The sequence below is a fragment of the Streptomyces sp. NPDC005962 genome (assembly GCF_040629205.1).
GTDB lineage: Bacteria > Actinomycetota > Actinomycetes > Streptomycetales > Streptomycetaceae > Streptomyces.
In genome coordinates this window covers 1-55,360 of the sequence record NZ_JBEXVE010000017.1, presented here as the reverse complement: position 1 = coordinate 55,360, position 55,360 = coordinate 1, and the positions used below count along the sequence as shown (strand labels likewise).

Genomic DNA, 55,360 nt, shown 5'->3' with positions numbered 1-55,360 from the left:
TCGTCGGCGAGTTTATGGCCGCCGCGGGCGAAGAACTTGATGCCGTTGTCGGGCATCGGGTTGTGGCTGGCGGAGAGCATCACGCCCAGGTCGGCGCCCAGCGAGCCGGTCAGATGGGCGACCGCCGGCGTCGGCAGCACACCCACTCGCAGCACGTCCACGCCCGCGCTGGCGAGCCCCGCCACCACGGCGGCCTCCAGGAACTCTCCGGACGCGCGCGGGTCCCGCCCGACCACCGCCACCGGCCGATGGCCCTCGAAGGTTCCCACCTCGGCGAGCACATGCGCCGCCGCGACCGACAGGCCGAGCGCCATCTCAGCCGTCAGGCCGGCGTTCGCGACGCCGCGCACACCGTCCGTACCGAAGAGTCGTCCCACTGGTGTCCTCCGAGATTACGAGCTGAGGGGGCAGAAGCTTGCGTGGAGATTGCTTGACGCTTGCCTGTAGGTATACGCCCCCTGGTGGCGATAGCCGAACGCCCCGGAGGCACGGGTGGTGCCGCCGGGGCGTGTCGACGAGCGGCGGAAGCCGCCGAACCGCGTAGTGAAGCGGATTAACGCTTGCTGTACTGCGGCGCCTTACGGGCCTTCTTCAGACCGGCCTTCTTACGCTCGGTGGCGCGGTCGTCACGGGTCAGGAAGCCGGCCTTCTTGAGCGGGGCGCGGTTGTTGTCCACGTCCGCCTCGTTCAGCGCACGGGCGACGCCCAGGCGCAGCGCACCGGCCTGACCGGAGACGCCGCCGCCCGAGATGCGGGCGATGACGTCGTAGCGGTCGTCCAGCTCGAGCACCTTGAAGGGCTCGTTGACTTCCTGCTGGTGCACCTTGTTGGGGAAGTACCCCTCAAGGGTGCGACCGTTGATCTTCCACTGGCCGCTGCCCGGCACGATGCGGACGCGGGCGATCGCGTTCTTGCGGCGCCCGGTGCCGGCGGCCGGCTGCGGGTCTCCGAAGCGGGAGGCGAGGGACTCGGAGGTGTACTCCGACTCGATCGTCTCGACGCTCTCGGTGGTGTACTCCTCGACCTCGATGGGGGTCTCGGCGGTGGTCTCGGCCACGATGCTCCTCAGATTCTTTTCGTCTTAGGGGGTGTGGCCGGACTTACTGCGCGACCTGGGTGATCTCGAACGGCACCGGCTGCTGAGCAGCGTGGGGGTGCTGGTCGCCCGAGTACACCTTCAGCTTGGAGAGCATCTGACGCCCCAGGGTGTTCTTGGGGATCATGCCCTTGATGGCCTTCTCGACGGCCTTCTCCGGGTTCTTCGCCAGCAGCTCGTCGTAACGGACGGAGCGCAGACCACCGGGGTAGCCCGAGTGGCGGTAGGCCAGCTTCTGGGTCCGCTTGTTGCCGGAGAGGTGCACCTTGTCGGCGTTGATGATGATGACGAAGTCACCCGCGTCGACATGCGGCGCGTACACCGGCTTGTGCTTCCCCCGGAGGAGGGTGGCGGCCTGGGTAGCCAGGCGGCCGAGGACAACGTCGGTGGCGTCGATGACGTGCCACTGACGCTGCACGTCGCCGGGCTTGGGGCTGTACGTACGCACGGTCGTAGCCTTCGCTTCTTCAGTGAGTGTGGTCCTGACAAGGCCACCCGGACGATCACGACAGCCCTGGCCGCACCTCGGTGACGCATTCCGAGTGCATGCCGCTGGTCATCGGCCCGGTGAACCGGCGTAAGGGCCCCTCACGTGAGAACGAGCAAGCCAATACGCATAACGAACTGGCAGAATACCGGCCCGCACCCACAGGGGTCAAAACGCCTCCCCAGACGTCACCCGGTCCCCGCCGGGTCCCCCGGTGTCACCTGCCGGGATTAGGATGCGCGCCATGAGCTTTGGGCAAGGGGGGCCGTACGGGCCCGGGGGATCTCAGCAGCCTCCGTCGCGCCAGTCGCAGACGCCGGACTGGGCCGCGATGGCAGATCACAGCGCCACGCGCGGCCGTCGCCGCCGATGGCTCTTCGTCGGCGGCGCGGTGCTCGCGACGGCGGCCGTGGGCACGATGGTCGCCACCGCGGTGGTCAGCAGTAACGACAAGGGCGGCTCCTCCGACGACACAAAGAGCCACCTGCCCTCGCAGCCGACGCTGCCGCGCGAGTCGGAGGAGCCCGGGCCGTCGTTCTCCCATGTCGCGCCGCCCGCACCGCCCAAGCCGCTGGACATCCTCTCCGACGCCAAGCGGGACAAGGCGCCGCTGAGCGCCAAGACACTCTTCCCCGACGAGGAGGCCGCCCGGGAGGGCCGCTCCTACGCGCAGGGGGCGACCGCCTCCACGGCGAGCTGCTCGGCGGGCACACAGGGCGCCCTGGGATCGGTGCTCAGCGGCAACGGGTGCCGCAAGCTGCTGCGCGCCACCTTCGCCAGGGACGGCGTGGCGGTCACCATCGGCGTCGCCGTCTTCGACGCCCGGGCGGCCGCGGAGAAGGCGAAGGACGGATACAAGCCGAATGTGGCGTCGCTGCCGGGCGCCGGGGTTCCGTCGTTCTGCCGCCAGACCGCGTGCCGCACCTCGGCGAACGCGATCGGGCGATACGCGTACTTCACGATCTCCGGCTACACCTCGGGGAAGACGGTGACGGCGTCGGACACCAAGGCGCTGGAGGCCGGGCGCGACCTGGCCGACTACACCTTCCGCCGCATCCTGGCCCGCGGCAACGCCCAGGCGTCGGCGGCCGCGGGCACCACCGGCTGACACACCGCCCGCCCGCTTCCCCCGGACCGTCTTCCCGGCGCCGCCCTTGAGGGCGGCGCCGGTCAGTGCTGCCCTCAGAGCGGATGTCGTGAACCAAGGGGGCGGGAACCTTCTCTGCGGGCGCGGACTCGCCAGGCCGCCGAAGGTTGTACAGCTCACACCGAATGTGGTGCATCCCATATCACCACATGCATAAGCAACTTTTCCTCCTCCAGGCTGTCTTACCGACCGATCGTTCCTCAGGCGCGCATAACGGATCACACCGGCACGCATGACACATCGGGAGAGGGGGGCGCGTCGCGGCAGAACGAGGGTGCCGCGCGTACATCACCATGAAGATCGCTTTTCTGCTGCACAACGCCTATGGGATCGGTGGCACCATCCGGTCGACGTTCAACCTGGCCGGGGCGCTGGCCGCCCGCCACCGCGTGGAGATCGTCTCCCTGATACGCACCATCGACACCCCGGGCCTGCCCCTCCCCGGAGCCGTGCGGATCAGACCCCTGATCGACCAGCGCCCGAACGCCCCGCGCGAGTCGAGCGACCTGGGCCACCCGCTGCTGGAGCGGACCAGCGCCCACGTCCCGGACGCCGAGTCCAAAGGCACCGTCAACTTCAACGCGCTCACCGACCAGCGCCTCGCCGCCTATCTGGCCGACACCGACGCCGACGTCGTCATCGCCACCCGCCCCGGGCTGGTGATCTGCCTCGCCGCCCTCGGGCAGGAGGGCCGCTATCTGCGGATCGGCCAGGAGCACCGGCTGTACGAGACCCACCGCGCCGAGATCCGTACCGCCTGCGACGCCGCCCTCGCCCGGCTCGACGCCAACACCTCCGTCTCCGAGGCCGACGCACGGACCCACCGCGACCGGCTGCCCGGCATCCCCACCCTGCTGACCGGGCTGCCCAACTGCGTGCCCGCCACCGGCATCGAGCCCTCCGACGGCAACGCCAAGCTGGTCGTCGCCGCCGGGCGGCTCATCCCGGTCAAGCGCTACGACCTGCTGGTCAGAGCCTGGGCCACGGTCGCCACCAAGCACCCCGACTGGCACTTGCGGATCTACGGCCGCGGCCCCCAGGCGCCCGCGCTGCGCCGCCAGATCGACGAACTCGGGCTCGCCGGACACATCACGATGATGGGCGCCCACTCCCCCATCGAGACCGAATGGGCCAAGGGCGCGATCGCCGCCGTCACCTCCCGCGAGGAGTCGTTCGGCATGACGATCGTCGAGGCGATGCACTGCGGCGTGCCCGTGGTCGCCACCGACTGCCCGCACGGGCCCGGCGAGATCATCACCAGCGGCCGGGACGGGCTGCTGGTCCCCGTCGGCGATGTCGACGGCATCGCCAAGGGGCTGCTCACCCTGATCGAGGACGGCGCGCTGCGCCGTTCCATGGGCGAGGCGGCGCGGGTCGCGGCGCAGCGGTACGCACCGGCGCGGATGGCGGCCGCGTACGAGGAGCTGTTCGCCGAACTCCTCGCCCGCCGCGGCCAGTCGCCCGCGCCCGGAACCCGGTCCGCCGCCGGGGCGCCCCACGGGGTGTCGACGGTCGACCGGGCCCGGTCGTTCGTACCGCGCTCCCTGCGCGCGCTCTCCCTGACGGCACCGGCCCGCCCGCTGCGCCCGCCGGCCGGCGCGGAGCCCCGCAAGGCCTTCAAGAGCACCGTCAAGCAGCTGATCCGCAAGCCGCTGCGCCCGGTCGCCTCCTGCCGCGTCGGCGCCGACGGCACCCTGACCGTGCTGGTCGAGCCCGCGGACGTCCAGGGCACCGGCCTCACCCTGACCCTCACCCACCGCGGCGGCCGGGGCGCCCCGGTGCGGGTGCCGCTGCGGCCGCCGGTCGCCCCGGGCGCGTCCTGGACCGCGACGCTGGACCGCGGCGCGATCGACCTCGCCGAGGGCCGCTGGGACCTGCATGTGGTGCGCCCCTCGGACGGGGTGCGCCGCCGGGTGCTCAGCCGGTTCGCCGAGGGGCGCGGGCTGGTCGGGCTTGAGCCGCTGCCCGGCTCCCCGTTCTCCTGGTGGATTCCGTACCCGACCGTCGACGGCTATCTCGCGCTGCGCGCCTGGCGCCGCCCGGCCCACGCCGAGGCCCGGGTGATCCGCGCCGAGGCCGACGGGCTCACCGTCGAGGGGACGCTGCACGGCGCGCGCTTCGCCGCCGACGCCGCCCCGAGCGTGGTGGCCACCCCGCGCGGCGCGGCCCTCCCGTTCACCGCGGGCGTCACCGCGCTGGACGCGACCCGGTTCCGCTTCACCATTCCGTACGAGCGGGTGCACACGGCGCGCGGTGAGCGGCAGGGCACCGCCCGCTGGGACCTGACCCTCCGTAAGACGCCGGAGTCCACCACCGCCATCCGCATCGGCCGGGTCGTCGGGGACATCCTCGACCGCCATCAGACCGACCTCCACCCGGTCACCCACGGTGTCCGCCCCTACCTCAGCAAGTCCGAGGATCTGGCCATTACCTGTATACCGCACGAAAATTGAGTGTGAGAGCCAGCCAGTTCGCCGCGTTTGGCCCTGGCCAAGGCGGTAACACTCGGTGAAGTCAAGCCTTGAGCGAGGAATTCTCTGCGGAAGGCAGTGCGATGTCAGTCACGCTCATCATCCTGATAGCGGCGCTGGTGGCCATGGTGGCGCTGGTGTTCGCGCGGCCGGTGCGGCAGAGCAGCCGCGACGGCCTCATGAGCCGGTTCGGCCCCGAGTACGACCGGGCGGTCGCACGGCACGACGGCGACGCGAAGGCGGCGCAGTGGGAGCTCAGTGAGCGGCTGCGACGCTACGGCGAACTGTCGCTGCGGGCGCTGACGCCGGAGTCCCGGGAGCAGTACGCGGCCCGCTGGTCGGGCGTACAGGAGCGGTTCGTCGAGTCGCCCGCGCTCGCCGCGCAGGAGGCCGACCAGCTGCTCGGCACGCTGGCGGCCGAGCGCGGCTACCCGGCCGAGTCCCCGGAACAGCTGCTGGAGGCGCTGTCCGTCCGGCACGCCCAGGCGGTCGACGGCTACCGGCAGCTGCACACCGAGGCGGAGCGGGCCCGCGCGGGCCACGCCCATACGGACCGGCTGCGGGAGGCGCTGCTCGGCGCCTTCCCCCTGTTCGAGGAGCTGGTCCGGGCGCAGCCGCACGACCGGGCGCTGCGGCGACGGCGGCAGTGGCAGCGCCGCCACCGGCCCACGGTGCTGCGGTCCCCTTGAGGTCCGTTCAGGACCGGACGCGGACGGCCAGCGCGAGGGTGTCGTCCGCGTGAAGGATCACGGTGTGCATATCGTCCGCGATGGCGCCGGGGATCTCCTCGATCGGGGCGTGCAGATGCTCGTACGCGGCCTCGATCAACCGCTTCTCGCCCTCCACGGGGTCCCGGCGGCTCTCGGTGAGCCCGTCGGTGTAGAGCAGCAGGAGATCGCCCGGAGCCATCTTCTCGGTCAGCAGCCGGTCGCTTCCCGGCATCGGGAAGCCGATCCCGCGCCCGCGCGCCTCCAGATAGCGCGCCGTTCCGTCGCCGCGCGTCAGCAGCGCGGGCGGATGGCTGCCGTTGGCCACCCGCAGCTCCCCGGTGACCGGGTCGAGCCGGGCCAGCAGGACGGTGGCCATCACACTGCGGTCGAACGGCAGCAGGATCTCGTCGGTGCGGGCGACGATCGACTGGAGGTGGTGGCCCTCCAGCGCGAGGGTGCGCACCGCGTGGGTGACGTTGAGCGCGCTGCGCGTACTGGTCACCCCGTGCCCGAGCGCGTCCACGACCGTGATGTGGACGGTGCCGTCGGGCAGCACGAACCAGTCGTAGAGGTCGCCGCCGGTGGGCGCGTCGGTGCCCGCGGGCGCGTAGTGGACGGCGAGTTCGAGACCGTCGACCTCCAGCGGGGCCGGACGCAGCGCGTCCTCCAGCTCGCGCAGGGTCTGGCCGTGCGCCTTGCGCAGCCGCTCGTCGCGCTCGTCGAGCTGGACGTAGAGGGCGAGCACACCGCTGTTGGTCTCGGCGAGCTCGTCCTTCAGGCGGCGGTGTTCGGCGGCGAGCGCGTCGGTACGGGCCACCACGGCGCGCAACTCCTCCTGCACCAGCGCCGCGTCGGCGGCCGGGTCCTGTTCGGCCTCCGCGCGCGCCGCGTCCGGCGCCGGGGCGGCCGGAAGCCGCCAGACCACCTCCCGCCCGGTCACCGCGTCGGCGGGCAGCGGGAGTCCGGCCGCGGTCTCGGCGGACGGCAGGGCCTCAGGGGCGTCCAGCCCGAGCGCCAGCGTGAGCAGCCCGGACCGGCCGTCGTCATCGCACTGGAACGTCCAGCTCAGCGAGGTGTGTACGGCCGCGCGCACGGCCGGTTCCGCGACGGCCGCGACGGACAGCACGAGCCGTCCGCGCACGCCGGGGTCCAGGGCGTGGTCGCGGGCGATGCGGCGCACGGCCCGGCTGAGCCCGGCCGCCGTGTCGCAGCCGATGGTCCGGGTGGTCATGGGTGCCTCTGTGGGGGCCGGGCCGTGAGAACCGTGGCGTCGTCGCGGATGCGGCGATGGCCGTGGGCGAGTGCGGCGGACAGCAGGGGTGGCGGGAGCCGGAGCAGGGAGGGTGACGGGGCGCGCGCCCATCCGGCGTCGATGCCGTCGCTCTGGAGCACCCCGGTGGCGCCCGGCGGCAGCGGGAAGCGGTGGACGTGCGGGGCGGGCATGGACCAGCCGACGACACCGGGCTGTCCGGTCAGCCGGGACTGGACGCCCTGGTGGGTCAGGGTCAGCACGCGGACGTTGCCGATGCCGCAGTACTCGGCGTGGTCCGCGTGGAGGCGCATCAGCCCGGCCGCGGCCCCCCGGGTGTGCCGCAGGGCGCGGTGCATGCCGGTCAGCAGCTCGCCCAGCGGCCGCCCGGGGTCGGTGTGGAAGACGCGCAGCGCGAGCCCGGCCGCCTCGGCGGCCTGGGTCCCGTGGCCGAGGCCGTCCAGGACGGCGGCGGTGCGGGTGTCGCCGGTGTCGGCGACGGCGCACGCGTCGCCGCAGTCCTCCTCCCCCTCGATCGCCAGGCACACCGAGCCCACGCCCTGGAGCGCGGCACTCCGCTCGCCGGGCGGGGTGAGCCGGGCACAGGCCCAGGTCCCGACCTCGGCACCGCGCCCCGTACCGGTGCGGATGAGGAAGTGGGTGGCCAGCCGGCTCACCGCGCCGAGCCCCACCCCGAGCGTTCCTGAGGTGGTGTAGCCGTCCGAGAGGCAGCGTTCCAGCTCGGCCATGCCGGGGCCGCGGTCGGCGGCCAGGATCTCCACGCCCTCGCCGAGCGGCACGGGCTGGATGTAGAGGGTGCCGTCGCTGGCGTGCTTGTCGAGGTTGGTGGCCAGCTCCGAGGCGATGACGGCCGCCTGGTCGGGCAGCGCGCCGGGCAGCCCGCAGGTGCGCGCCATGCGCCGGGCCGTCTCGGCCGCCAGGTGGACCGCGCTGTGATGGTCGACCCGTACCTGGGCGGTGGGGACCGCCGTCGTACGGGTCACCGGACCGTCCACCGGGAGGCGACCACGACCGTGCCCTGCCCGGCGCCGGTGTGCACCGTGAACTCGTCCATCAGCCGGCGGGCGCCGCCCAGCCCGTGGCCGAGCCCCGCGCCGGTGGTGAAGCCGTCGGTGAGCGCCGTGTCGAGGTCCGCGATGCCCGGCCCGTCGTCCTTGACGGTCAGCCGCAGCCCCCGCCCGGCCGGGCCCCGCACCTGCTCGATGGTCAGAGTGCCGCCCCCGCCGTGGACATACGCGTTACGGGCCAGCTCGCTCGCCGCCGTGACCACCCGGGTCTGGTCGACGATCCCGAATCCGGCGTCGACGGTGGCCGCGCGCACCGCGTGCCGCACCGTCAGCAGGTCCTCCTCCGTACGGACCTGATGGGTCACGGGCGCGCCTGTCCCGCCGTCCCCCTCACAGTGCGCCGGGGGCGGCCACGAAGCGACGGTGGACTCACCGTGCGGCGCCACGTCGGGACCCTCCCAGGGGCTCCTGGGCCTGGCGCCACCCCAGTGCGGCCAGGCCCTGTTCCGGGTTGAGCGCGGTCTCCACACCGACCAGTTCGATCCCCAGCTCGACCAGGGTGATCGCCACCGGGGGCCGCATGCCCGCCACGATCACCCGGGCGCCCAGCAGCCGGGACACCGTGGTCAGCTCCATCAGGGTGCGCGCCACGAAGGAGTCGATGATCTCCAGCCGGGAGATGTCGATGAGCACCCCCCGCGCCCCTTCGGCGGAGATACGGGCCGTCAGCTCCTCGGTGAAGGCGATGGCGGCCCGGTCGTCCAGCTCGTTGAGCAGTCCGGTGACCAGGACGTCGCCCAGCCGCAGGATCGGAACGCCCACCGGGCGGTGTGGGGTCACCGGCGCTCCCCCGCTTCCCCGTCCGGGCCGGGCCCGTCGATCAGCTTGATCGCGGCGGCCAGCGCGTCGGCCAGCGTCGCCCGCGTGAGGATGGTGGACAGGTCGATGCCGAGCTGGGCGATGGTCTGCGCGATGGACGGCTGGATGCCGCTGATCACACAGTCCGCGCCCATCAGCCGCACCGCGTTGACGGTCTGCATGAGGTGCTGGGCGACGGCGGTGTCCACCGTCGGGACGCCCGTGATGTCGATGATCGCGACCAGCGCCTCATGGTCCTGTATCGCCTGGAGCAGGTTCTCCATCACGATCTGGGTCCGCGCGGTGTCCAGCGTGCCGATCAGCGGCACCGCCAGCACCTGCTTCCACAGCCGCACCACCGGTGTGGACAGCTCCATCAGCTGCTGGCTCTGCCGCCGGATGATCTCCTCGCGGCCCTCCACATACGTCTCGAAGGACAGCGCTCCGGCCACGTCCAGCAGCCGGTTGATGTAGACCGCCGTGGCGAACAGCTCCTCGGCCTCCAGGGTCTCCCGCTGGACGGCCTTCAGCAGCGCCTCCTTGAGCGCCAGCACCGCGAGCGAGGTCGCGGTCGGGGTGGCCCCGGACCGGGCCCGGCGCAGCGACAGCCCGATGACCGCCTGGTGCAGCCCCGGATGGGAGGTGACGACCCGGTCCACCGGGGCGTCGCTCTCCAGCCCCGGGACCAGCGCGTCGATCAACGAGTCGGCCTCCTCACGGAGTTCGGCCTCGCTGATGTCGGTGCCGAGCAGCGCCTGCTCCAGCTGGAGCGCGACCCAGCGGTCGGCGATCTCCTCGTCACGCTCTTGCAGAGCCCTTGTCAGCCGTTCACGTACGGCGGCCTCACTGGTACTCACGCGGCTTACGTCCCTTCCCGGTCGGCCACCCGGACTCTGCGGCTCAAATGTTATCGATCTCCTGTGCTCCGGCTCCAGACACAGTTGCGCGCAAACGAGTACCCGCTGATCGCGAACGCACACGCGTCGCAGGTCAGCAGCACCCCGCGCTCGGCAGCGAGCGCTTGTTGCGGGCCTCCTTGCTCCGGGCCGCGAGCCGTTCGTCGGCCGGATAGCCGACCTCTTCGAGAGTAAGGCCATGGGGGCGTACGACATGGACCGCCGAATCCCGCACCCCCGCCGCCAGCACCTTCCCCGGCCAGTCCGCCGGGCGGTGCCCGTCGCCGGTGAACAGCAGCGCGCCGACCAGCGAACGGACCATGTTGTGGCAGAAGGCGTCGGCCCGCACCGTGGCCGTGATCACACCGTCCGTGCCGCGCTCCCAGCTCAGCTTCTGGAGGGTGCGGATGGTGGTGGCGCCCTCCCGGCGCTTGCAGTACGCGGCGAAGTCGTGCTCGCCGAGCAGCGCCGCCGAGGCCGCGTTCATGGCGTCCACGTCCAACGGCCAGTCGTGCCACAGCACATGGCCGCGCAGCAGCGGATCGACCCCGCCCGGATGGTCCACCACCCGGTAGGCGTACCGCCGCCAGACCGCCGAGAACCGCGCGTTGAAACCGGGCGGCGCCTCGGTGACCCGCCATACCCGTACGTCATGCGACAGCCGCCCGGCCAGCCGGCGCAGCAGCTTGTCCCGGTGCTCGGCCCACACCGGCTCCGGCAGATCGACGTGCGCGACCTGCCCACGGGCGTGCACCCCGGCGTCGGTGCGGCCCGCCACGGTCAGCTCGTGGTTTTCCGACGACCGGGTCACCGTGCGCAGGGCGCTCTCCAGCTCGCCCTGGACGGTGCGCCGCTCGCGCTGCTTGGCCCAGCCCGAGAAGTCCTTGCCGTCGTAACTCAGATCCAGCCGGACCCGTACAAAACCGGGCGCCGCCTCGTCACTCACGCAACCGTTCCTCTCCACGCACAACGCGGAACGGGCCCGCACCCAGAATCTGGGAGCGGGCCCGCCCGTTACGACAAGCCGTCAGACGCCTCAGGCGTCCTTGGCAGCCTCATCAGCCGCATCCGCGGCGGGCTCGGCAGGGGCCTCAGTGGCCTCGGCCTCAGTGCCCTCGTCCTTCTTGAGGTCCGCGACGGCCTGGTCGCCCGCGGCGTCCTTCGCGGTGCGCTTGGTGGCGGCCTCGGCCTCGCCGACCGCCTCCTGCTGCACCGTCAGGGCCTCGACCAGCTCGATGACCGCCATCGGGGCGTTGTCGCCACGACGGTTGCCGATCTTGGTGATGCGGGTGTAGCCACCCGGCCGGTTCTCGTAGCGCGGCGCGATCTCGGTGAAGAGAGTGTGCACGACGCTCTTGTCCCGGACGGTCTGGAGCACCAGGCGACGGTTGTGAATGTCGCCCTTCTTCGCCTTGGTGACCAGCTTCTCCGCGACCGGGCGCAGGCGGCGGGCCTTCGCCTCGGTGGTGGTGATCCGGCCGTGCTCGAACAGCGCGGTGGCGAGGTTCGCCAGCAGGAGCCGCTCGTGCGCAGCGCTGCCGCCCAGACGGGCGCCCTTGGCGGGCTTCGGCATGGTTTATCTCCTAGATGTCTGCACCGGCCGTATCAGGTACCGGTGTCAGTTACCGACGAGCGTGTGCCCGCCGGAAGATCAGTACTGCTCGGTCTCCACGAAACCGGCGTCCGCGTCGTCGTCCGCGCCGAAGGCGTCGGCCGCGGCGGTCGGGTCGAATCCGGGCGGGCTGTCCTTGAGCGCGAGGCCCATACCGGCCAGCTTCGCCTTGACCTCGTCGATCGACTTGGCGCCGAAGTTGCGGATGTCGAGCAGGTCCGCCTCGGACCGCGCCACGAGCTCACCCACGGAGTGGATGCCCTCGCGCTTGAGGCAGTTGTACGAACGGACCGTGAGCTCCAGCTCCTCGATCGGCAGCGCCAGATCGGCGGCCAGAGCGGCGTCCGTCGGGGACGGGCCCATGTCGATGCCCTCGGCGTCGACGTTCAGCTCGCGGGCCAGACCGAACAGCTCGACCAGGGTCTTACCGGCCGACGCCATGGCGTCGCGCGGGCGCATGGCCTGCTTGGTCTCGACGTCGACGATCAGCTTGTCGAAGTCGGTGCGCTGCTCGACACGGGTCGCCTCGACCTTGTAGGTGACCTTGAGGACCGGCGAGTAGATCGAGTCGACCGGAATCCGGCCGATCTCCTGGCCGACCTGCTTGTTCTGGACGGCGGAGACATAGCCGCGACCGCGCTCGACGGTCAGCTCCATCTCCAGCTTGCCCTTGCCGTTCAGCGTGGCCAGGACCAGGTCCGGGTTGTGCACCTCGACACCGGCCGGCGGGGCGATGTCGGCGGCGGTGACCAGACCCGGGCCCTGCTTGCGCAGGTACATCACGACCGGCTCGTCGTGCTCCGAGGAGACGACCAGCTGCTTGATGTTGAGGATCAGGTCGGTGACGTCCTCCTTGACGCCCGGCACGGTGGTGAACTCGTGCAGGACCCCGTCGATCCGGATGGACGTGACCGCCGCACCGGGAATCGAGGAGAGGAGCGTACGACGCAGGGAGTTTCCGAGGGTGTAGCCGAAGCCCGGCTCCAGCGGCTCGATCACGAACCGGGAGCGGAACTCGTCGACGACCTCTTCGGTCAACGAGGGACGCTGAGCGATCAGCATGAGGTTTTCCTCCAGTCTCCGGCGCCCACTATTTGACGCCGAACCCTTCAATGGTACGGGCGGTACGTGCCAAACGGCTCCGTACCGCCCGTATCGCCTGCGTTACTCGACGTACTACTTCGAGTAGAGCTCGACGATCAGCTGCTCCTGCACCTGGGTGTCGATCACCTGGCGCTCGGGCATCGAGTGCACGAGGATGCGCAGCTGCGACGGAATGGACTCCAGCCACGCCGGCACGGTGCGCTCGCCCGCCTCGGCCACGGCCACCTGGAAGGGGGTCATGGTCCGGGACTTCGGACGAACCTCGACGATGTCGTTCACGACGACACGGGCCGACGGAATGTCGGTCTTGACGCCGTTCACGATGAAGTGGCCGTGACGCACCAGCTGGCGGGCGTGGTCCCGGGACTTGGCGAAGCCCGCCCGGTACACCACGTTGTCCAGCCGCGTCTCGAGGATGCGAAGAAGGTTCTCACCGGTCTTGCCGGACTTCTTGTTCGCCTCCGCGTAGTAGCCACGGAACTGCTTCTCAAGGATGCCGTAAATGCGGGTCGCCTTCTGCTTCTCTCGGAGCTGCAGAAGGTACTCGCTGTCCTTGGTGCGCCCGCGACCGTGCTCACCCGGGGGGTAAGGACGGATCTCGATCGGGCACTTTGCGCTCTCGCACTTGCTCCCCTTGAGGAAGAGCTTCTGCTTTTCCCGACGGCAACGCTTGCAGTCGGCCCCGGTATAACGCGCCATTTCCAGTTATCTCCTACTTCAGCGGGTCAGACGCGCCGACGCTTGGGCGGGCGGCATCCGTTGTGCGGAGTCGGAGTGACGTCCTGGATCGAGCCCACCTCCAGGCCGGTGGCCTGGAGCGAGCGGATCGCGGTCTCACGGCCGGAGCCCGGACCCTTGACGAACACATCGACCTTGCGCATGCCGTGCTCCTGCGCGCGGCGGGCGGCCGACTCGGCGGCCATCTGCGCGGCGAACGGAGTGGACTTGCGCGAGCCCTTGAAGCCGACGTGGCCGGCCGAGGCCCAAGAAATCACATTCCCGGTGGGGTCCGTGATCGAAACGATGGTGTTGTTGAACGTGCTCTTGATGTGAGCGTGCCCGTGGGCGACGTTCTTCTTTTCCTTGCGGCGCACCTTCTTGGCGCCGGCCGTCCTGCTCTTCGGAGGCATTCCTGAATTCTCCCGTGGAGGTGGTCGGTCCTACAGCTCGGACCGCTTGGCAGCGTCCGGTGTGGACTACTTCTTGCCCGGCTTCTTCTTACCGGCGATCGCGCGACGCGGGCCCTTGCGGGTGCGGGCGTTGGTGCTGGTGCGCTGGCCGTGGACCGGCAGGCCGCGGCGGTGACGCAGGCCCTGGTAGCAGCCGATCTCCACCTTGCGGCGGATGTCGGCCTGAATCTCACGACGGAGGTCGCCCTCGGTCTTGATGTTGTTGTCCACGTACTCGCGGATCTTGACCAGGTCCTCTTCGGCCAGGTCGCGAACGCGGGTATCCGGGTTCACACCGGTGTCGGCGAGCGTCTGCTGGGCAAGGGTGCGACCAATGCCGAAGACGTAGGTGAGGGCGACCTCGACGCGCTTTTCGCGCGGGAGATCAACGCCTGCGAGGCGTGCCATGAATCTGGCTCCAGATGGTTGTCGGAGGTCTTCTGCAGCACCTTTCCCGGCCGGGCGGGCCGGGTCCCCGGCCTCCGACCGGGGGTGTCGCTCCCGACGAGGCGGGAACGGGTGGCTGCGTATGTACGTATCGCTGTGCGTCGCGCGAAGATTGCTGCGAGAAGTGCAGGTCTGCGGCCGGCGTGCGTCAGCCCTGGCGCTGCTTGTGGCGCAGGTTGTCGCAAATGACCATGACCCGGCCGTGGCGGCGGATCACCTTGCACTTGTCGCAGATCTTCTTGACGCTCGGCTTGACCTTCATGGTGTGAGGTTCTCCGGGTCGTGAGATCTACTTGTAGCGGTAGACGATCCGTCCGCGCGTGAGGTCGTACGGAGACAGCTCCACGACAACCCGGTCATCGGGCAGGATGCGGATGTAGTGCATGCGCATCTTGCCGCTGATGTGCGCGAGGACCTTGTGACCGTTCTGCAGTTCCACCTTGAACATCGCGTTCGGCAGAGACTCGATCACGGTGCCCTCGATTTCGATGGCGCCTTGCTTCTTGGCCATGTCCTGCTTTCGGGATCGGCTACCTTGATCGGCCCGAGACATGCGGGAGGGCATGCGTGAGCCGACGGGTCAGTCTACGTCAGGGCAGCCGGGAACACGAATCCGAGGCAGCATGCCCGGATTCCGCGAGGTTTATGCCAAAGAGGATCACGCAGGGCGACCGGATCAGGCCACCCGGAACGGTTCCCGGGCCGTGTCCCACGGCCGACGGGTCGCTCAGGCCGTCGCTCAGGCCGGCGGGTCACTCAGGCCCGCGGGGCGCTCAGGCCAGCGGGTCGGGGGCGGTCTCGACGCCCAGCTCGGCCAGCTTCGCCTTGCCGCCGTCCACGGCCGTCAGCACGAGCGGGCCCTCCTCGGTCAGCGCGACCGAGTGCTCCCAGTGGCTGGACCAGGTGCCGTCGTCCGTCTTGACGGTCCAGTCGTCGGCGAGGACGTGGGTCTTCGCGGTGCCGAGGCTCACCATCGGCTCGATCGCGATGCAGAAGCCGGATACCAGCTTCGGGCCCTTGCCGCGCTTGCGGGAGACATAGTTCAGCAGATGCGGGTCCATGTGCATCTGGCTGCCGATGCCGTGGCCGCCGTAGTCCTCGACGATCCCGTACTTACCGGAGGCCGGACGCGGCTGGCGGCGGATGTAGCCCTCGATCGCCCTGGAGATGTCGAGCAGCCGGTTGCCCTTGCGGACCGCGGCGATCCCGGCCCACATCGACTCCTCGGTGACCCGGCTCAGCTCATGCAGCTCCGGGGCGTGGCCCTCGCCGACGAAGACCGTGAAGGCGGCGTCCCCGTGCCAGCCGTCGATGATCGCGCCCGCGTCGATGGAGAGCAGGTCGCCGTCCTTGAGCACGGTCTCCCGGTCCGGGATGCCGTGCACCACGATGTCGTTCACGGAGGTGCAGATGGTCGCGGGGAAGCCCCCGTAGCCCAGGAAGTTCGACTTGGCACCATGGTCGGCGATCACCTTGCGGGCGACGTCGTCCAGGTCCTTGGTGGAGGCGCCGGGGACGGCGGCCGCCCGCGTCGCCTCGTGGATGGCCGCGACGACCAGCCCCGCCTCACGCATCTTCGCGATCTGCTCGGGGGTCTTGATCTCCACCATCGCCATTACCTTCCGCGGTCCATCGTTTCTGCTCAACAGTCTGCTCAACAGTACGGCCGCGACGCCCTCCGTGGGGCGGCGCGGCCGTACTACCGTCTTGCCCGGCTGTCAGGCCGCCTTGGCGGCCAGCGCGCCCATCGCGCGCTGGGTGACCTCGGAGACCTTGCCGAGCGCCGGGATCGTCACGACCTGGCCCTTGGCCTTGTAGTAGTCGATGATCGGCTCGGTCTCGCGGTGGTAGACCTCAAGGCGCTTGCGGACGGTTTCCTCGCTGTCGTCCTCGCGCTGGTACAGCTCGCCGCCGCACACATCGCACACGCCCTCGGCCTCGGGCTTCTTGTACTCCACGTGGAAGGTGTGCGCGCTGTCGTTGCGGCAGGTACGGCGGCCGGCGATCCGCTTGACCACCTCGTCCTCCGGGACCTCCAGGTCCAGGACCGCGTCGAGCGTCAGCTCGTTGGCCCGCAGGAAGGTGTCCAGGGCCTGGGCCTGGGCCACGTTGCGCGGGAAGCCGTCGAGCAGGAAGCCGCCCGCGGCGTCCGGCTCGCGCATCCGGTCCTCGGCCATGCCGACCGTGACCTCGTCCGGTACCAGCTGACCGGCCCGCATGTACTCCTGCGCCTGCTGGCCGAGCGGTGTGCCCTGGCTGATGTTCGCGCGGAAGAGGTCGCCCGTGGAGATGTGCGGGATCGACAGGTTCGCGGCGAGGTACGTGGCTTGCGTACCCTTGCCGGCTCCAGGAGGCCCGACGAGGACGATTCGCATCAGCGGAGGAACCCTTCGTAGTGTCGCTGCTGAAGCTGGCTCTCGATCTGCTTCACGGTCTCCAGGCCGACACCCACGATGATCAGGATGCTCGTGCCGCCGAACGGGAAGTTCTGATTGGCATTGAGCGTCACCAGCGCCACCGTGGGCACCAGGGCGATCAGACCCAGATAGAGCGCACCGGGCCACGTGATGCGGTTCAGCACGTAGCTCAGATACTCAGCAGTGGGTCGACCAGCCCGAATACCCGGGATGAACCCACCATACTTCTTCATGTTGTCGGCAACTTCTTCGGGGTTGAAGCTGATGGCGACGTAGAAGAACGCGAAGAAGACGATCAGCAGGAAGTACGCGGTGATGTAGACCGGGTGGTCGCCCTTGACCAGGTTCTGCGAGATCCAGTTCGCCCAGCCCGCCTTGGACTGACTGAACTGAACGATCAGCGCCGGAATGTAGAGCAGGGACGAGGCGAAGATCACGGGGATCACGCCTGCCTGGTTCACCTTCATCGGGATGTAGGTGGACGTGCCGCCGTAACTGCGACGGCCGATCATGCGCTTGGCGTACTGCACCGGGATGCGGCGCTGCGCCTGCTCGACGAAGACCACCAGGCCGACCATGGCCAGCCCACAGGCGATCACCAGGCCGAACTCCAGCCAGCCGCCCATGATCTTGCCCTGGCTCTTGATGCTCCACATGGCGCTGGGGAAACCGGCGGCGATCGAGACGAACATCAGGATCGACATACCGTTGCCGATGCCGCGGTCGGTGACCAGCTCACCGAGCCACATGATCAGCGCGGTGCCGGCGGTCATCGTGATGACCATCACGGCGGTGGTGAAGATCGAATCGTCCCGGACGATCTGATTGCCGACCGGGCAGCTCTGGAACAGAGAACCGCTGCGCGCGGTGGCGACCAGGCCCGTGCCCTGGAGGATCGCCAGCGCGACAGTCAGGTAACGGGTGTACTGCGTGATCTTCGCCTGCCCCGTCTGGCCCTCCTTCTTGAGGGCCTCCAGACGTGGAATCACCACGGTCAGCAGCTGCAGGATGATGCTCGCCGTGATGTACGGCATGATCCCGAGCGCGAAGATGGTGATCTGGAGCAGTGCGCCACCACTGAACATGTTGACCAGGCCGAACAGCCCCTGCTGACCCTTGGCCAAGTCCATGCACGTCTGGACGTTCTTGTAGTCGATGCCCGGGATCGGGACATGTTGCCCGAGCCGGAACAGCACGATGATGGCCAGCGTGAACAGCAGCTTCTTGCGCAGGTCGGGCGTCTTGAACGCCCGGGCGAACGCGGTGAGCACGGTGCCTCCTGCGCCCCCCGCGTTCGTGGCGCGAGAGGTGACGGTCTTGAGGATCGACGAATACTTATCAGCCAGGACCCGTACGAAGACGTACCGCACGGAAGGTAACGGCGCACGCCACCTTACCGGCGACCTGGCCTCCCTAGGAACGACCAACCGGGGATGCCCCGAATCTGGGGCATCCCCGGCCAGTTTCGCACGTTGCTCAGACGAGCTCGGTGACAGTGCCACCGGCGGCGGCGATCTTCTCCTTGGCGGACCCGGAGACGGCGTCGACCGTCACCTGGAGCGCCACGGAGACCTCGCCGGAGCCCAGCACCTTGACGAGCTGGTTCTTGCGCACCGCACCCTTGGCGACCAGATCGGCCACCGTGACCTCGCCACCCTGCGGGTAGAGCGCGGTCAGCTTGTCCAGGTTCACGACCTGGTACTCGGTGCGGAAGGGGTTCTTGAAGCCCTTCAGCTTCGGGAGCCGCATGTGGAGGGGCATCTGCCCACCCTCGAAGCGCTCCGGAACCTGGTAACGGGCCTTCGTGCCCTTGGTACCACGACCGGCGGTCTTACCCTTGGACGCCTCACCACGACCGACACGGGTCTTGGCGGTCTTGGCGCCCGGGGCGGGCCGGAGGTTGTGGACCTTCAGCGGCTTGTCCTCCGCCATGTCAGTCGACCTCCTCAACCGTCACGAGGTGCCGCACGGTGGTCGCCATGCCGCGGAACTCGGGGCGGTCCTCCTTGACAACCACGTCGCCGAGCTTCTTCAGCCCGAGCGAACGCAGGGTGTCGCGGTGGTTCTGCTTGCTGCCGATGTACGACTTCGTCTGCGTGATCTTGAGGCGGGCCATGCTCACACACCCACCCCGGCACGCGCCCGCAGCAGAGCGGCGGGTGCGACGTCCTCGAGCGGCAGACCACGACGGGCCGCGATCTCCTCGGGCCGCTGAAGGCCCTGCAGAGCGGCGCGCGTGGCGTGCACGATGTTGATCGGGTTCGACGAGCCGAGCGACTTGCTCAGCACGTCGTGGATGCCCGCGCACTCCAGAACGGCGCGCACCGGGCCACCGGCGATCACACCGGTACCGGGGGACGCCGGCTTGAGCAGCACGACGCCCGCGGCCTCTTCACCCTGGATCGGGTGCGGGATGGTGCCGGCGATACGAGGGACCTTGAAGAAGTTCTTCTTGGCCTCCTCCACGCCCTTGGCGATCGCGGCCGGCACTTCCTTGGCCTTGCCGTAACCGACACCGACGGTGCCGTCACCATCGCCCACCACGACCAGCGCGGTGAAGCTGAAGCGACGACCACCCTTCACGACCTTGGCGACGCGGTTGATCGCGACAACGCGCTCGACGTAGGCGGTCTTCTCGGCAGCTGCGCCACCGTCCCGCCGGTCCTTCCGGTCCCGCCGCTCGCCGCCACCGGCGCCGCCACCGCGACGCTGGGGTCCAGCCATTGGTTTTACCTCTCTCTGTTACGTCCGCTAGCTCCGGAACCGGGGCTTAGAACTTCAGCCCGGCTTCGCGGGCGGCGTCCGCCAGAGCGGCGATGCGCCCGGCGTACTGGTTGCCACCGCGGTCGAACACGACGGCCTCGACACCCGCGGCCTTCGCCCGCTCGGCCACCAGCGCGCCGACCTGCTTGGCCTGGTCGCTCTTGTCACTCTCGCCACCACGAATCCCGGTGTCCAGGGTCGACGCCGAAGCGAGCGTGTGGCCCGCGATGTCGTCGATGACCTGGGCCACCATGTGGCGGTTGGACCGCGTCACCACGAGGCGGGGACGCTCCGGCGTACCGGAGATCCGCTTGCGGACGCGGATGTGACGGCGCTTGATGGCAGCGGCCTTGCGCGCGTTGCCCTTAGCGATCTTCACACCGTATGTCATGGCTTACTTACCAGCCTTTCCGACCTTGCGGCGGATGACCTCGCCCGCATACTTCACGCCCTTGGCCTTGTAGGGGTCGGGCTTGCGAAGCTTGCGAATGTTCGCGGCGACCTCGCCGACCCGCTGCTTGTCGATGCCCTCGACGCTCAGCTTGGTCGCGGACTCCACCTTGAAGGTGATGCCCTCGGGGGCCTCGATCAGGATCGGGTGGCTGTAGCCGAGCGAGAACTCCAGGTTGGAGCCCTTCGCCAGTACGCGGTAGCCGACACCGCTGATCTCGAGCGCCTTGCTGTAGCCCTGGGTCACGCCGGTGATCATGTTCGCCACCAGCGTGCGGGACAGGCCGTGCAGGGCCTTGTTCTGACGCTCGTCGTTCGGGCGCGTGACAACGAGGTTGTTGTCCTCACCCTTGGCGACCTCGATGGGCGCGGCGACGGTGTGCGAGAGGGAGCCCTTGGGGCCCTTCACGGCGACCGTGCGGCCATCGATAGTGACGTCCACACCAGCGGGAACCTGGATGGGCAGCTTGCCAATACGCGACATGTGCTTCCTCCGTTCCCTGGTTACCAGACGTAGGCGAGGACTTCCCCACCCACGCCCTTCTTGCCGGCCTGCTTGTCGGTGAGGAGCCCATGCGACGTGGAGATGATCGCCACGCCCAGGCCTCCGAGCACCCTCGGCAAGCTGGTGGACTTTGCGTAGACCCGCAGGCCCGGCTTCGAGATCCGCTTGATGCCCGCGATCGAGCGCTCACGGTTCGGGCCGAACTTCAGCTCGAGGGTGAGGTTCTTGCCAACCTCGGCGTCCTCGACCTTCCAGCCGGTGATGTAGCCCTCCTGCTGGAGGATCTCCGCGATGTGCGACTTGATCTTGCTGTGGGGCATCACGACGTCGTCGTGATAAGCCGAGTTCGCGTTTCGCAGACGAGTCAGCATGTCTGCGATCGGATCGGTCATGGTCATGTTTGGCCTTCGGCCTCTCTCGCCGGGGTTTCCTATCTGCGCCATCCCTCTCACCCACTCTGGGTGGGCACGGGTGCGGCGCGGGGACCTTCGGCGTAGTAAGACAATTCTGGGCGACGAGCACCCAACCCTTCCACTCTACGGGAGTGAGAGGGCGGGTCTCGCCATCCATTGCTTACCGAGAGCCTCTGGTACCAGTCCGAGTGGGCTGGTTACCAGGAGCTCTTGGTCACGCCCGGCAGCTCTCCACGGTGAGCCATCTCACGAAGGCACACGCGGCACAGGCCGAACTTGCGGTACACGGAGTGGGGACGGCCGCAGCGCTGGCAGCGGGTGTATCCACGCACGCCGAACTTGGGCTTGCGGGCGGCCTTGGCAATAAGAGCCTTCTTCGCCACGGCTCACGCCTCCTTGAACGGGAAGCCGAGGTGACGAAGCAGGGCGCGGCCCTGGTCGTCGGTGGTCGCCGTGGTCACCACGGTGATGTCCATACCCCGGACGCGGTCGATCTTGTCCTGGTCGATCTCGTGGAACATGACCTGCTCCGTGAGACCGAACGTGTAATTCCCACGGCCGTCGAACTGCTTCGGCGACAGACCACGGAAGTCGCGGATGCGCGGAAGCGCGAGCGACACCAGACGGTCCAGGAACTCCCACATGCGGTCGCCCCGGAGGGTGACGTGGGCACCGATCGGCTGGCCCTCACGCAGCTTGAACTGCGCGATGGACTTACGGGCCTTGGTGACGGCCGGCTTCTGGCCGGTGATCGTGGTGAGGTCGCGGATGGCGCCCTCGATCAGCTTGGAGTCGCGGGCGGCATCGCCCACACCCATGTTGACCACGACCTTGGTGAGACCGGGGATCTGCATGACGTTCTCGATGGAGAACTGCTCCTGCAGCTTGCCCTGGATCTCTTCGCGGTAGCGCGTCTTGAGACGCGGTGCAGTGGTGGTGGCAGTCATCAGATGTCCTCACCGGTCCGCTTGGCAACGCGGATCTTGTTGCCCTCGTCGTCGAAGCGGAACCCGACGCGGGTGACAACCTTGTTGCCGTCCTTCTCCACCACGAGCTGAACGTTGCTCACGTGGATCGGGGCCTCGGTCGTCACGATGCCGCCGGTCTTCGAACCACGAGCGGACTGTCCGGCCTTGGTGTGCTTCTTGACCCGGTTGACACCCTCGACCAGGACGCGGTCCTCGCGGGGGAAGGCCGCGATGACCTTGCCCTGCTTGCCCTTGTCCTTACCGGTGATGACCTGGACCAGGTCGCCCTTCTTGACCTTCATCGGTTACAGCACCTCCGGCGCGAGCGAGATGATCTTCATGAACTTCTTCTCGCGCAGCTCACGACCCACCGGGCCGAAGATACGGGTGCCGCGGGGGTCGCCATCGTTCTTGAGGATGACGGCCGCGTTCTCGTCGAAGCGGATGTACGAACCGTCCGGGCGGCGGCGCTCCTTGACGGTGCGCACGATGACCGCCTTGATGACGTCACCCTTCTTCACGTTGCCACCGGGGATCGCGTCCTTCACGGTGGCGACGATGACGTCACCGATGCCCGCGTAGCGGCGACCGGAGCCACCGAGAACACGGATGCAAAGGATTTCCTTCGCACCAGTGTTGTCGGCGACGCGCAGTCGCGACTCCTGCTGGATCACGTCTATCTCCTGATCGTCTGCCGGTTCCCGGCAGGGGCTCGATATACCGAGCCCCTGCCGAGCCTGGCGGAACTGACCTGAGAGCTAATGCCCTCAGGGATTTACTTGGCCTTCTCGAGGATCTCGACGACGCGCCAGCGCTTGGTCGCGGACAGCGGCCGGGTCTCCATCAGGAGGACACGGTCGCCGACACCCGCGGCGTTCTGCTCGTCGTGCGCCTTGAGCTTGTTGGTACGGCGGATGACCTTGCCGTACAGCGCGTGCTTGACGCGGTCCTCGACGGCGACGACGACGGTCTTGTCCATCTTGTCGCTGACGACTAGACCCTCACGGGTCTTGCGGAAGCCACGGCTCTGCGGTGCGTTCTCAGTCACATTCGTCTCGCTCATCAGGCGCTCTCCACCGTCTCGATGCCGAGCTCGCGCTCCCGCATCAGGGTGTAGATCCGGGCGATGTCCTTGCGGACGGCCTTCAGCCGGCCGTGGTTCTCGAGCTGTCCGGTCGCCGCCTGGAAGCGGAGGTTGAACAGCTCTTCCTTGGCCTCACGCAGCTTGCCAACGAGGTCCTCGTTGTTCAGCTCACGCAGCTCGGACGCCTTGGTACCGGCCGCCATCACGACTCACCTGCCTCGCGCCGCACGATCCGGCACTTCATCGGGAGCTTGTGAGCAGCGCGGGTGAGCGCCTCACGCGCAGTCTTCTCGTTCGGGTAGGACAGCTCGAACATCACCCGACCGGGCTTGACGTTCGCGATCCACCACTCCGGCGAACCCTTACCGGAACCCATGCGGGTCTCGGCGGGCTTCTTCGTCAGCGGACGGTCCGGGTAGATGTTGATCCAGACCTTGCCGCCACGCTTGATGTGGCGGGTCATCGCGATACGAGCGGCCTCGATCTGACGGTTCGTGACGTACGCCGGGGTGACGGCCTGAATGCCGTACTCGCCGAACGCCAGCTCCGTGCCGCCCTTGGCCATGCCGGACCGCTTGGGGTGGTGCTGCTTGCGGTGCTTGACCCTGCGAGGGATCAGCATGTCGGTCAGGCCTCCGTTCCGCTGCTGGTAGAAGACGCGGCCTCAGCGGCCGGAGCAGCGGCTGCGGCCTCGGCCTTGGGGGCCTCGGCGGCGGCATTCTGCTGCTGCGGCTTGCGGCCACGGCCACCGCGCTCGCCACCACGGCGCTGCGGGCGGTCGCTGCCGCCGCCGCCACCACCACGCGACGGGCGGTTGCCGGCGCGGGCGGCGGCGTTCTCGGCGCGGACCTCGGCGATGTTCTTGACGTCGCCCTTGTAGATCCACACCTTGACGCCGATGCGGCCGAAGGTGGTCTTGGCCTCGAAGAAGCCGTAGTCCACGTTCGCGCGGAGCGTGTGCAGGGGCACACGGCCCTCGCGGTAGAACTCCGAGCGGGACATCTCGGCGCCGCCGAGACGGCCACCACACTGGATCTTGATGCCCTTGGCACCGGCCTTCATCGTCGACTGCATGCTCTTACGCATGGCGCGACGGAAGGAGACGCGGGAGGACAGCTGCTCGGCGACGGCCTGGGCCACCAGCTGAGCGTCCACCTCGGGGTTCTTGACCTCGAGGATGTTGAGCTGCACCTGCTTGCCGGTGAGCTTCTCCAGCTCGCCGCGGATACGGTCGGCCTCCGCGCCGCGACGGCCGATGACGATGCCCGGCCGGGCGGTGTGGATGTCGACGCGGACGCGGTCACGGGTGCGCTCGATCTCCACCTTGGAGATACCGGCGCGCTCCATGCCCTTCGTCATCATCCGGCGGATGGCGACGTCTTCCTTGACGTAGTCCTTGTACAGCTTGTCGGCGTACCAGCGCGACTTGAAGTCGGTGGTGATGCCGAGCCGGAACCCGTGCGGGTTAACCTTCTGGCCCATTACCGGGTTCCTTCCTTGCTGCTGACGACCACGGTGATGTGGCTGGTCCGCTTGCGGATCCGGTAGGCGCGACCCTGGGCGCGCGGACGGAAACGCTTCAGAGTCGGGCCCTCGTCGACAAAGGCCTCGGAAATGACGAGGTCGCCGGCGTCGGTGTGGTCGTAGTTGTGCGCGGCGTTGGCAATGGCGCTGTCAAGCACCTTGCCGACCGGCACGCTCGCGGCCTGCGGGGCGAAGCGCAGGACCGCCTGAGCCTCCGTGGCGCCCATGCCACGGATGAGGTCCACCACTCGGCGGGCCTTCATGGGCGTGACGCGGATGTACCGCGCCTGGGCCCTGGCTTCCATGGTTGTCCCTTCAGTGTCTGTCATGAGTCTCTTCCGCCGATCAGCGACGACGCGACTTGCGGTCGTCCTTCTCGTGGCCGCGGAAGGTGCGGGTCGGCGCGAACTCGCCGAGCTTGTGGCCGACCATCGACTCGGAGACGAACACCGGGACGTGCTTACGGCCGTCGTGCACCGCGATCGTGTGGCCGAGCATCGCCGGGACGATCATCGAGCGGCGGGACCAGGTCTTGATGACGTTCTTGGTGCCGGCTTCGTTCTGAACGTCCACCTTTTTGATCAGGTGGTCGTCGACGAAGGGCCCCTTCTTGAGACTACGCGGCATCTAAACCCGCTCCTAGCGCTTCTTGTTCGTCTTGCGGCGGCGGACGATGTACTTGTTGCTGGCCTTCTTCGGCGAGCGCGTACGGCCCTCCTTCTGACCCCACGGCGAGACCGGGTGGCGACCACCGGAGGTCTTGCCCTCACCACCACCGTGCGGGTGGTCGACGGGGTTCATGACCACACCACGAACGGTCGGGCGGACGCCCTTCCAGCGCATGCGGCCGGCCTTGCCCCAGTTGATGTTCGACTGCTCGGCATTGCCGACCTCGCCGACAGTGCCGCGGCAGCGGACGTCGACCAGGCGGATCTCACCGGACGGCATACGAAGGTGGGCCATGGAGCCCTCCTTCGCCAGCAGCTGCACCGAGGCACCCGCGGAGCGGGCGAACTTGGCGCCGCCGCCGGGCCGCAGCTCGATGGCGTGCAGCGTGGTACCGACGGGGATGTTGCGCAGCGACAGGTTGTTGCCGGGCTTGATGTCGGCGCCGGGACCGTTCTCGATCCGGTCGCCCTGCTTCAGGCCACGCGGGGCGAGGATGTAGCGCTTCTCGCCGTCCACGTAGTGCAGCAGCGCGATGCGCGCGGTGCGGTTGGGGTCGTACTCGATGTGCGCGACCTTCGCCGGGACGCCGTCCTTGTCGTGACGGCGGAAGTCGATCACGCGGTACGCACGCTTGTGACCGCCACCCTGGTGGCGGACCGTGATGCGGCCGGCGTTGTTACGACCACCCTTGCTGTGCAGCGGGCGGACCAGCGACTTCTCCGGCGTGGACCGCGTGATCTCGACGAAGTCGGCGACGCTGGAGCCACGACGGCCCGGGGTCGTCGGCTTGTACTTGCGGATACCCATTTCTCAGTCCTCGGAATATTCCGGACTTCTGGACGATTCCGACCTCCGTCAGGAGGTCGGGCCGCCGAAGATGTCGATACGGTCGCCCTCGGCAAGGGTCACGATGGCGCGCTTGGTGTCCTTGCGCTTGCCGTAACCGGTGCGGGTGCGCTTGCGCTTGCCCTGCCGGTTGATCGTGTTGACCCCGGTGACCTTGACCGAGAAGACCGCCTCGACGGCCTGCTTGATCTGGGTCTTGTTCGCGCGCGGGTCGACGATGAACGTGTACTTGTTCTCGTCCAGCAGCGCGTAGCTCTTCTCCGAGACCACCGGCTTGACGAGAATGTCGCGGTGGTCGGTGAAGGTCTTGCTGGTGACAGCGGTCGCCTCACTCATCAGGCGGCGCTCCCTTCGGTCTTCTCAGCGGCCTTGGGACCAGCCACGAAGGACTCGAAGGCGGCCTTGGTGAAGACCACGTCATCGGAGACGAGCACGTCGTACGTGTTCAGCTGGCCCGGCTCCAGGATGTGCACCTGGGGCAGGTTGCGGGCGGACAGCCACGCGGCCTCGTCGCTCCGCTCGGCGATCAGCAGCACGTGCTTGCGCTCGCTGATCTTGCCCAGCAGGACCTTCGCGGCCTTGGTGGAGACGTCGCCCTCGACCACGCCGCTCACGACGTGAACGCGGCTGTGGCGCGCCCGGTCCGAGAGGGCCCCGCGCAGCGCGGCGGCCTTCATCTTCTTCGGGGTCCGCTGGCTGTAGTCACGCGGCACGGGACCGTGCACGACGCCACCACCGGCGAACTGCGGCGCGCGGGTCGAGCCCTGACGGGCGCGACCGGTGCCCTTCTGGCGGTACGGCTTCTTGCCACCGCCGCGGACCTCGCCACGGGTCTTGGTCTTGTGCGTGCCCTGTCGGGCAGCGGCCAGCTGTGCGACGACGACCTGGTGGATCAGCGGAACGCTGACCTGCACGTCGAAGATCTCCGTGGGGAGTTCGACGGTCCCGGCCTTGTCGCCTGCCGGCGAAAGGATGTCAATGGTGCTCATCGGTTACCTCAGGCCCCCTTGGCCGCGGTACGGACCAGGACGAGGCCGCCGTTCGGACCAGGAACCGCTCCCTTGATCAGGAGCAGGCCCTTCTCCGCGTCAACGGCATGGACGGTCAGGTTCTGGGTGGTGACCCGCTCGTTGCCCATGCGGCCCGCCATGCGCAGGCCCTTGAACACGCGGCCCGGCGTGGCGCAGCCACCGATCGAGCCCGGCGAGCGGTGCTTGCGCTGGGTGCCGTGGCCGGCGCCGAGGCCTGCGAAGCCGTGGCGCTTCATGACACCGGCGGTGCCCTTGCCCTTGCTGGTGCCGGTCACGTCGACCTTGACACCGGAGTCAAACGCCTCAGCGGTGACCTCCTGGCCGAGCGTGTACTCGCTGGCGTCAGCGGTACGCAGCTCCACCAGGTGGCGGCGCGGGGTGACGTCGGCCTTGGCGAAGTGGCCCTTGAGGGGCTTGTTCACCTTGCGCGGGTCGATCTCGCCGAAGGCGATCTGGACGGCGTCGTAGCCGTCCGCGTCATCGGTACGGACCTGGGTCACGACGCAGGGGCCGGCCTTGACGACGGTGACCGGGACGACACGGTTGTTCTCGTCCCACACCTGCGTCATGCCGAGCTTCTCGCCCAGGACGCCCTTGATCTGCTTTGCCATCTCGCGCGTCACCTCAGAGCTTGATCTCGATGTCGACGCCCGCCGGCAGGTCGAGACGCATGAGCGAGTCGACTGTCTTCGGCGTGGGGTCGAGGATGTCGATGAGGCGCTTGTGCGTACGCATCTCGAAGTGCTCGCGCGCGTCCTTGTACTTGTGCGGCGACTTGATGACGCAGTACACGTTCTTCTCTGTGGGCAGCGGCACCGGGCCCGCGACCGACGCACCAGTGCGGGTCACCGTCTCGACGATCTTCTTCGCCGAAGAGTCGATGACCTCGTGGTCGTAGGCCTTGAGCCGGATGCGGATCTTCTGTCCCGCCATGGCTACTTCGTAGTCCTGTCTCTCGTAACGCTCTGGGACCCGATGGCGTTAGCGGCTCTCCCACCCCACCCCCGACCCACGCGGTCGGGCGTGTCGCGTCCCTTCCCGTAAATCTCCACAGCGGAGATCCCTCGCGAAGGGGGCTACTGAGGGGAGAAAGTCACCCACCGGGTGCCTGGTTGGGGCCCCGCTGACACTTCCCGGAAGATTCCCGTACTTCCGTCCCTGATCAGAGACGACGAGTACTGCGGGACTAGCTTCCAGTCCTCCCGGCGGGAGGCGCACAGCATCGGCACTCAACCGAGCAACCCGGACAGTCTGCCACACGAGGCCCAGCCTCCGCGAATCGGCCCTGGAGCGTACCCCACACCCACATCGGCGAATCCTCGCCCGCACGGTGGTGCGACGGACCGTGACCACGGTACCTTCGGCGCGCCGGGAAGAGGGGGGTATCGGAATGGCTGTGCCGTTACGGGTGGAGATCTTACGGGCGGGCGAGGAGCACGTGGAGCAGATCGTCCGGATCGCCGAGTCACGGAGCCTTAACGGGCCGGGCGGCGTCCGGGGGTCGACGGAGGGCGGTTTCCTGGTCTCGGCGTACACCGAGGCGGACTACCGCTCCCGGCTGGCGACCGCCGAGCACTTCTACGTGGCGGTCAAGGGCGGGCAGGTACTGGCGTTCCTGATGGCGTACAGCTCCGACCAGGTTGAGCCGGACGAGTGGCTGAACCGCCGGATCAAGACGACGCTGGGCAGCTACCTGGTGATCAAGCAGATCTGCGTGGCCCGCGAGGCGGGGCGGTCGGGCGTCGCCTCGATGCTCTACTACCACGTGCTCGACCAGTGGGACAAAAGCCCCGTGATCGCCGCGGTGGTCAACGACCCGCCCAACGACGCGTCCGCGCACTTCCACCACAAGCTCGGCTTCCAGGAGCTGACCCGGCTGACCCCGCCGGACGGGCTGCCGCGGGTGGTGTGGGTGTGGCGCAAACCGCGCGAGGCGATCCTGCACGCGCAGTACCAAATCGCGGTGGACCTCTACAAGCACGAGGACAACCTGAACTGGCAGAAGCTGAACAACTTCTTCTACATCACCGCGGGCCTCGCGGCCGCCACTGCCTTCTTCCTCGGTAAGGAGGGCGCGGGCGGCACCCTGGGCAAGGTCCTGGCGGTGATCATCTCGATCATCGGCTTCGGGGTGTCGCTGGGCTTCTCGCAGATGCTGCGCTTCGGCCGTCAGTACCTGCTGGCGCGCAAGGAAGCGGTGATAGAGCTCGAGGAGTACATGGCCTGGCACGGCGGCGAGCGGATCGTGAACCGCCGCACCAGTGACCCCGGTTCCGCCTATCTGAAGGTGTCACCCACCGGCGCGATCATGGTGCTGCTGCCGGTGCTGGTTTCGCTCTGCTGGCTCGCGGTGCTCGGGGCGCTGCTCGTCCACTGAGGTCGCCCGAGGTCTCCCGAGGTCGCCAAACATTACCGCCCCCTCGCCCCTTGTGATCTGACCCACAATGGGCAACCAAGCCCCGCCTCCAACGCGTTCGGCGTGCGTGGATCACACGAAGGATCGGCTTCGAATCACGCGAGGGCGGCATGGCGGGCGGCGAGTGGACAGAGTTCGAGGAGTTCGTCGCCGCCTGCGGGCCACGGCTGCTGCGTTCCGCCTGGTTCCTGACCGGCGACCGGCATCTGGCCGAGGACCTGCTGCAGAGCGCCCTGGCCCGGGTCTGGCCGAAGTGGGGGCGGATCGCCGAGGAGAACCCCGAGGCGTACGTCCGCCGCACCCTGGTCCATCTGCACGCGTCCTGGTGGCGGCGGCACTGGCGGCGCGAGGTGCCCCACTCCGAGCTGCCCGAGCCGTCGTCCCGGGGCGGCCCGACCGGGCCGTACCGCCACGTCGGCGAGGTCGACCAGGGACGGACGCTCATCGGGCTGCTGCGGCTGCTGCCCCGGCGCCAGCGCGAGGTCGTCGTGCTGCGCTATCTGGAGGATCTGAGCGTGGAGCAGACCGCCACGGTGCTGGGCTGCTCCACCGGCACGGTCAAGAGCCAGGCGTCGAAGGCCCTGAACACGCTGCGCGCCCGGCTGCCCGGATTCGATCCCGGTCTCGTGCCCGCCCCGGAGCCGGTCCGCGGCCGTACCGCGCCGAAGTGAGGTGAGGACCGTGGTGACGAAGAACGACCCCGGCGGGTACGGCACCGAGGAGCTGACCCGCACCGCGGCCGGGCTGCGCCGGCTCGCGGACGCCGACACCCCGCAGCTGGCGGCGCCGGAGGACCGGATGGAGCGGGTCCGGCACCGGGTGGCGCGGGCCCGCAGACGGCGCACCGCCGTCGTGGCCGCCCCCGTGGTGGTCGCGCTGATCGCGGGGGCGGTGTCGCTCGCCACCGGCCTGCGCGACGGCCGGTCCGCCGAGCCCGGCTCCACCACTCCGGCCACGGCGCCCGCCCCGGACCGGACCGCGACGCCCCGGAAGGTGCTGAAGCTGCCGGACGTCGCGGGCGGCATGAACCTGCGGGTGTCCGTGCCCGGCGACTGGCGGGTGCCACGGCCGCAGCGCACCGATGGCACGGACGTGCCCGCGAGCGAGACCTACGTCCTGGCGGGCCCGGCGGCCAACGAGACGTCGAGCACGGCCGCGGCCAGCACCCCGGGCAGGGCGACGAGCACCCCGGACAGCACGCCGTCGAGCGTCGTTCCCCCGGTCCCGGGCGACGGCGCGTGCGGCGAGCCCCTCAAGGAAGCCCTCTACGGCCCCGAGCTGTGCCTGCCGGTGACCAGGCTCCCCAAGAACAGCGCCCTGCTGCTGTGGCGCCGGGAGTCCTACGACCGGCCCGGGAAGGACCTGCCCGTGACACGGTCGTCCCCGACCGCGGTCTGCCGGGAGCTGGGCGGCACGGCCTTCCTCAGTCGGCGGCAGCCGCTGCCCGACCACCGAGACAGCACGGTCGCCGGGTACGCCTGCCTCGCCTCCGCGGACCCCGCCCTCGTCGAGCGCGTCGAGGACGCGCTCTCCTCGGCCCGCTTCTCCTGAGCCCGCCGACGTCCCACCCCTTCTTGCGCACACCTCCTTCACCACCCCTGGAGCACCCCCCGCATGACCGTCACCGAGCAGTCCGCCGAACCGTCCGCCGCGCCGCCCTCCCGGGCCTCGCACCGCCGTTCCCGGCGCCGCCGCCGGCGCCGGTCGCCGGTGGTGCCGCTGCTGGTCGGCGCGGCGGTGACGGCCGGAGCCCTGCTGGCCGCGTACGTCCTGTTACCGGCCGACGGCGGCGGCGTACGGTCCGCCCCCGCGGACTCCGCGGCGGCGAGCCCGTCCCCCACCGCGACGCCGTCGGCCCCGTCGGCGCCGCCCTCCCGGTCCTCCCGCGACGCCGCCCCCGCGCGCCCCGCCGCGCCCACGTCCCCCGCCGGGACCGGCACCTTCACCACCGCGAAGGCGTCCGGCGAGGTGATCGGCGACGGCGGCGACGTACGGCGGTTCAAGGTCCAGGTGGAGGAGGGCACCGGCGTCGACGCGAAGAAGGCCGCGGCCGAGATATCCGCGGTCCTCGCGGACGAGCGCGGCTGGACCAGGGACCAGAAGCACTCCTTCCAGCTGGTGGCCGACGGCGCTTACGACTTCGAGGTGAAGATCGCCACCCCGGACACGGTCGACGACATCTGCGGGCAGGCCGGTCTGAAGACCCGTGGCAAGGTCAACTGCGCCGCCGGAACGCAGGTCATGGTCAACCTCACGCGCTGGAACACCGGCTCCCCCGAGTTCGACGGCCCGATCGGCGAGTACCGGGCGCTGATCATCAACCATGAGGTGGGCCACCGCATCGGCCAGGGCCATGAGACCTGCCCCGGCCCCGGCAAGCCCGCCCCGGCGATGATGCAGCAGATAGACGGACTGAAGGGCTGCGTCGCCAACGCCTGGCCCTACACCAAGGCCGGGAAGTACCTCGGCGGCCCCTCGGTGGCCTAGGCGTGCTGTCCGTCGTGTCCGGAGTGTGACCGACACCTCCCGGTCATCGGACAACCTTTCAAGATCATCGACCGTCCCTTATCACGTGGAAGCAGCCGGAGACTACGTGCTGCACAAGTGACAGGGTCACCAAATTGAACAGTCGATGGACTCTGCCCGCGCGCACGACACGCAGGCAGGCACTGGCCGCGGTGGCGGCCCTCACCGCCGCCGCTGCCACCGGGTGCAGCAGCCGTCCCGGACCTTCCGCCGCCCCCGCCGCACCGGCCCGGACGACCACCGGCCCGGGGGCCGCCGAGCCGTTCACCCCGGCGGTCGGGGACAAGCGCGCCACCCTGCTCCAGGTGATGGCCCACCCCGACGACGACCTGTACTTCATGAACCCCGACAACGAGCACGTACTGCGCTCCGGGGTCCCCGTGGTGAGCGTGTACGTCACGGCGGGCGAGGCGCTGGGCATCAACCGGGTGGCCGGACGGCCGCTGCCGCCGCCGGACAAGGCCGCGTACTCCGCCTCCCGCCACCAGGGGCTGCGGCAGGCGTACGCGCAGATGCTGGGGCTGAACCAGTTCACGCCGTGGAACCGCGCGGTGCTGAACCTGCCCGGGGGCGTCAAGGCGGAGACGAACGTGCTCGCCAACGGCGCCCGCAGGGTGCGGCTGATCTTCCTCAACATCGCCATGCTGTCCGAGGGCCACCTGCGGATGCCCGACCTGTGGAACACCCCCGGCACCGTCATGCGGACGCTGCGGGCCGAGGACTCCCCGGTGGCGCACCCCAGCTCGTACGTCCACCAGACCCTGGTCGACGTGCTCGCCGAGCTCATGGACCGCTACCGCCCCACCCTCATCCACACCCTCGACCCCGACCCCGACTTCCAGATCCACGACGCGCTGCACCCCAAGGACAACGACCAGCCCGGCTGCTCGGACCACCGGGACCACACCCCGGTCGCGCTGTTCACCTGGAAGGCGATCGCGCAGTGGGCCGCCGAGTCCACCCGGCGGGACCACCAGGCGCCGCGCTTCACCACCACGTCCTTCCGCGGCTACTACAACCAGCGCTGGCCGCACAATCTGCCGCCCGCCGTGCTGGCCCAGAAGGCCCGCGTCATCAAGGCGTACGGCGGCTCACCCGAGTGGAAGTGCGGGGAGAGCGCGGGCTGCGGCGACTACAGCCAGGGCGGCGTGCGGCCGCTCCGGAACCGCAAAGGCTGGATTCGCTCCACCCACTACCGCTACCCCAGCGCCCTGCCCACCCCCACCACGGACCGCGAGGGCCGCCTCGTCGCATACGGGGTCCTCGGCACCCAGGCCGTCCGGTGGCGCGAGACCGCCCGCGGCAGCGGACGGTTCGGTGCCCCGCTCGGGCTCGGCGGCGGGCCGCTGGCCCCCGCCCTGAGCGCCGTGACCGACAGCACGGGACGCCAGGTGCTCCTCGCGCTGCGGTTCGCGGCGCTGGACGGCCAGGGCGGCGCCAACCTGCGCGAGATCGTGGCGCTGGAACAGAGCAGCCCCGACGGGCCGTTCCGCGCCTGGACCGGGCTCGGCACCCCCGAGGCCAACCCCGAGTACGGCCGCCGCGTCGGCTGCCCCGCCGCGGTCGCCACCCCGGACGGGCGGGTCCACCTCTTCGTACGGACCGCCGAGAAGGGCCTCGCCACCCGGGTACGGGACGCCGACGGCCGCTGGGGACCCTGGGAACGGCTCGGGGACGCGGAAATCCAGGACGGGCTGACCGCCCTGGTCGACCGCGAGGGCCGCGCCCACGTCGTCGCCCCGGGCCGCGACACCGTGCACCACTGGTCGCAGGAGCGGCCCGGCGGCCCCGTCACCTTGCGGGCCCCCGCCGGGCTGCCCCGCCCCGGCGGCGACCGGATCGGCGCCGCGATCGCCCCCGACGGCTCGCTCTCGCTGATCTACCGCACCCCCGCGGCCACCGTGCCCGCCCTCCACGGCGCGGAAAGCCGCACGGTGCCGCGCTTCGAGGGGTACGGGGCCATCGCCGCGCATACCGTGCCCGAGCCCGGCGAGGAGGGCGGGAAGGGCCAGGACGGCGGGAACCGCAAGGCCACCACGCTGCTCCTGCTCGGCCGTAGCCTCGACGGCGACGTCCAGGTCCAGTGGGGCACCGGCCCCGGCGACCGCCCGCTGCGCTCCCCCGGCCACCTCACCCCGGTGGGCGCCCCCGCCCTGCTGGCCGACCCCGCCGAGGGGCCCGCCGTCGTGGGCGTCTCCCCGGACGCCACCCCCTGGATCTGGCGCCCGCGCCCCACCAAGACGGCGTAGCACCGCGAGGCGCCCCCGTCCTGAGGGGCGGGGGCGCCCCGGCGGTTACGGAAGGGGGCTCGTCAGCGGCGGGACGCGGCCACCCGCCGCCGGGGGCGCTCGGCGTCCTCGTCCTGCTCGGCCTCGGCCTCGTCGGGCTCGTCGGCCTCGTCGGGCTCCTCCTCGTACTCGGCGTCGGCGTCGGCGTCGTCGGCCTCCGCGTCGTCCTCGTACGCCGCCTCCTCGTCCTCAGGCTCGTCCTCGCCCTCGGCATCCTCGTCCTCAGCGTGCTCGTCCTCAGCGTCCTCGTGCGCCGCTTCCTCGTCGTCCTGCTCGGCCCGCGGCTCATCGGCCTCTCCCCCGGCCTCCGCTTCGCGCTCTTCCTCTTCCTCCGCCACGGCCGTCTCGTGGTCGACCACGACCTCGCCGTCCCGGATCTCCCCGCGCCAGCCGTCCGTGGCCTCGCCGCGCATCATGATGAACTTGCGGTAGAGCTTGAGGTCGAGCCGGGCACGGCGGCCCTGGGCGCGCCAGATGTTGCCGGTCTTCTCGAACAGGCCCTTGGGGAAGTACTCCAGCACCAGCAGCACCCGGGTGAGGGTGTCGCCGAGCGGATGGAAGGTGACGACGCCCTTGACGGTGCCCTTGGCACCCTCGGTCGTCCAGCTGATCCGTTCGTCGGGCACCTGCTCGGTGACGTTGGCCTTCCAGCTGCGCGTGGACTTGGCGACCTTCACCTTCCAGTTGCTGCTGGTGTCGTCGGCCTTCTCGACGCTGACGACGCCCTTGGCGAAGGTGCTGAACTCCTGGAACTGGGTCCACTGGTCGTACGCCTCGCGGACCGGCACCCCGACATCGATGTCCTCGACCACCGTGACGCTCTTGGACTTGCCGCCGCCGCTCTTGCCGCGGCCCTTGCCGAACAACCCCTTGACCTTGTCCTTCAGCGTTTCCTTCATCTGCGAAGCGCCCGCTTTCAGTACGGCCTGGCCCGGTGACTTGCCCTCGGCGAGCGCCTGGGTGCCCTTGGCGAGACCGGTGCCGAGCCCGGAGAGCGCGTGGGTCGCCCGGGCCTGGACGTAGGACTGGAGCTCGTCCTTGAGACGGTCGGCGGCCGGGCTGCGCACGATGTCGTCCTTCAGCTTGCCCAACGTGTCAGCCATTGCGGCCCCCGGCGGTCTTGGCGGTCTTCGTGGTCTTCTTCGCGGCCGTCTTCGCCTTGCCGGGCGACGAGACGGCGGTCTTGCGCGCCCGACCGGCCGGGGCCTTGGCCGCCGTAGCCTTGGCCGCCGTGGCCTGCGGCGCCTTGCGGCGCGGCGCGGGCGGTTTCCGTTCGCTCTCCTCGTCGACCGGTTCGTCGTCCTCCCGCTCCTCGTCCCCGCCGCCGTCGTCGGGAGCTTCGCCCCGCAGGCCCAGCGTGCGGTCGTGCAGCGAATCGGCGAAGCCGTTCATACGGCTGGTCAGGGCCGAGGTCGCGGCGGTCTTGGCGGCACCGGTCAGTTCCTTGCGCGCCTGCGCGTTCAACCCGCTCAGCAGCGGGGATTCGACGACCGCCCGGGCCAGCTGCTGCGGATCGAGGGTGATCTTCTTCCCGGCGAGCAACATGCCCAGCCCGAGGGCGAGTTTCGCCTTCTTGGTGCGCCCCAGGAGGTAGCCTCCCGCGATCGCCACCGCGATCTTGCCGTTGGTCATCATCCGTACTCCCGAAGTCGAACTCAGCTTCGATGCGGATGGCCGGGTACCCAGATACGGAAAAGCCCCACCCGCCGCGAACGGCGAGTGGGGCTCAATGCTCCGGGGAGCGTGCTCCGAAGAGCGTCAGGTCACTTGGTGATCTTGGTGACCTGACCGGCGCCGACGGTCCGGCCACCCTCACGGATGGCGAACTTCAGGCCCTCTTCCATGGCGACCGGCTGGATCAGCGAGACGGACATCTCGGTGTTGTCGCCCGGCATGACCATCTCGGTGCCCTCGGGGAGGGTCACAACGCCCGTCACGTCCGTGGTACGGAAGTAGAACTGCGGACGGTAGTTGTTGAAGAACGGCGTGTGACGGCCACCCTCGTCCTTGGACAGGATGTACGCCTGGGCCTCGAACTCGGTGTGCGGGGTGACCGAGCCCGGCTTGATGATGACCTGGCCGCGCTCGACGTCCTCGCGCTTGATGCCACGGAGGAGCAGACCGACGTTCTCACCGGCCTGGCCCTCGTCGAGCAGCTTGCGGAACATCTCGATACCGGTGACGGTGGTCGAGGTCTTGTCCTGCTTGATGCCGATGATGTCGACGTTCTCGTTGACCTTCAGCACACCGCGCTCGATACGGCCGGTGACGACCGTACCGCGACCGGTGATGGTGAAGACGTCCTCGATCGGCATGAGGAACGGCTTGTCGACGTCGCGCTCCGGCTGCGGGATGGCGTCGTCGACGGCCTTCATCAGGTCGAGGACGGACTTGCCCCACTCGGCGTCGCCCTCGAGCGCCTTGAGCGCCGAGACCTTGACGACCGGAACGTCGTCGCCCGGAAACTCGTACTCGGAGAGCAGCTCACGGACCTCGAGCTCGACGAGCTCCAGGATCTCCTCGTCGTCCACCATGTCGGCCTTGTTCAGGGCGACGACGATGTACGGAACGCCGACCTGGCGGGCCAGGAGCACGTGCTCCTTGGTCTGCGGCATCGGGCCGTCGGTGGCGGCGACCACGAGGATGGCGCCGTCCATCTGCGCCGCACCGGTGATCATGTTCTTGATGTAGTCCGCGTGACCGGGGCAGTCAACGTGCGCGTAGTGACGCGAGTCGGTCTGGTACTCGACATGCGCGATGGAGATCGTAATCCCGCGCTGGCGCTCTTCCGGCGCCTTGTCGATCATGTCGAAGGCCGAGGCCTCGTTCAGGGTCGGGAACGCGTCGTGCAGCACCTTGGTGATCGCCGCGGTAAGAGTGGTCTTACCGTGGTCGATGTGACCGATGGTGCCGATGTTGACGTGCGGCTTAGTCCGCTCGAACTTCGCCTTCGCCACTGGGGTCCTCCTACGGAGTGGTTCTGTAACGCATCCGCGCCTTGCGGACGGGTTCAGGTGGTCTTATCCGAACCGGCCAGGACCCCGAGGGGGATGCCCTTCGCCGTATTCGTTATGGGGGCCGGCGGCCGGGGCCCCGTCATGGACCGCCACGGTGGACGATCTATGACGGAACACCCGATGCCTCTTGCTCCAGCCTAAACGGTGAGGAATGCGGATGAACCCGCGTTACTCGCCCTTGGCCTTCGCGATGATCTCCTCTGCGACGCTCCGCGGAACCTCGGCGTAGGAGTCGAACTGCATGGAGTAGCTGGCACGGCCAGAGGTCTTGCTGCGCAGGTCGCCCACGTAGCCGAACATCTCCGACAGCGGGACCAGACCGGTCACCAGCTTGGCGCCGCTGCGCTCCTCCATGGACTGGATCTGACCACGGCGGGAGTTGATGTCGCCGATCACGTCGCCCATGTAGTCCTCGGGCGTCGTGATCTCGACCTTCATCATCGGCTCGAGCAGGGCCGGACCGGCCTTGCGGGCGGCCTCCTTGAAGGCCATCGAACCGGCGATCTTGAAGGCCATCTCCGAGGAGTCGACCTCGTGGTAGCCACCGTCGAGAAGCACGACCTTGACGCCGGTCAGCGGGTAGCCGGCGAGCACGCCGAACTCCATGGCCTCCTGGCAGCCCGCGTCCACGGACGGGATGTACTCCCGCGGGATACGGCCACCGGTGACCTTGTTCTCGAACTCGTAGCCATCGCCCTCGAGCGGCTCCAGCGCGATCTGCACCTTGGCGAACTGGCCGGAACCACCAGTCTGCTTCTTGTGCGTGTAGTCGTACCGCTCGACCGCCTTGTTCAGCGTCTCGCGGTAGGCCACCTGCGGCTTGCCGACGTTGGCCTCGACCTTGAACTCACGGCGCATCCGGTCGACCAGCACATCGAGGTGCAGCTCGCCCATGCCGGAGATGATCGTCTGGCCGGTCTCCTCGTCGGTCTTGACGCGGAAGGACGGGTCCTCCTCGGCAAGCCGCTGGATCGCGACGGCCAGCTTCTCCTGGTCGCCCTTGGACTTCGGCTCGATGGCCACCGCGATGACCGGGGCCGGGAAGTCCATGGACTCGAGGATCACCGGGTTGGACGAGTCGCAGAGGGTCTCACCGGTGGTGGTCTGCTTCAGACCCATGACGGCGACGATGTCACCGGCACCCACCGACTCGATCTCCTCACGCTTGTTCGCGTGCATCCGGTAGATCTTGCCGATGCGCTCCTTCTTGCCCTTCACCGAGTTCAGCACCGCGGTGCCGGCCACGAGGCGGCCCGAGTACACCCGGATGAAGGTGAGCTTCCCGAGGTGCGGGTCGCTCGCAATCTTGAAGGCCAGCGCCGACAGCGGCTCTTCCTCGGACGGACGACGCTTGATGACCTCGTCGGGGTCCTTGACCGAGTGACCCTCGACGGCCTCGACGTCGATCGGCGACGGCAGGTACCGGACGACCGCGTCGAGCAGGGGCTGAACGCCCTTGTTCTTGAACGCGGTGCCGCAGAACACGGGGGTGACGGTGGTGCCGCCGCCCACGCCGGAGGCGATGGTGATGCGGCGGATCGCCGCGTACAGCTGCTCCACGGTGGGCTCTTCGCCCTCCAGGTACAGCTCCATCATCTCTTCGTCGTTCTCGGCGACGCCCTCCAGCAGCTTGCCGCGCCACTCGTCGGCGGCCTCGGAGTGGGTGTCCGGGATGTCGACGGTGTCGTACATCTCGCCCTTGGAGGCCTCAATGTTCCAGACCAGCGCCTTCATGGTGACGAGGTCGACGACACCCTTGAAGTCGGCCTCGGTGCCGATCGGCAGCTGCATGACCAGCGGCACCGCGCCCAGGCGGTCCGTGATCATGTCGACGCAGCGGTGGAACTCGGCACCGGTGCGGTCGAGCTTGTTGACGAAGCAGATACGCGGCACGCCGTAGCGGTCCGCCTGACGCCAAACGGTCTCGGACTGCGGCTCCACGCCGGCCACACCGTCGAACACCGTCACGGCACCGTCGAGGACGCGCAGCGAGCGCTCCACCTCGACCGTGAAGTCGACGTGCCCCGGGGTGTCAATGATGTTGATCGTGTGATCGGTGTCCTCAAGCGGCCAGTGACAGGTCGTCGCGGCCGACGTGATCGTGATGCCGCGCTCCTGCTCCTGCTCCATCCAGTCCATCGTGGCAGCGCCGTCGTGGACCTCACCGATCTTGTAGCTCACACCGGTGTAGAACAGAATCCGCTCGGTGGTCGTCGTCTTGCCCGCGTCGATGTGAGCCATGATCCCGATGTTGCGGACCTTGGCCAGGTCAAGTGAAGTGGTAGCCATAAGGCTTCAGTCTTCTCTCGGTCTCTCGATGGGGTAGCGACTACCAGCGGTAGTGCGCGAAGGCCTTGTTGGACTCGGCCATCTTGTGAGTGTCCTCGCGACGCTTGACGGAGGCGCCCAGACCGTTGCTGGCGTCCAGCAGCTCGTTCATCAGACGCTCGGTCATGGTCTTCTCGCGACGGGCGCGGGAGTAGCCCACGAGCCAGCGCAGCGCGAGGGTGGAGGAGCGGCCGGGACGAACCTCGACCGGCACCTGGTAGGTGGCGCCACCAACACGACGGGAGCGGACCTCGAGGGTCGGCTTCACGTTCTCCAGGGCGCGCTTGAGCGTGATGACCGGGTCGTTGCCGGACTTCTCACGCAGGCCCTCCATGGCGCCGTAGACAATGCGCTCGGCGGTGGAGCGCTTGCCGTTCATCAGCACCTTGTTGATGAGGGACGTCACCAGAGGAGAGTTGTAAACCGGGTCGATGATGACCGGGCGCTTCGGGGCGGGACCCTTACGAGGCATGTTTACTTCTCCTTCTTGGCGCCGTAGCGGCTGCGAGCCTGCTTGCGGTTCTTGACGCCCTGCGTGTCGAGGGAGCCGCGGATGATCTTGTAACGAACACCCGGCAGGTCCTTCACACGACCGCCGCGCACGAGCACGATGGAGTGCTCCTGCAGGTTGTGCCCCTCACCAGGGACGTAGGCGGTGACCTCGATCCCACTGCTCAGCCGGACACGCGCGACCTTACGGAGCGCCGAGTTCGGCTTCTTCGGCGTCGTGGTGAACACGCGAGTGCACGTGCCACGACGCTGCGGCGACCCCGCCAGTGCGGGAGTCTTGTTCTTCTCGACCTTGTCCTGGCGGCCCTTGCGGACCAGCTGCTGGATCGTAGGCACCGTTTCTCCGGTTTCTGTGTGCCGATCTCGATAAAGCTAACCTGGGGTTTCTCCGACCCACGGGGTCGGGTGTGTCGCGCACCGCAGTCCCCTGCGGATGTCAGGAGAGTGCGAATTGTTGGTGTCGACACCTCGGCCCCCAGGCGCTCTTAGCGCATACGGGAGCCCAGGGACACCCCAGGCACAAGGTCAGAGCGTACCTACCGCATCGGCTCCGGTCAAAACAAATGCACACGCGGTGGACACACCAACCCGGAGCATAGCCGCAGGGCGGCCACCCCCGCCATGGGGTGACCGCCCTGCGAACAGATCAGGCGCTTACTGGTTGTACGGACCGTAGTCGTAGTCCTCCAGCGGGACCGCCTGGCCGGAGCCGGTGCCGAAGGGCGAGTAGTCGATGTCGTCGTAGCCGACGGCCGAGTACATCGCGGCCTTCGCCTCCTCGGTGGGCTCCACCCGGATGTTGCGGTAGCGGGACAGGCCCGTACCGGCCGGGATGAGCTTACCGATGATGACGTTCTCCTTGAGGCCGATCAGGGAGTCCGACTTGGCGTTGATCGCCGCGTCGGTGAGCACCCGGGTCGTCTCCTGGAAGGACGCCGCCGACAGCCAGGACTCGGTCGCCAGCGAGGCCTTGGTGATACCCATCAGCTGCGGACGGCCGGAGGCCGGGTGGCCGCCTTCCGTGACCACACGACGGTTCTCACCCTCGAAGCGCGTGCGCTCCACGAGCTCGCCCGGCAGCAGCTCCGCGTCGCCGGACTCGATGATCGTGACCCGGCGCAGCATCTGCCGGATGATGATCTCGATGTGCTTGTCGTGGATCGACACACCCTGCGAGTTGTAGACCTTCTGCACCTCGCTGACCAGGTGGATCTGCACCTGGCGCTGGCCGAGGATGCGCAGCACGTCGTGCGGGTTGGTGGCACCCACGGTCAGCGCCTGGCCGACCTCGACGTGGTCGCCCTCGCCCACCAGCAGACGGGCCCGCTTGGAGACGCCGTAGGCGGTCTCCTCGGAACCGTCGTCCGGGGTGACGACGAGCTTCTTGGTCTTCTCGGTCTCCTCGATCCGGACGCGGCCGGCCGCCTCCGAGATCGGCGCGACGCCCTTGGGCGTACGGGCCTCGAAGAGCTCGACGACACGCGGCAGACCCTGGGTGATGTCGTCACCGGCCACACCACCGGTGTGGAAGGTACGCATCGTCAGCTGGGTGCCGGGCTCACCGATGGACTGGGCGGCGATGATGCCGACGGCCTCGCCGATGTCCACCAGCTTGCCGGTCGCCAGCGAGCGGCCGTAGCACATGGCGCAGGTGCCGACGGCGGACTCGCAGGTGAGCACGGAGCGGGTCTTGACCGTCGCCACGTTGTGCCGGACCAGCTCGTCGATGAGCACGTCGCCCAGGTCGGTGCCGGCCGGGGCCAGGACCTTCCCGTCCACGACGATGTCCTCGGCGAGGCAGCGCGCGTACACGCTGGTCTCGACGTCCTCGGTCTTGCGCAGCACACCGTCCGCGCCCGTGGTCGCGATCGCCAGCTTGAGGCCGCGCTCGGTGCCGCAGTCCTCCTCGCGGATGATCACGTCCTGCGAGACGTCCACCAGACGACGGGTCAGGTAACCCGAGTCGGCGGTACGCAGGGCGGTGTCCGCGAGACCCTTACGGGCACCGTGGGTGGAGATGAAGTACTCCAGCACGGAGAGACCCTCGCGGAACGACGCCTTAATGGGCCGCGGGATGGTCTCGTTCTTCGCGTTGGACACCAGACCACGCATACCGGCGATCTGACGCATCTGCATCATGTTTCCGCGCGCGCCCGAGTCGACCATCATGAAGATCGGGTTGGTCTTCGGGAAGTTCGCGTTCATCGCCTCGGAGACCTCGTTGGTCGCCTTGGTCCAGATCGCGATGAGCTCCTGGGTGCGCTCGTCCTTGGTGATCAGACCGCGCTCGTACTGCTTCTGGACCTTCTCGTCCTGCGCCTCGTAGCCCGTGATGATGGCCTTCTTGGCCTCGGGCACGACGATGTCGGAGATGGCCACGGTGACACCGGAGCGGGTGGCCCAGTGGAAACCGGCCGCCTTCAGGTTGTCCAGGGTCGCCGCGACGATGACCTTGGGGTAGCGCTCGGCGAGGTCGTTGACGATCTCGGAGAGCTGCTTCTTGCCCACCGAGTAGTCGACGAACGGGTAGTCCTCGGGCAGCAGCTCGTTGAAGAGCGCGCGGCCCAGCGTGGTGCGCAGCCGGAAGCTGTCGCCCTGCTGCCAGGCGGGCTCGCCCTCTTCCGGAGCCGGCGGGGTCCAGCCGCGGGGCGGGACGGTGCCGATCGGGAAGCGGATGTCGATCTTCGCCTGGAGCGACAGCTCCCGGGCGTCGAACGCCATGGTCGCCTCGGCGCTGGAGCCGAAGGACCGGCCCTCGCCGATGACCTTGCGCTCCTCCTCGTCGGTGGTGAGGAAGAACAGACCCAGCACCATGTCCTGGGTCGGCATCGTCACCGGCCGGCCGTCGGCCGGCTTGAGGATGTTGTTCGAGGACAGCATCAGGATGCGGGCCTCGGCCTGCGCCTCCGCGGACAGCGGAAGGTGCACGGCCATCTGGTCACCGTCGAAGTCCGCGTTGAACGCGGTGCAGACGAGCGGGTGAATCTGAATGGCCTTGCCCTCGACCAGCTGCGGCTCGAAGGCCTGGATGCCGAGGCGGTGCAGGGTCGGCGCACGGTTCAGCAGCACCGGGTGCTCGGCGATGACCTCTTCGAGCACGTCGTACACGACCGTGCGGCCGCGCTCGACCATGCGCTTGGCCGACTTGATGTTCTGCGCGTGGTTGAGGTCCACCAGGCGCTTCATCACGAACGGCTTGAAGAGCTCCAGCGCCATGGCCTTGGGCAGACCGCACTGGTGCAGCTTGAGCTGCGGGCCGACGACGATGACGGAACGGGCCGAGTAGTCGACGCGCTTACCGAGCAGGTTCTGACGGAACCGGCCCTGCTTACCCTTCAGCATGTCGCTGAGGGACTTCAGCGGACGGTTACCGGGACCGGTCACCGGGCGGCCGCGGCGGCCGTTGTCGAACAGCGCGTCGACGGCCTCCTGCAGCATCCGCTTCTCGTTGTTCACGATGATCTCGGGCGCACCGAGGTCAAGGAGACGCTTGAGGCGGTTGTTCCGGTTGATCACACGGCGGTACAGGTCGTTCAGGTCGGAGGTCGCGAAGCGGCCACCGTCCAGCTGCACCATCGGACGCAGGTCCGGCGGGATCACCGGGATGCAGTCCAGCACCATGCCGTTGGGGCTGTTGCGGGTCTGCAGGAAGGCGGAGACGACCTTGAGGCGCTTGAGCGCACGGGTCTTCTTCTGGCCCTTGCCGGTCCGGATGATCTCGCGGAGCTTCTCGGCCTCCTCGTCGAGGTCGAAGGACTCCAGGCGCTTCTGCAGCGCCGCGGCGCCCATGCCGCCCATGAAGTACGTGCCGAAGCGGTCACGCAGCTCACGGTAGAGCAGCTCGTCGCCCTCCAGGTCCTGGACCTTGAGGCTCTTGAAGCGGTTCCACACCTCGTCGAGACGGTCGATCTCGCGCTGGGCGCGGTCGCGCAGCTGCTTCATCTCGCGCTCGGCGCCCTCGCGCACCTTGCGGCGCACATCGGCCTTGGCGCCCTCGGCCTCCAGGTCGGCCAGGTCCGCCTCGAGCTTCTTGGCGCGGGCCTCCAGGTCGGCGTCGCGGCGCTGCTCGACCTGCTGGCGCTCGACGGAGACGTGGGCCTCCAGCGAGGGCAGGTCGCGCGTGCGGCGCTCCTCGTCCACCCACGTGATCATGTAGGCGGCGAAGTAGATGACCTTTTCGAGGTCCTTCGGCGCGAGGTCGAGCAGGTAGCCCAGACGGCTCGGGACGCCCTTGAAGTACCAGATGTGGGTGACGGGAGCGGCCAGCTCGATGTGGCCCATCCGCTCACGGCGCACCTTGGCGCGGGTGACCTCGACGCCACAGCGCTCACAGATGATGCCCTTGAAACGGACGCGCTTGTACTTGCCGCAGTAGCACTCCCAGTCCCGGGTCGGACCGAAGATCTTCTCGCAGAAGAGTCCGTCCTTTTCGGGCTTCAGGGTGCGGTAGTTGATGGTCTCCGGCTTCTTGACCTCACCGTGGGACCACTGACGGATGTCGTCAGCAGTGGCGAGGCCGATCCGCAGCTCGTCGAAGAAGTTGACGTCGAGCACTTGTCGTCAATCCCTCTTTCAGGGTCGTGTCTTCGGGTCTGACTGGGGGTCCGGGGAGAGGCCGGGGCGGTGCGTACGAACCGCCCCGGCCAGACCCGTCAGACCTCTTCGACGCTGCTCGGCTCGCGCCGCGACAGGTCGATGCCGAGCTCCTCCGCAGCGCGGAAGACGTCCTCGTCGGTGTCGCGCATCTCGATGGACATGCCGTCGCTGGACAGCACCTCCACGTTGAGGCACAGGGACTGCATCTCCTTGATGAGCACCTTGAAGGACTCGGGGATGCCGGGCTCGGGAATGTTCTCGCCCTTGACGATGGCCTCGTAGACCTTCACGCGACCGGTGACATCGTCGGACTTGATGGTCAGCAGCTCCTGGAGGGCGTACGCGGCGCCATAAGCCTCCAGCGCCCACACCTCCATCTCACCGAAGCGCTGGCCGCCGAACTGAGCCTTACCACCCAGCGGCTGCTGGGTGATCATCGAGTACGGACCGGTGGACCGGGCGTGCAGCTTGTCGTCCACCAGGTGGTGCAGCTTGAGGATGTACATGAAGCCGACCGAGATCGGGTCCGGGAACGGCTCGCCGGAGCGGCCGTCGAACATCCGGGCCTTACCGGACGACTGGACCAGGCGGTCACCATCGCGGTTCGGGATCGTCGAATCGAAGAGACCGGCGATCTCGTCCTCGCGGGCACCGTCGAAGACCGGGGTCGCGACGTTGGTGCCGGGCTGGACCTCGTCCGCGCCGATCGCCTGCAGCCGCTGCATCCAGTCCTCGGAGCCTTCGACCTTCCAGCCACGGGAGGCCAGCCAGCCGAGGTGGATCTCCAGGACCTGTCCCGGGTTCATCCGGGACGGGACACCCAGCGGGTTGAGGATGATGTCGACCGGGGTGCCGTCCTCCAGGAACGGCATGTCCTCGACCGGCAGGATCTTCGAGATGACGCCCTTGTTGCCGTGGCGGCCGGCGAGCTTGTCACCGTCGGTGATCTTGCGCTTCTGCGCCACGTAGACGCGGACCAGCTGGTTCACGCCGGGGGGCAGCTCGTCGCCCTCTTCACGGTCGAAGACGCGGACGCCGATGACCTTGCCGATCTCACCGTGCGGCACCTTCAGCGAGGTGTCGCGGACCTCACGGGCCTTCTCGCCGAAGATCGCGCGCAGCAGGCGCTCCTCCGGGGTCAGCTCGGTCTCACCCTTCGGGGTGACCTTGCCGACCAGGATGTCCCCGGCCACGACCTCGGCGCCGATGCGGATGATGCCGCGCTCGTCGAGGTCGGCCAGGACCTCCTCGGAGACGTTCGGGATGTCCCGGGTGATCTCCTCGGGGCCCAGCTTGGTGTCGCGGGCGTCGACCTCGTGCTCCTCGATGTGGATCGAGGAGAGGACGTCGTCCTGGACCAGCCGCTGGCTGAGGATGATCGCGTCTTCGTAGTTGTGGCCCTCCCACGGCATGAACGCCACGAGGAGGTTCTTGCCGAGCGCCATCTCGCCGTCCTCGGTGGACGGACCGTCGGCCAGGACCTGACCGGTGATGACGCGGGCGCCCTCGTCGACGACGACCTTCTGGTTGAAGGAGGTGCCCTGGTTGGAGCGGGAGAACTTGGCGATGCGGTACGTGGTGTAGGTGCCGTCGTCGTTGGCCACCGTCACGTAGTCGGCGGAGACCTCCTGGACGACACCGTCCTTCTCGGCCTTGATGACGTCGCCGGCGTCGACCGCGCAGCGGTACTCCATGCCGGTGCCGACCAGCGGGGACTCCGCCTTGATCAGCGGCACGGCCTGGCGCATCATGTTCGAGCCCATGAGCGCGCGGTTGGCGTCGTCGTGCTCGAGGAAGGGGATCATGGCGGTCGCGACCGACACCATCTGGCGCGGCGAGACGTCCATGTAGTCGACCTCGGAGCCGGGAACGTAGTCGACCTCGCCGCCGCGGCGGCGGACCAGGACGCGGTTCTCGGCGTAGGTGCTGTCCTCGGCCAGCGGCGCGTTCGCCTGGGCGATGACGAAGCGGTCTTCCTCATCGGCGGTGAGGAAGTCCACCTTGTCGGTGACGACACCCTCGTGGACCTTGCGGTACGGGGTCTCGACGAAGCCGAAGGCGTTGACCCGGCCGTAGGAGGCGAGCGAGCCGATCAGGCCGATGTTCGGGCCTTCCGGCGTCTCGATCGGGCACATGCGGCCGTAGTGCGAGGGGTGCACGTCACGGACCTCGAACCCGGCCCGCTCACGGCTCAGACCACCCGGGCCCAGCGCCGACAGACGGCGCTTGTGGGTCAGACCCGACAGCGGGTTGGTCTGGTCCATGAACTGCGACAGCTGGCTGGTGCCGAAGAACTCCTTGATGGAGGCGACGACCGGCCGGATGTTGATCAGGGTCTGCGGCGTGATCGCCTCGACGTCCTGGGTGGTCATCCGCTCGCGGACGACGCGCTCCATACGGGCCAGACCGGTGCGGACCTGGTTCTGGATCAGCTCGCCGACGTTCCGCAGGCGGCGGTTGCCGAAGTGGTCGATGTCGTCGGTCTCGACGACGATCATGTCGCCGGCCTCGCCGACCGTCTCGGTCTCCCCGGCGTGCAGCTTGACCAGGTACTTGATGGTCGCGATGACATCGTCGGTGGTCAGCACGCCGGCGTCGAGGGGGGCGTCCGCGCCGAGCTTCTTGTTGACCTTGTAGCGGCCGACCTTGGCGAGGTCGTAGCGCTTCGGGTTGAAGTACAGGTTCTCCAGCAGCGTCTGCGCGGCCTCACGCGTCGGCGGCTCGCCCGGGCGCAGCTTGCGGTAGATGTCGAGCAGCGCGTCGTCCTGGCCCTGGGTGTGGTCCTTCTCCAGGGTGGCGCGCATGGACTCGTACTCGCCGAACTCCTCGAGGATCTGCTCGGTGGTCCAGCCGAGCGCCTTGAGCAGGACGGTGACGGACTGCTTGCGCTTACGGTCGATGCGGACGCCGACCATGTCGCGCTTGTCGATCTCCATCTCCAGCCAGGCACCCCGGGACGGGATGATCTTGGCCGAGAAGATGTCCTTGTCGGACGTCTTGTCGATGGAGGAGTCGAAGTACACACCCGGCGAGCGGACCAACTGCGAAACGACGACACGCTCGGTGCCGTTGATGCAGAATGTGCCCTTGTTGGTCATGAGCGGGAAGTCGCCCATGAAGACCGTCTGGGACTTGATCTCGCCGGTCTCGTTGTTGGTGAACTCGGCGGTGACGAAGAGCGGAGCGGCGTACGTGAAGTCGCGCTCCTTGCACTCGTCGATCGAGTTCTTCGGCGGCTCGAAGCGGTGATCGCGAAAGGTCAGGGACATCGACCCGGAGAAGTCCTCGATCGGCGAGATCTCCTCGAAGATCTCTTCCAGACCGGACTTGGTGGGGACGTCCTGACCACTGTCCAGCGCAGCCTCGACGCGAGCCTTCCAGGCGGCATTGCCGAGCAGCCAATCGAAGCTCTCGGTCTGCAGTGCAAGGAGGTTCGGAACCTCGAGAGGCTCCTTGATCTTCGCAAAGGAGATGCGCAGCGGGGCAGTGCTGGCGCCATTGTTCGTATTGGCAGTCGAGGCGTTGCGCGAGGCGGCCAAGAGGGGGTCCTTCCGAGGGCTCGGACTCACTACGCGCGTACCGGTCCCACCACGAGCCCATGGATGAAGTCCCTGGTCAGGGCGTATTCATCGGCAGTGCTCAAAGGTGGGCATGCCCCTGGTGACGGGCAGGGAGCAGCTAACAGGCAGCGCAAAGGGTCAGTGTAGCCACTTGGCACACTGATGTCCAGCGCCGAGTTTCTGAGACCGGCAGCGCCAATCTCTCCCTCCGGTGAGGAGCCTCGCCCCTCGTTGTCCTGCACACGCCTGGTCGGCAGCCCGCGCTTCGCCAACGCATATCGATACTGCCCGCTTCGCCGACGATCCATGCCTCGGACTTACGGATCGATGTGACGTCGCGTCCCGAGAATTGCGCGCTGCGTGCCGTTCGTCAAGGCCCCCCACTCCGCCGAGATCGTCACAGGGCGTGGCGACGGGCAACGAAGATCACCATACCTGCCGGAACCGGAAAGTCAGCGTAGCCGTCACAAGAACACCGAAGGGCGACCACCCCAACGGGTGATCGCCCTCACGGCACAGCGGGTCATCCGACCCGTGAGATCACTTGACCTCGACCGAGGCGCCGGCGCCCTTGAGGGACTCGGCGGCCTTCTCGGCGGCCTCCTTGGAGACCTTCTCGAGGACCGGCTTCGGGGTGCCGTCGACGAGGTCCTTGGCCTCCTTCAGGCCCAGCGAGGTCAGCTCACGCACGACCTTGATGACCTGGATCTTCTTGTCGCCGGCGCCGGTGAGGACGACGTCGAACTCGTCCTGCTCCTCCTCGGCCTCGGCGGCCGGGGCACCCGGGGCGGCGGCGACGACGGCGGCCGGGGCGGCGGCGGTGACGTCGAACTTCTCCTCGAACGCCTTCACGAACTCGGAGAGCTCGATGAGGGTGAGGGTCTCGAACTGCGCGAGCAGCTCTTCCTGGGTGAGCTTCGCCATGGTGGCGGTCCTTCCACTAAGTCGGCAGGTGCCGGATGAAAATGTCGGGCGGGCGTCCGGGCCCGCTGTGACCGGGGCTGATTACTCGGCCGCGGCCTCGGCGGGAGCCGGCTCGCCGGCACCGCCCTGCTCGGACTGCTTCTGCCGGAGCGCCTCCGCGGTGCGGATGAACTTCGACAGCGGGGCCTGGAAGAGCGCGGCAGCCTGCGACTGCTTGGCCTTCATGGCGCCCGCCAGCTTGGAGAGCAGCACCTCGCGGGACTCGAGGTCCGCGAGCTTCTTGATCTCGTCGGCGGACAGCGCCTTGCCGTCGAGCACGCCACCCTTGATCTCAAGGGCGGGGTTGTCCTTGGCGAAGTCACGCAGACCCTTCGCCGCCACGACCGGGTCACCGGTCACGAAGGCGACGGCCGACGAACCCGTGAACAGGTCGTCGAGCTGGTTGATCCCGGCCTCGTTGGCCGCGATCTTGGTCAGCGTGTTCTTCACCACACGGTACTGGGCGTTCTCACCGAGCGAACGGCGCAGCTCCTTGAGCTGTGCGACGGTGAGACCGGTGTACGCGGTCACAACGGCGCCGTTCGAGGTGCGGAACTTCTCCCGCATCTCGTCGACGGCGTCGACCTTGTCGGGACTCGCCATGAGCCTCGGCCTCCTTCCGGGTGATGAGGACCGCTACGGCCTGAAGGAAGGAGACTGAACAATACGAAACGCCCCGGCGCAGGCGCACGGGGCGTGACTCGACCGTACGGACTCGGGGCCCGTTCGGGAGTTATCACCACAGTCACCTGCGCGGGCCGTTCGCAGCTAGCGAATCCTTCGGCCGCCATATCCCCTTGCGGAGGCACAGCGACAACCAGCGGTCTTTGGCTTCTGCAGCAGATTACGCGAACGGGCCGCGGCCGGGCAAATCAGCTATCGCTGAGCGCCCTGCAGCTCCTGGAAGTCGACGGTCTCCGAGCTTGCCGGCTCCTCGACCGTGACCTTGGTGCCGTAGTCCGAGTAGTAGACCGTCGAATCGGTGGCGCCGGTCTTGCTCTCGGCCTGCTCACGCTTCTTGACCAGCAGGTTCTTGTTGTCGATCCACAGGTCGACGGTCTCGCTGTCGGCCCCGGACTGCTCCAGCTGCTTCTGCAGGGCGTCCAGCTCCGACTTGCTCAGGCCCTTGGACTGCGTCCGGGCCATCTCCGAGACCTTGACCTCGCCCGTGTAATGGGTGGCCTCGACGCCCCGGACGTCCTCCGTGCCGACCTTCTTGACCTGGCCCGTGGCGAGCAGGAGCTGCACCGAACGCGACGGGTTGTTGTTCTGCATCTGGTCCTTGAGGTACGCGCCGGACGCGCCGCCCTGCTTGGCGAACGCGTCGTAGTCGTACTTGATCCACTGCTTGCCCTGGGCCGGGAGGCCCATCGCGGCCGCGTCGATGAACATCGCGTCGGGCGTGTAGCGCACGCTGACGGGCTTGTCGCCGCCCGTCGCGGAGGCACCGGCGCCGCCCTTGGACTTCATGGTCATGTTGGCGCGCATGCCGTCGGACCAGTCCATCGCGCCGGACATGTCGCTGTTCGCGAGCGGGCTCTTGATGGTGCCGTCGACCTTCGCGGAGTCCTGCTGGTCCGTACGCTGCGAGGCGAGCTTCAGCGCCGCCAGCGGACTGCCCACCGACTGGCCGCCGTTGCCGCCCGACGTGTCGCCCGCCTTGTCACCCGCCTTGTCGTCACTGGACTTGTCGCTCCCGCACGCGGTGAGTCCGGCCATCAGAACAACGCCACAGGCCGCGATGACACATCGCACGCCCACATGAGTACCGCGCACGGTTCCCCCTTATTTTTCATTTAAGACTGTCGGATCATGACCCTACCGAGGGCCGCCGACAGCAACGCGCCGGGCCCCCGCACCTTTCACGAGGTGCGGGGGCCCGGCGGTTCCGGTCAGGAAGCGGCTCAGACGGCCTCTTCCTCGACCAGCAGGTTGCGCGTGCGGTTGGCGTCCAGCGGGATGCCGGGGCCCATCGTCGTGCTCAGGCTCGCCTTCTTGATGTAGCGGCCCTTCGCGGCGGACGGCTTGAGACGGTTGATCTCCTCAAGGGCCGCGCCGTAGTTCTCCACCAGCTGCGCCTCGTCGAACGACACCTTGCCGATGATGAAGTGCAGGTTGGAGTGCTTGTCGACGCGGAACTCGATCTTGCCGCCCTTGATCTCCGTGACGGCCTTGGCCACGTCCGGGGTGACGGTGCCGGTCTTCGGGTTCGGCATCAGACCACGCGGACCGAGCACGCGGCCCAGGCGGCCGACCTTGCCCATGAGGTCCGGGGTGGCGACGACGGCGTCGAAGTCCAGGCGGCCCTTGGACACCTCGTCGATGAGCTCGTCGGAGCCGACGATGTCGGCTCCCGCGGCCTCCGCGGCCGCAGCACGGTCACCGGTCGCGAAGACCAGGACCCGGGCGGTCTTACCGGTGCCGTGCGGCAGGTTCACGGTGCCGCGGACCATCTGGTCGGCCTTGCGCGGGTCGACGCCCAGGCGCATGGCGACCTCGACGGTCGCGTCGAACTTGCTCGGGGAAGTGTCCTTGGCGAGACGGACGGCCTCGAGCGGGGCGTACGCGCGCTCCCGGTCGATCTTGGCGTCCGCAGCGCGAAGGGACTTGCTGCGCTTGGTCACTGCTGCTCCTGAGGTATGTGTTCGGAGTCGTGGTCCGGACCGCGCATTGGTCCTGCCACGGTGGTGCTACGGGGTGGCTGTCAGCCCTCGACCGTGATGCCCATGGAACGGGCGGTGCCGGCGATGATCTTCTCGGCGGCGTCCAGGTCGTTGGCGTTCAGGTCGGGCATCTTGGTGGTGGCGATGTCGCGGACCTGGTCGCGGGTGATCTTGGCGACCTTGGTCTTGTGCGGCTCGCCGGAGCCCTTGTCCACGCCCGCGGCCTTGAGGATCAGCTTCGCGGCCGGCGGAGTCTTGGTGATGAAGGTGAAGGAACGGTCCTCGTAGACCGTGATCTCCACCGGCACGACCATGCCACGCTGCGACTCGGTCGCGGCGTTGTAGGCCTTGCAGAACTCCATGATGTTGACGCCGTGCTGACCCAGCGCGGGGCCGACCGGCGGAGCCGGGTTCGCGGCGCCGGCCTGGATCTGGAGCTTGATCAGCCCCGTGACCTTCTTCTTCTTGGGAGGCATGCTCTCTCCGGGTCCTAGTGAGAGGTGGTCCGCCTCCACTCCGGTCATCCGGATGGAGGCATACCGCACAACGATAACGGGTATGGATGCGCGGCTTAAAACCGAGCAGGTCAGACGGGCCCCGGAAGGGCCCGTCTGACCTGTCGGAAGGGTGGGGGAAGAAGCGTCAGTTCTTCTGGATCTGGTCGAAGCTCAGCTCGACCGGGGTCTCCCGGCCGAAGATCTCGACCAGGCCCTTGACCTTCTTCGAGTCGGCGTTGATCTCGTTGATCGTGGCCTGGAGCGTGGCGAACGGGCCGTCGGTGACCGTGACCGAGTCGCCCACCTCGAAGTCCAGCACCTGGACCTCGACCTTGCGGCTCGGCGCCGCGGCGCCGCCCTCCTCGGCGGAGGCCTTCGCGGCCTTCTCCTCGGCCTCGGGGGCCAGCATCTTGACGATCTCGTCCAGCGTCAGCGGGTACGGGTCGTACGCGTTGCCCACGAAGCCGGTGACCCCGGGGGTGTTCCGCACGACGCCCCAGGACTCGTTCGTCAGGTCCATGCGCACCAGCACATAGCCCGGGAGCTTGTTCTGGCGGACGTTCTTGCGCTCGCCGTTCTTGATCTGGACGATCTCTTCTTCGGGGACCTCGGCCTGATAGATGAAGTCCTCGACGTTCAGCGAGACGGCACGCTGCTCCAGGTTGGCCTTCACGCGCTTCTCGTAGCCCGCGTAGGTGTGGATCACGTACCACTCACCGGGCAGCCCGCGCAGCTCTTCACGGAGGGCCTCGACCGGGTCGACCTCGACGGCGGCCTCTTCGGCCACCTCGTCCTCGGCGACCTCGACGGCGGCCTCGGCCTCGTCCTCGACGTGCAGCGCGGCCTCCTCGGCGGGCTCGCCCGCCGCGGCGTCAGCGGCCTCAGCCTGGTCGGAGTCCGCCGCCTCGACGATGTCGAGCTCGTCCTCACGGGACTCGACGGGCTCGGCGGCGTCGTTCAGGTTCGGGTCAGACACGGTGGCTGCTTCTTCCTGGCTTCAATGGGGTGGAACGTGCGAAAGGGCGCTGCCGGGACACGGCCGCCCTTCGCGGGATCTCAGCCAAAGACGTACTTGATGGCGTTGTTGAACCCATAGTCAATCACGGTCACGATGCCAATCATGATCAGCACGAAGACGATCACCACGCTGGTGTACGTCGACAGCTGGTTGCGCGTGGGCCACACGACCTTGCGCAGCTCGGCGATGATCTGGCGGTAGAACAGCGCGAGGCGGCCGAAGGGCCCCTTCTTCCCGCGCTTGCCACCACGGCGGCCCTTACTGGTCGCCACCTCGTCCTCATCGGGACGACCGCTCTCAGGCGTCGCGGTGGAGCCAAGGGCTTCCGTCACTCGTCCTCACCTGAATCCGGGTCGTGGCCGTGCCGCGTCCGGCCCGGCCGCACAGCGGTGCTTGTCCTTGCGTACGCATGCACGCACCCTGACGATCAAGTGCGTGTAGCAGGGCCGGAGGGACTTGAACCCCCAACCGCTGGTTTTGGAGACCAGTGCTCTACCAATTGAGCTACGACCCTTTGCGGCAACCCCCAACCTACCGCATCCATCCCGCTGCACGGAGTGTGCGGGTCGGATACGTCTGTTGAGCGGCCAACGACGGTTGAGTGTACGTGCTTGACGGCCAGCCGTCGAACGAGAAGCGCCCGTGCCCCCGGTCGGGCTCCGGTCGAGTTCCGGCGGGTGACTTGTGTGAGTCTCGTTAAACCCGTGTACCGCCCTTTTCGCCCGTCTGCGACGATGCATTCATGACCGCTACTCCCCCTGTACAGTCCCCGACCGACCGACGGGTGTCGGCCCGGATCGGTTCCATCTCCGAGTCCGCGACCCTCGCCGTCGACGCCAAGGCCAAGGCCCTCAAGGCCGCCGGCCGCCCGGTGATCGGCTTCGGCGCGGGCGAGCCGGACTTCCCGACGCCCGACTACGTCGTCGAGGCGGCGGTGGCGGCTTGCCGTGACCCCCGGTTCCACCGCTACACCCCGGCCGGCGGGCTTCCCGAGCTCAAGGCCGCCATCGCCGCCAAGACGCTGCGCGACAGCGGCTACGAGGTCGAGGCGGCCCAGGTCCTGGTGACCAACGGGGGCAAGCAGGCGATCTACGAGGCGTTCGCGGCGATTCTCGACCCGGGCGACGAGGTCATCGTCCCCGCGCCGTACTGGACCACCTACCCGGAGTCGATCCGGCTGGCCGGCGGTGTCCCGGTGGACGTCGTCGCGGACGAGACGACCGGCTACCGCGTCTCCGTCGAGCAGCTGGAGGCGGCCCGTACCGAGCGCACCAAGGTGCTGGTCTTCGTCTCGCCGTCCAACCCGACCGGCGCGGTCTACAGCCGCGAGCAGGTCGAGGAGGTCGGCCGCTGGGCCGCCGAGCACGGACTGTGGGTGCTCACCGACGAGATCTACGAGCACCTGGTCTACGGCGACGCGAAGTTCCACTCGCTGCCGGTGGTCGTGCCCGAGCTGCGCGACAAGTGCATCGTGGTCAACGGTGTCGCGAAGACGTACGCGATGACCGGCTGGCGGGTCGGCTGGATCATCGGCCCCAAGGACGTGGTGAAGGCCGCGACCAACCTGCAGTCGCACGCTACGTCCAACGTGAGCAACGTCGCGCAGGCCGCCGCCCTGGCCGCCGTCTCCGGCGACCTCGACGCCGTCTCCGCGATGCGCGAGGCGTTCGACCGCCGCCGCCGCACCATCGTGCGCATGCTCAACGAGATCGACGGCATCGAGTGCCCGGAGCCGGAGGGCGCGTTCTACGCCTACCCGTCGGCGAAGGGACTGCTCGGCAAGGAGATCCGCGGCAAGCGGCCGCAGACCACCGTCGAGCTGGCCGCGCTGATCCTGGAGGAGGTCGAGGTCGCCGTGGTGCCGGGTGAGGCGTTCGGCACACCGGGCTATCTGCGGCTGTCCTACGCGCTGGGCGACGAGGACCTCGTCGAGGGCATCTCGCGGGTCCAGAAGCTGCTGGCGGAGGCGCGCGCCTGACGGGCCCGTACCAACTGCTGCGATGAGGGCGGGCGCCCGGCTATGGCCGGGCGCCC

64 protein-coding genes and 1 tRNA gene (1 of these 65 cut by a window edge) are annotated in these 55,360 nt (G+C 68.5%); 9 read left to right on the top strand and 56 right to left on the bottom strand.

Features of this window, described 5'->3' with window-relative positions:
• From glmM to rplM, 3 genes are all read right to left on the bottom strand, one after another.
• On the bottom strand, positions 1–377 hold the start of the coding sequence (gene glmM, locus ABZ370_RS26070; RefSeq protein WP_358625321.1) for a phosphoglucosamine mutase. Its footprint begins 982 nt before the window's first position; only the first 377 of its 1,359 coding nucleotides appear in the window; the start codon lies at positions 375–377; its stop codon lies off the left edge, out of view.
• A gap of 176 nt (positions 378–553) precedes the next feature.
• The gene (gene rpsI / locus ABZ370_RS26065) at positions 554–1,057 is read right to left on the bottom strand and encodes a 30S ribosomal protein S9 (protein ID WP_358625319.1); all 504 of its coding nucleotides are present in this window, start codon (positions 1,055–1,057) and stop codon (positions 554–556) included.
• A gap of 43 nt (positions 1,058–1,100) precedes the next feature.
• The gene (gene rplM, locus ABZ370_RS26060) at positions 1,101–1,544 is read right to left on the bottom strand and encodes a 50S ribosomal protein L13 (RefSeq protein WP_358625317.1); all 444 of its coding nucleotides are present in this window, start codon (positions 1,542–1,544) and stop codon (positions 1,101–1,103) included.
• 283 nt (positions 1,545–1,827) lie between these two features.
• Here rplM and ABZ370_RS26055 point away from each other — a divergent pair, with 283 nt between their 5' ends.
• The 3 genes from ABZ370_RS26055 (at position 1,828) to ABZ370_RS26045 (ending at position 5,890) form a co-directional block, all read left to right on the top strand.
• Complete coding sequence (locus ABZ370_RS26055) at positions 1,828–2,691, top strand: hypothetical protein (protein ID WP_358625315.1); 864 nt, start codon at positions 1,828–1,830, stop codon at positions 2,689–2,691.
• Between the two features lie 332 nt (positions 2,692–3,023).
• Complete coding sequence (locus ABZ370_RS26050; RefSeq protein WP_358625313.1) at positions 3,024–5,183, top strand: glycosyltransferase family 4 protein; 2,160 nt, start codon at positions 3,024–3,026, stop codon at positions 5,181–5,183.
• A gap of 101 nt (positions 5,184–5,284) precedes the next feature.
• Positions 5,285–5,890, top strand: coding sequence for a hypothetical protein (locus ABZ370_RS26045; RefSeq protein WP_358625311.1), 606 nt, complete (start codon positions 5,285–5,287; stop codon positions 5,888–5,890).
• A 7-nt stretch (positions 5,891–5,897) separates the two neighbouring features.
• On the opposite strand, the gene ABZ370_RS26040 is transcribed toward ABZ370_RS26045, so the two are convergent.
• From ABZ370_RS26040 to rpsJ, 37 genes are all read right to left on the bottom strand, one after another.
• A complete protein-coding gene (locus tag ABZ370_RS26040) occupies positions 5,898–7,142 on the bottom strand; it encodes a PP2C family protein-serine/threonine phosphatase (protein WP_358625309.1) in 1,245 nt (414 codons plus the stop codon).
• A complete protein-coding gene (locus tag ABZ370_RS26035) occupies positions 7,139–8,164 on the bottom strand; it encodes a SpoIIE family protein phosphatase (protein WP_358625307.1) in 1,026 nt (341 codons plus the stop codon). Before ABZ370_RS26035 ends, ABZ370_RS26040 begins: the two co-directional genes overlap by 4 nt.
• A complete protein-coding gene (locus ABZ370_RS26030) occupies positions 8,161–8,553 on the bottom strand; it encodes an ATP-binding protein (RefSeq protein ID WP_358625305.1) in 393 nt (130 codons plus the stop codon). Before ABZ370_RS26030 ends, ABZ370_RS26035 begins: the two co-directional genes overlap by 4 nt.
• Positions 8,554–8,617: 64 nt before the next feature.
• Positions 8,618–9,028: an STAS domain-containing protein gene (locus tag ABZ370_RS26025; RefSeq protein WP_358625303.1), complete on the bottom strand. Its 411-nt coding sequence runs from the start codon at positions 9,026–9,028 to the stop codon at positions 8,618–8,620.
• Positions 9,025–9,903 carry an STAS domain-containing protein gene (locus ABZ370_RS26020; RefSeq protein WP_358625301.1) on the bottom strand — a complete coding sequence of 293 codons (879 nt, stop codon included), beginning with the start codon at positions 9,901–9,903 and terminating at the stop codon, positions 9,025–9,027. Before ABZ370_RS26020 ends, ABZ370_RS26025 begins: the two co-directional genes overlap by 4 nt.
• 133 nt (positions 9,904–10,036) lie before the next feature.
• Positions 10,037–10,888 carry a tRNA pseudouridine(38-40) synthase TruA gene (gene truA / locus ABZ370_RS26015; protein WP_358625299.1) on the bottom strand — a complete coding sequence of 284 codons (852 nt, stop codon included), beginning with the start codon at positions 10,886–10,888 and terminating at the stop codon, positions 10,037–10,039.
• Positions 10,889–10,978: 90 nt separating this feature from the next.
• Positions 10,979–11,515, bottom strand: coding sequence for a 50S ribosomal protein L17 (gene rplQ, locus ABZ370_RS26010; protein WP_358625297.1), 537 nt, complete (start codon positions 11,513–11,515; stop codon positions 10,979–10,981).
• A gap of 78 nt (positions 11,516–11,593) precedes the next feature.
• Positions 11,594–12,616: a DNA-directed RNA polymerase subunit alpha gene (locus ABZ370_RS26005; protein WP_009715858.1), complete on the bottom strand. Its 1,023-nt coding sequence runs from the start codon at positions 12,614–12,616 to the stop codon at positions 11,594–11,596.
• A 114-nt stretch (positions 12,617–12,730) separates the two neighbouring features.
• On the bottom strand, positions 12,731–13,357 hold the full coding sequence (rpsD, locus tag ABZ370_RS26000) for a 30S ribosomal protein S4 (RefSeq protein WP_358625295.1): 627 nt from the start codon (positions 13,355–13,357) through the stop codon (positions 12,731–12,733).
• 26 nt (positions 13,358–13,383) lie between these two features.
• Positions 13,384–13,788, bottom strand: coding sequence for a 30S ribosomal protein S11 (gene rpsK / locus ABZ370_RS25995; RefSeq protein WP_009715860.1), 405 nt, complete (start codon positions 13,786–13,788; stop codon positions 13,384–13,386).
• A gap of 66 nt (positions 13,789–13,854) precedes the next feature.
• On the bottom strand, positions 13,855–14,235 hold the full coding sequence (gene rpsM / locus ABZ370_RS25990) for a 30S ribosomal protein S13 (protein ID WP_358625292.1): 381 nt from the start codon (positions 14,233–14,235) through the stop codon (positions 13,855–13,857).
• 187 nt (positions 14,236–14,422) lie between these two features.
• Positions 14,423–14,536, bottom strand: coding sequence for a 50S ribosomal protein L36 (rpmJ, locus tag ABZ370_RS25985; RefSeq protein WP_003956441.1), 114 nt, complete (start codon positions 14,534–14,536; stop codon positions 14,423–14,425).
• Positions 14,537–14,563: 27 nt separating this feature from the next.
• A complete protein-coding gene (gene infA, locus ABZ370_RS25980) occupies positions 14,564–14,785 on the bottom strand; it encodes a translation initiation factor IF-1 (RefSeq protein ID WP_003956442.1) in 222 nt (73 codons plus the stop codon).
• Positions 14,786–15,047: 262 nt separating this feature from the next.
• On the bottom strand, positions 15,048–15,884 hold the full coding sequence (gene map / locus ABZ370_RS25975; RefSeq protein ID WP_358625279.1) for a type I methionyl aminopeptidase: 837 nt from the start codon (positions 15,882–15,884) through the stop codon (positions 15,048–15,050).
• A 108-nt stretch (positions 15,885–15,992) separates the two neighbouring features.
• On the bottom strand, positions 15,993–16,649 hold the full coding sequence (locus tag ABZ370_RS25970; RefSeq protein WP_358625277.1) for an adenylate kinase: 657 nt from the start codon (positions 16,647–16,649) through the stop codon (positions 15,993–15,995).
• Positions 16,649–17,962 (bottom strand): preprotein translocase subunit SecY, encoded by a 1,314-nt coding sequence (gene secY / locus ABZ370_RS25965; RefSeq protein ID WP_358625275.1) that lies wholly within the window; start codon positions 17,960–17,962, stop codon positions 16,649–16,651. Before secY ends, ABZ370_RS25970 begins: the two co-directional genes overlap by 1 nt.
• Positions 17,963–18,167: 205 nt before the next feature.
• Positions 18,168–18,623 (bottom strand): 50S ribosomal protein L15, encoded by a 456-nt coding sequence (gene rplO, locus ABZ370_RS25960; RefSeq protein WP_358625273.1) that lies wholly within the window; start codon positions 18,621–18,623, stop codon positions 18,168–18,170.
• 1 nt (position 18,624) lies between these two features.
• On the bottom strand, positions 18,625–18,807 hold the full coding sequence (rpmD, locus tag ABZ370_RS25955) for a 50S ribosomal protein L30 (protein WP_009715866.1): 183 nt from the start codon (positions 18,805–18,807) through the stop codon (positions 18,625–18,627).
• Between the two features lie 2 nt (positions 18,808–18,809).
• The gene (gene rpsE, locus ABZ370_RS25950; RefSeq protein WP_358625270.1) at positions 18,810–19,415 is read right to left on the bottom strand and encodes a 30S ribosomal protein S5; all 606 of its coding nucleotides are present in this window, start codon (positions 19,413–19,415) and stop codon (positions 18,810–18,812) included.
• Between the two features lie 46 nt (positions 19,416–19,461).
• On the bottom strand, positions 19,462–19,845 hold the full coding sequence (gene rplR / locus ABZ370_RS25945) for a 50S ribosomal protein L18 (protein ID WP_358625268.1): 384 nt from the start codon (positions 19,843–19,845) through the stop codon (positions 19,462–19,464).
• A gap of 3 nt (positions 19,846–19,848) precedes the next feature.
• Positions 19,849–20,388, bottom strand: a complete 540-nt coding sequence (rplF, locus tag ABZ370_RS25940) for a 50S ribosomal protein L6 (protein WP_358625266.1) — start codon at positions 20,386–20,388, stop codon at positions 19,849–19,851.
• A gap of 20 nt (positions 20,389–20,408) precedes the next feature.
• The gene (gene rpsH / locus ABZ370_RS25935) at positions 20,409–20,807 is read right to left on the bottom strand and encodes a 30S ribosomal protein S8 (protein WP_358625264.1); all 399 of its coding nucleotides are present in this window, start codon (positions 20,805–20,807) and stop codon (positions 20,409–20,411) included.
• 212 nt (positions 20,808–21,019) lie between these two features.
• Entirely contained in the window at positions 21,020–21,205 is a 186-nt protein-coding gene (locus ABZ370_RS25930; RefSeq protein WP_003948630.1) for a type Z 30S ribosomal protein S14, read from the bottom strand.
• Positions 21,206–21,208: 3 nt separating this feature from the next.
• The gene (rplE, locus tag ABZ370_RS25925; protein ID WP_358625262.1) at positions 21,209–21,769 is read right to left on the bottom strand and encodes a 50S ribosomal protein L5; all 561 of its coding nucleotides are present in this window, start codon (positions 21,767–21,769) and stop codon (positions 21,209–21,211) included.
• Positions 21,769–22,092 carry a 50S ribosomal protein L24 gene (gene rplX, locus ABZ370_RS25920; protein WP_358625260.1) on the bottom strand — a complete coding sequence of 108 codons (324 nt, stop codon included), beginning with the start codon at positions 22,090–22,092 and terminating at the stop codon, positions 21,769–21,771. The genes rplE and rplX overlap by 1 nt, the downstream gene beginning before the upstream one ends.
• A 3-nt stretch (positions 22,093–22,095) precedes the next feature.
• Positions 22,096–22,464, bottom strand: a complete 369-nt coding sequence (rplN, locus tag ABZ370_RS25915; RefSeq protein WP_003992364.1) for a 50S ribosomal protein L14 — start codon at positions 22,462–22,464, stop codon at positions 22,096–22,098.
• Positions 22,465–22,565: 101 nt separating this feature from the next.
• Positions 22,566–22,853: a 30S ribosomal protein S17 gene (gene rpsQ / locus ABZ370_RS25910; protein ID WP_009715873.1), complete on the bottom strand. Its 288-nt coding sequence runs from the start codon at positions 22,851–22,853 to the stop codon at positions 22,566–22,568.
• On the bottom strand, positions 22,853–23,077 hold the full coding sequence (gene rpmC, locus ABZ370_RS25905) for a 50S ribosomal protein L29 (RefSeq protein ID WP_009715874.1): 225 nt from the start codon (positions 23,075–23,077) through the stop codon (positions 22,853–22,855). Before rpmC ends, rpsQ begins: the two co-directional genes overlap by 1 nt.
• Entirely contained in the window at positions 23,077–23,496 is a 420-nt protein-coding gene (gene rplP / locus ABZ370_RS25900; RefSeq protein ID WP_014178774.1) for a 50S ribosomal protein L16, read from the bottom strand. The genes rpmC and rplP overlap by 1 nt, the downstream gene beginning before the upstream one ends.
• Before the next feature lie 5 nt (positions 23,497–23,501).
• On the bottom strand, positions 23,502–24,356 hold the full coding sequence (gene rpsC / locus ABZ370_RS25895; RefSeq protein ID WP_358625256.1) for a 30S ribosomal protein S3: 855 nt from the start codon (positions 24,354–24,356) through the stop codon (positions 23,502–23,504).
• Complete coding sequence (rplV, locus tag ABZ370_RS25890; protein ID WP_358625550.1) at positions 24,356–24,703, bottom strand: 50S ribosomal protein L22; 348 nt, start codon at positions 24,701–24,703, stop codon at positions 24,356–24,358. Before rplV ends, rpsC begins: the two co-directional genes overlap by 1 nt.
• A 40-nt stretch (positions 24,704–24,743) precedes the next feature.
• Positions 24,744–25,025 carry a 30S ribosomal protein S19 gene (rpsS, locus tag ABZ370_RS25885; protein ID WP_009715878.1) on the bottom strand — a complete coding sequence of 94 codons (282 nt, stop codon included), beginning with the start codon at positions 25,023–25,025 and terminating at the stop codon, positions 24,744–24,746.
• Positions 25,026–25,037: 12 nt separating this feature from the next.
• A complete protein-coding gene (gene rplB, locus ABZ370_RS25880; protein ID WP_358625254.1) occupies positions 25,038–25,874 on the bottom strand; it encodes a 50S ribosomal protein L2 in 837 nt (278 codons plus the stop codon).
• A gap of 48 nt (positions 25,875–25,922) precedes the next feature.
• A complete protein-coding gene (rplW, locus tag ABZ370_RS25875) occupies positions 25,923–26,249 on the bottom strand; it encodes a 50S ribosomal protein L23 (RefSeq protein ID WP_358625252.1) in 327 nt (108 codons plus the stop codon).
• Positions 26,249–26,902 (bottom strand): 50S ribosomal protein L4, encoded by a 654-nt coding sequence (gene rplD, locus ABZ370_RS25870; protein ID WP_358625250.1) that lies wholly within the window; start codon positions 26,900–26,902, stop codon positions 26,249–26,251. The genes rplW and rplD overlap by 1 nt, the downstream gene beginning before the upstream one ends.
• Positions 26,903–26,910: 8 nt before the next feature.
• Positions 26,911–27,555, bottom strand: coding sequence for a 50S ribosomal protein L3 (gene rplC, locus ABZ370_RS25865; protein ID WP_358625248.1), 645 nt, complete (start codon positions 27,553–27,555; stop codon positions 26,911–26,913).
• A 13-nt stretch (positions 27,556–27,568) separates the two neighbouring features.
• Complete coding sequence (rpsJ, locus tag ABZ370_RS25860; protein WP_014054162.1) at positions 27,569–27,877, bottom strand: 30S ribosomal protein S10; 309 nt, start codon at positions 27,875–27,877, stop codon at positions 27,569–27,571.
• A gap of 457 nt (positions 27,878–28,334) precedes the next feature.
• Between rpsJ and ABZ370_RS25855 the strand changes: the two genes are divergently transcribed.
• From ABZ370_RS25855 to ABZ370_RS25835, 5 genes are all read left to right on the top strand, one after another.
• Positions 28,335–29,321, top strand: a complete 987-nt coding sequence (locus ABZ370_RS25855) for a GNAT family N-acetyltransferase (protein WP_358625245.1) — start codon at positions 28,335–28,337, stop codon at positions 29,319–29,321.
• Positions 29,322–29,470: 149 nt separating this feature from the next.
• On the top strand, positions 29,471–30,031 hold the full coding sequence (locus ABZ370_RS25850) for a SigE family RNA polymerase sigma factor (RefSeq protein WP_358625243.1): 561 nt from the start codon (positions 29,471–29,473) through the stop codon (positions 30,029–30,031).
• A 13-nt stretch (positions 30,032–30,044) separates the two neighbouring features.
• Positions 30,045–30,911 carry a hypothetical protein gene (locus tag ABZ370_RS25845; RefSeq protein ID WP_358625241.1) on the top strand — a complete coding sequence of 289 codons (867 nt, stop codon included), beginning with the start codon at positions 30,045–30,047 and terminating at the stop codon, positions 30,909–30,911.
• Positions 30,912–30,974: 63 nt separating this feature from the next.
• On the top strand, positions 30,975–31,847 hold the full coding sequence (locus tag ABZ370_RS25840) for a DUF3152 domain-containing protein (protein WP_358625240.1): 873 nt from the start codon (positions 30,975–30,977) through the stop codon (positions 31,845–31,847).
• Between the two features lie 134 nt (positions 31,848–31,981).
• Complete coding sequence (locus ABZ370_RS25835; protein ID WP_358625239.1) at positions 31,982–34,135, top strand: PIG-L family deacetylase; 2,154 nt, start codon at positions 31,982–31,984, stop codon at positions 34,133–34,135.
• 62 nt (positions 34,136–34,197) lie between these two features.
• On the opposite strand, the gene ABZ370_RS25830 is transcribed toward ABZ370_RS25835, so the two are convergent.
• From ABZ370_RS25830 to ABZ370_RS25755, 16 genes are all read right to left on the bottom strand, one after another.
• Complete coding sequence (locus ABZ370_RS25830; RefSeq protein WP_358625238.1) at positions 34,198–35,277, bottom strand: SRPBCC family protein; 1,080 nt, start codon at positions 35,275–35,277, stop codon at positions 34,198–34,200.
• A complete protein-coding gene (locus tag ABZ370_RS25825; RefSeq protein ID WP_358625236.1) occupies positions 35,270–35,806 on the bottom strand; it encodes a hypothetical protein in 537 nt (178 codons plus the stop codon). The genes ABZ370_RS25830 and ABZ370_RS25825 overlap by 8 nt, the downstream gene beginning before the upstream one ends.
• 131 nt (positions 35,807–35,937) lie before the next feature.
• Entirely contained in the window at positions 35,938–37,131 is a 1,194-nt protein-coding gene (tuf, locus tag ABZ370_RS25820; protein WP_358625234.1) for an elongation factor Tu, read from the bottom strand.
• A gap of 228 nt (positions 37,132–37,359) precedes the next feature.
• Entirely contained in the window at positions 37,360–39,480 is a 2,121-nt protein-coding gene (gene fusA / locus ABZ370_RS25815) for an elongation factor G (RefSeq protein ID WP_358625232.1), read from the bottom strand.
• A gap of 40 nt (positions 39,481–39,520) precedes the next feature.
• The gene (gene rpsG, locus ABZ370_RS25810; RefSeq protein ID WP_358625230.1) at positions 39,521–39,991 is read right to left on the bottom strand and encodes a 30S ribosomal protein S7; all 471 of its coding nucleotides are present in this window, start codon (positions 39,989–39,991) and stop codon (positions 39,521–39,523) included.
• Positions 39,992–39,993: 2 nt separating this feature from the next.
• A complete protein-coding gene (rpsL, locus tag ABZ370_RS25805) occupies positions 39,994–40,365 on the bottom strand; it encodes a 30S ribosomal protein S12 (protein ID WP_014054153.1) in 372 nt (123 codons plus the stop codon).
• Between the two features lie 318 nt (positions 40,366–40,683).
• A complete protein-coding gene (locus ABZ370_RS25800; protein ID WP_358625227.1) occupies positions 40,684–44,583 on the bottom strand; it encodes a DNA-directed RNA polymerase subunit beta' in 3,900 nt (1,299 codons plus the stop codon).
• Positions 44,584–44,681: 98 nt separating this feature from the next.
• The gene (rpoB, locus tag ABZ370_RS25795) at positions 44,682–48,164 is read right to left on the bottom strand and encodes a DNA-directed RNA polymerase subunit beta (protein ID WP_358625225.1); all 3,483 of its coding nucleotides are present in this window, start codon (positions 48,162–48,164) and stop codon (positions 44,682–44,684) included.
• A 561-nt stretch (positions 48,165–48,725) separates the two neighbouring features.
• Positions 48,726–49,109, bottom strand: coding sequence for a 50S ribosomal protein L7/L12 (rplL, locus tag ABZ370_RS25790; protein WP_358625223.1), 384 nt, complete (start codon positions 49,107–49,109; stop codon positions 48,726–48,728).
• Between the two features lie 81 nt (positions 49,110–49,190).
• A complete protein-coding gene (gene rplJ, locus ABZ370_RS25785) occupies positions 49,191–49,751 on the bottom strand; it encodes a 50S ribosomal protein L10 (RefSeq protein ID WP_358625221.1) in 561 nt (186 codons plus the stop codon).
• 273 nt (positions 49,752–50,024) lie between these two features.
• Positions 50,025–50,867, bottom strand: a complete 843-nt coding sequence (locus ABZ370_RS25780) for a hypothetical protein (protein ID WP_358625219.1) — start codon at positions 50,865–50,867, stop codon at positions 50,025–50,027.
• A 185-nt stretch (positions 50,868–51,052) separates the two neighbouring features.
• On the bottom strand, positions 51,053–51,772 hold the full coding sequence (rplA, locus tag ABZ370_RS25775) for a 50S ribosomal protein L1 (protein WP_358625217.1): 720 nt from the start codon (positions 51,770–51,772) through the stop codon (positions 51,053–51,055).
• 80 nt (positions 51,773–51,852) lie between these two features.
• Entirely contained in the window at positions 51,853–52,287 is a 435-nt protein-coding gene (gene rplK / locus ABZ370_RS25770; protein ID WP_055471151.1) for a 50S ribosomal protein L11, read from the bottom strand.
• A 166-nt stretch (positions 52,288–52,453) separates the two neighbouring features.
• Positions 52,454–53,284, bottom strand: a complete 831-nt coding sequence (nusG, locus tag ABZ370_RS25765; RefSeq protein WP_358625215.1) for a transcription termination/antitermination protein NusG — start codon at positions 53,282–53,284, stop codon at positions 52,454–52,456.
• A gap of 80 nt (positions 53,285–53,364) precedes the next feature.
• A complete protein-coding gene (gene secE, locus ABZ370_RS25760) occupies positions 53,365–53,658 on the bottom strand; it encodes a preprotein translocase subunit SecE (RefSeq protein ID WP_358625213.1) in 294 nt (97 codons plus the stop codon).
• Positions 53,659–53,767: 109 nt separating this feature from the next.
• Positions 53,768–53,840 (bottom strand) — tRNA-Trp (locus tag ABZ370_RS25755).
• A 228-nt stretch (positions 53,841–54,068) separates the two neighbouring features.
• Here ABZ370_RS25755 and ABZ370_RS25750 point away from each other — a divergent pair.
• Positions 54,069–55,304, top strand: coding sequence for a pyridoxal phosphate-dependent aminotransferase (locus ABZ370_RS25750; RefSeq protein ID WP_358625211.1), 1,236 nt, complete (start codon positions 54,069–54,071; stop codon positions 55,302–55,304).
• Positions 55,305–55,360: the final 56 nt, after the last annotated feature.

Bases quoted from the DNA above. Each gene is read 5' to 3' on its own strand.
- ABZ370_RS26055 (WP_358625315.1), top strand. From the start codon at position 1,828: ATGAGCTTTGGGCAAGGGGGGCCGTACGGGCCCGGGGGATCTCAGCAG.
- ABZ370_RS26050 (WP_358625313.1), top strand. From the start codon at position 3,024: ATGAAGATCGCTTTTCTGCTGCACAACGCCTATGGGATCGGTGGCACC.
- ABZ370_RS26045 (WP_358625311.1), top strand. From the start codon at position 5,285: ATGTCAGTCACGCTCATCATCCTGATAGCGGCGCTGGTGGCCATGGTG.
- ABZ370_RS26040 (WP_358625309.1), bottom strand. From the start codon at position 7,142: ATGACCACCCGGACCATCGGCTGCGACACGGCGGCCGGGCTCAGCCGG.
- rplQ (WP_358625297.1), bottom strand. From the start codon at position 11,515: ATGCCGAAGCCCGCCAAGGGCGCCCGTCTGGGCGGCAGCGCTGCGCAC.
- ABZ370_RS26005 (WP_009715858.1), bottom strand. From the start codon at position 12,616: ATGCTGATCGCTCAGCGTCCCTCGTTGACCGAAGAGGTCGTCGACGAG.
- rpsD (WP_358625295.1), bottom strand. From the start codon at position 13,357: ATGGCGCGTTATACCGGGGCCGACTGCAAGCGTTGCCGTCGGGAAAAG.
- rpsK (WP_009715860.1), bottom strand. From the start codon at position 13,788: ATGCCTCCGAAGAGCAGGACGGCCGGCGCCAAGAAGGTGCGCCGCAAG.
- rpsM (WP_358625292.1), bottom strand. From the start codon at position 14,235: ATGGCACGCCTCGCAGGCGTTGATCTCCCGCGCGAAAAGCGCGTCGAG.
- rpmJ (WP_003956441.1), bottom strand. From the start codon at position 14,536: ATGAAGGTCAAGCCGAGCGTCAAGAAGATCTGCGACAAGTGCAAGGTG.
- infA (WP_003956442.1), bottom strand. From the start codon at position 14,785: ATGGCCAAGAAGCAAGGCGCCATCGAAATCGAGGGCACCGTGATCGAG.
- map (WP_358625279.1), bottom strand. From the start codon at position 15,884: ATGGTGGAGATCAAGACCCCCGAGCAGATCGCGAAGATGCGTGAGGCG.
- ABZ370_RS25970 (WP_358625277.1), bottom strand. From the start codon at position 16,649: ATGCGAATCGTCCTCGTCGGGCCTCCTGGAGCCGGCAAGGGTACGCAA.
- rplO (WP_358625273.1), bottom strand. From the start codon at position 18,623: ATGGCGGAGGACAAGCCGCTGAAGGTCCACAACCTCCGGCCCGCCCCG.
- rpmD (WP_009715866.1), bottom strand. From the start codon at position 18,807: ATGGCCCGCCTCAAGATCACGCAGACGAAGTCGTACATCGGCAGCAAG.
- rpsE (WP_358625270.1), bottom strand. From the start codon at position 19,415: ATGGCTGGACCCCAGCGTCGCGGTGGCGGCGCCGGTGGCGGCGAGCGG.
- rplR (WP_358625268.1), bottom strand. From the start codon at position 19,845: ATGACATACGGTGTGAAGATCGCTAAGGGCAACGCGCGCAAGGCCGCT.
- rplF (WP_358625266.1), bottom strand. From the start codon at position 20,388: ATGTCGCGTATTGGCAAGCTGCCCATCCAGGTTCCCGCTGGTGTGGAC.
- rpsH (WP_358625264.1), bottom strand. From the start codon at position 20,807: ATGACCATGACCGATCCGATCGCAGACATGCTGACTCGTCTGCGAAAC.
- rplE (WP_358625262.1), bottom strand. From the start codon at position 21,769: ATGACTGCCACCACCACTGCACCGCGTCTCAAGACGCGCTACCGCGAA.
- rplX (WP_358625260.1), bottom strand. From the start codon at position 22,092: ATGAAGGTCAAGAAGGGCGACCTGGTCCAGGTCATCACCGGTAAGGAC.
- rpsQ (WP_009715873.1), bottom strand. From the start codon at position 22,853: ATGAGCGAGACGAATGTGACTGAGAACGCACCGCAGAGCCGTGGCTTC.
- rpmC (WP_009715874.1), bottom strand. From the start codon at position 23,077: ATGGCGGCCGGTACCAAGGCGTCCGAGCTGCGTGAGCTGAACAACGAG.
- rplP (WP_014178774.1), bottom strand. From the start codon at position 23,496: ATGCTGATCCCTCGCAGGGTCAAGCACCGCAAGCAGCACCACCCCAAG.
- rpsC (WP_358625256.1), bottom strand. From the start codon at position 24,356: ATGGGCCAGAAGGTTAACCCGCACGGGTTCCGGCTCGGCATCACCACC.
- rplV (WP_358625550.1), bottom strand. From the start codon at position 24,703: ATGGAAGCCAGGGCCCAGGCGCGGTACATCCGCGTCACGCCCATGAAG.
- rpsS (WP_009715878.1), bottom strand. From the start codon at position 25,025: ATGCCGCGTAGTCTCAAGAAGGGGCCCTTCGTCGACGACCACCTGATC.
- rplB (WP_358625254.1), bottom strand. From the start codon at position 25,874: ATGGGTATCCGCAAGTACAAGCCGACGACCCCGGGCCGTCGTGGCTCC.
- rplW (WP_358625252.1), bottom strand. From the start codon at position 26,249: ATGAGTGAGGCGACCGCTGTCACCAGCAAGACCTTCACCGACCACCGC.
- rplD (WP_358625250.1), bottom strand. From the start codon at position 26,902: ATGAGCACCATTGACATCCTTTCGCCGGCAGGCGACAAGGCCGGGACC.
- rplC (WP_358625248.1), bottom strand. From the start codon at position 27,555: ATGGCAAAGCAGATCAAGGGCGTCCTGGGCGAGAAGCTCGGCATGACG.
- rpsJ (WP_014054162.1), bottom strand. From the start codon at position 27,877: ATGGCGGGACAGAAGATCCGCATCCGGCTCAAGGCCTACGACCACGAG.
- ABZ370_RS25855 (WP_358625245.1), top strand. From the start codon at position 28,335: ATGGCTGTGCCGTTACGGGTGGAGATCTTACGGGCGGGCGAGGAGCAC.
- ABZ370_RS25850 (WP_358625243.1), top strand. From the start codon at position 29,471: ATGGCGGGCGGCGAGTGGACAGAGTTCGAGGAGTTCGTCGCCGCCTGC.
- ABZ370_RS25840 (WP_358625240.1), top strand. From the start codon at position 30,975: ATGACCGTCACCGAGCAGTCCGCCGAACCGTCCGCCGCGCCGCCCTCC.
- ABZ370_RS25830 (WP_358625238.1), bottom strand. From the start codon at position 35,277: ATGGCTGACACGTTGGGCAAGCTGAAGGACGACATCGTGCGCAGCCCG.
- ABZ370_RS25825 (WP_358625236.1), bottom strand. From the start codon at position 35,806: ATGACCAACGGCAAGATCGCGGTGGCGATCGCGGGAGGCTACCTCCTG.
- fusA (WP_358625232.1), bottom strand. From the start codon at position 39,480: ATGGCTACCACTTCACTTGACCTGGCCAAGGTCCGCAACATCGGGATC.
- rpsG (WP_358625230.1), bottom strand. From the start codon at position 39,991: ATGCCTCGTAAGGGTCCCGCCCCGAAGCGCCCGGTCATCATCGACCCG.
- rplL (WP_358625223.1), bottom strand. From the start codon at position 49,109: ATGGCGAAGCTCACCCAGGAAGAGCTGCTCGCGCAGTTCGAGACCCTC.
- rplJ (WP_358625221.1), bottom strand. From the start codon at position 49,751: ATGGCGAGTCCCGACAAGGTCGACGCCGTCGACGAGATGCGGGAGAAG.
- ABZ370_RS25780 (WP_358625219.1), bottom strand. From the start codon at position 50,867: ATGGCCGGACTCACCGCGTGCGGGAGCGACAAGTCCAGTGACGACAAG.
- rplK (WP_055471151.1), bottom strand. From the start codon at position 52,287: ATGCCTCCCAAGAAGAAGAAGGTCACGGGGCTGATCAAGCTCCAGATC.
- ABZ370_RS25750 (WP_358625211.1), top strand. From the start codon at position 54,069: ATGACCGCTACTCCCCCTGTACAGTCCCCGACCGACCGACGGGTGTCG.